Annotated in this window: 48 protein-coding genes (2 of these 48 running past the window's edge); 28 read left to right on the top strand and 20 right to left on the bottom strand. The window is 57.0% G+C overall.

The window, feature by feature from the left end:
- The 10 genes from AACX78_RS09665 to AACX78_RS09620 form a co-directional block, all read left to right on the top strand.
- On the top strand, positions 1–1,466 hold the 3' portion of the coding sequence (locus AACX78_RS09665) for a polysaccharide biosynthesis/export family protein (RefSeq protein WP_087755953.1). Its footprint begins 193 nt before the window's first position; 1,466 of the gene's 1,659 nt are visible here — the last part of the coding sequence; its start codon lies beyond the left edge, outside the window; it ends in the stop codon at positions 1,464–1,466.
- An 89-nt stretch (positions 1,467–1,555) separates the two neighbouring features.
- Positions 1,556–2,515 carry a CgeB family protein gene (locus AACX78_RS09660; RefSeq protein WP_310012280.1) on the top strand — a complete coding sequence of 320 codons (960 nt, stop codon included), beginning with the start codon at positions 1,556–1,558 and terminating at the stop codon, positions 2,513–2,515.
- Positions 2,516–2,567: 52 nt separating this feature from the next.
- Positions 2,568–3,743, top strand: a complete 1,176-nt coding sequence (gene wecB / locus AACX78_RS09655) for a non-hydrolyzing UDP-N-acetylglucosamine 2-epimerase (protein ID WP_096118476.1) — start codon at positions 2,568–2,570, stop codon at positions 3,741–3,743.
- A gap of 72 nt (positions 3,744–3,815) precedes the next feature.
- Entirely contained in the window at positions 3,816–5,072 is a 1,257-nt protein-coding gene (gene wecC / locus AACX78_RS09650; RefSeq protein ID WP_159166060.1) for a UDP-N-acetyl-D-mannosamine dehydrogenase, read from the top strand.
- Between the two features lie 98 nt (positions 5,073–5,170).
- Positions 5,171–7,798, top strand: coding sequence for a CgeB family protein (locus tag AACX78_RS09645; protein WP_159166059.1), 2,628 nt, complete (start codon positions 5,171–5,173; stop codon positions 7,796–7,798).
- Positions 7,798–8,853: a hypothetical protein gene (locus AACX78_RS09640; RefSeq protein WP_159166058.1), complete on the top strand. Its 1,056-nt coding sequence runs from the start codon at positions 7,798–7,800 to the stop codon at positions 8,851–8,853. Before AACX78_RS09645 ends, AACX78_RS09640 begins: the two co-directional genes overlap by 1 nt.
- A 54-nt stretch (positions 8,854–8,907) precedes the next feature.
- On the top strand, positions 8,908–9,765 hold the full coding sequence (locus AACX78_RS09635) for a hypothetical protein (RefSeq protein ID WP_159166057.1): 858 nt from the start codon (positions 8,908–8,910) through the stop codon (positions 9,763–9,765).
- Positions 9,766–9,802: 37 nt separating this feature from the next.
- Entirely contained in the window at positions 9,803–10,861 is a 1,059-nt protein-coding gene (locus AACX78_RS09630; protein WP_321167812.1) for a galactosyltransferase-related protein, read from the top strand.
- Between the two features lie 27 nt (positions 10,862–10,888).
- Positions 10,889–12,976 (top strand): capsular polysaccharide biosynthesis protein, encoded by a 2,088-nt coding sequence (locus AACX78_RS09625; RefSeq protein WP_159166056.1) that lies wholly within the window; start codon positions 10,889–10,891, stop codon positions 12,974–12,976.
- Positions 12,977–12,983: 7 nt separating this feature from the next.
- Positions 12,984–14,297 (top strand): capsule biosynthesis protein, encoded by a 1,314-nt coding sequence (locus AACX78_RS09620; RefSeq protein ID WP_159166055.1) that lies wholly within the window; start codon positions 12,984–12,986, stop codon positions 14,295–14,297.
- A 52-nt stretch (positions 14,298–14,349) separates the two neighbouring features.
- On the opposite strand, the gene AACX78_RS09615 is transcribed toward AACX78_RS09620, so the two are convergent.
- The 4 genes from AACX78_RS09615 to AACX78_RS09600 form a co-directional block, all read right to left on the bottom strand.
- A complete protein-coding gene (locus tag AACX78_RS09615; protein WP_005310139.1) occupies positions 14,350–15,042 on the bottom strand; it encodes an ABC transporter permease in 693 nt (230 codons plus the stop codon).
- Between the two features lie 3 nt (positions 15,043–15,045).
- Complete coding sequence (locus AACX78_RS09610; protein WP_159166054.1) at positions 15,046–15,786, bottom strand: ABC transporter permease; 741 nt, start codon at positions 15,784–15,786, stop codon at positions 15,046–15,048.
- A 354-nt stretch (positions 15,787–16,140) separates the two neighbouring features.
- Positions 16,141–16,914 carry an ABC transporter substrate-binding protein gene (locus tag AACX78_RS09605; protein ID WP_005310135.1) on the bottom strand — a complete coding sequence of 258 codons (774 nt, stop codon included), beginning with the start codon at positions 16,912–16,914 and terminating at the stop codon, positions 16,141–16,143.
- Between the two features lie 49 nt (positions 16,915–16,963).
- On the bottom strand, positions 16,964–17,734 hold the full coding sequence (locus AACX78_RS09600) for an ABC transporter ATP-binding protein (RefSeq protein ID WP_005310133.1): 771 nt from the start codon (positions 17,732–17,734) through the stop codon (positions 16,964–16,966).
- 531 nt (positions 17,735–18,265) lie between these two features.
- Between AACX78_RS09600 and AACX78_RS09595 the strand changes: the two genes are divergently transcribed.
- Both AACX78_RS09595 and AACX78_RS09590 read left to right on the top strand, forming a co-directional pair.
- Positions 18,266–19,168: a lysine exporter LysO family protein gene (locus AACX78_RS09595; RefSeq protein ID WP_034523538.1), complete on the top strand. Its 903-nt coding sequence runs from the start codon at positions 18,266–18,268 to the stop codon at positions 19,166–19,168.
- Positions 19,169–19,310: 142 nt separating this feature from the next.
- Positions 19,311–19,931 (top strand): acyl carrier protein phosphodiesterase, encoded by a 621-nt coding sequence (locus AACX78_RS09590; RefSeq protein WP_159166053.1) that lies wholly within the window; start codon positions 19,311–19,313, stop codon positions 19,929–19,931.
- Positions 19,932–19,983: 52 nt separating this feature from the next.
- Here AACX78_RS09590 and AACX78_RS09585 read toward each other — a convergent pair whose 3' ends face one another.
- Positions 19,984–20,379, bottom strand: coding sequence for a DUF2069 domain-containing protein (locus AACX78_RS09585; protein ID WP_005310127.1), 396 nt, complete (start codon positions 20,377–20,379; stop codon positions 19,984–19,986).
- Positions 20,376–20,726: an arsenate reductase (glutaredoxin) gene (gene arsC, locus AACX78_RS09580; protein ID WP_021138542.1), complete on the bottom strand. Its 351-nt coding sequence runs from the start codon at positions 20,724–20,726 to the stop codon at positions 20,376–20,378. The genes AACX78_RS09585 and arsC overlap by 4 nt, the downstream gene beginning before the upstream one ends.
- Positions 20,727–20,784: 58 nt before the next feature.
- Between arsC and AACX78_RS09575 the strand changes: the two genes are divergently transcribed.
- Positions 20,785–21,264 carry a TlpA family protein disulfide reductase gene (locus AACX78_RS09575; RefSeq protein WP_159166052.1) on the top strand — a complete coding sequence of 160 codons (480 nt, stop codon included), beginning with the start codon at positions 20,785–20,787 and terminating at the stop codon, positions 21,262–21,264.
- Between the two features lie 194 nt (positions 21,265–21,458).
- On the opposite strand, the gene AACX78_RS09570 is transcribed toward AACX78_RS09575, so the two are convergent.
- A complete protein-coding gene (locus AACX78_RS09570; RefSeq protein WP_353851636.1) occupies positions 21,459–22,913 on the bottom strand; it encodes a beta-barrel assembly-enhancing protease in 1,455 nt (484 codons plus the stop codon).
- A gap of 128 nt (positions 22,914–23,041) precedes the next feature.
- On the opposite strand from AACX78_RS09570, the gene AACX78_RS09565 reads away from it, so the two are divergent.
- Positions 23,042–23,275: a sulfurtransferase TusA family protein gene (locus tag AACX78_RS09565; protein WP_099992557.1), complete on the top strand. Its 234-nt coding sequence runs from the start codon at positions 23,042–23,044 to the stop codon at positions 23,273–23,275.
- A gap of 25 nt (positions 23,276–23,300) precedes the next feature.
- A complete protein-coding gene (locus AACX78_RS09560) occupies positions 23,301–24,371 on the top strand; it encodes an AI-2E family transporter (RefSeq protein ID WP_021138538.1) in 1,071 nt (356 codons plus the stop codon).
- A 105-nt stretch (positions 24,372–24,476) separates the two neighbouring features.
- On the opposite strand, the gene AACX78_RS09555 is transcribed toward AACX78_RS09560, so the two are convergent.
- Positions 24,477–25,277, bottom strand: coding sequence for an alpha/beta fold hydrolase (locus AACX78_RS09555; protein WP_159166051.1), 801 nt, complete (start codon positions 25,275–25,277; stop codon positions 24,477–24,479).
- A gap of 225 nt (positions 25,278–25,502) precedes the next feature.
- On the opposite strand from AACX78_RS09555, the gene ppk2 reads away from it, so the two are divergent.
- Positions 25,503–26,318, top strand: coding sequence for a polyphosphate kinase 2 (gene ppk2, locus AACX78_RS09550; protein WP_159166050.1), 816 nt, complete (start codon positions 25,503–25,505; stop codon positions 26,316–26,318).
- 106 nt (positions 26,319–26,424) lie between these two features.
- Here ppk2 and AACX78_RS09545 read toward each other — a convergent pair whose 3' ends face one another.
- The 5 genes from AACX78_RS09545 to yejK form a co-directional block, all read right to left on the bottom strand.
- Positions 26,425–27,561: an ABC transporter ATP-binding protein gene (locus AACX78_RS09545; RefSeq protein WP_059113441.1), complete on the bottom strand. Its 1,137-nt coding sequence runs from the start codon at positions 27,559–27,561 to the stop codon at positions 26,425–26,427.
- Positions 27,562–27,733: 172 nt separating this feature from the next.
- Positions 27,734–28,624, bottom strand: coding sequence for a maltose ABC transporter permease MalG (gene malG, locus AACX78_RS09540; RefSeq protein WP_017412117.1), 891 nt, complete (start codon positions 28,622–28,624; stop codon positions 27,734–27,736).
- Positions 28,625–28,636: 12 nt separating this feature from the next.
- The gene (gene malF / locus AACX78_RS09535; protein WP_159166049.1) at positions 28,637–30,289 is read right to left on the bottom strand and encodes a maltose ABC transporter permease MalF; all 1,653 of its coding nucleotides are present in this window, start codon (positions 30,287–30,289) and stop codon (positions 28,637–28,639) included.
- A 75-nt stretch (positions 30,290–30,364) separates the two neighbouring features.
- Complete coding sequence (gene malE, locus AACX78_RS09530) at positions 30,365–31,546, bottom strand: maltose/maltodextrin ABC transporter substrate-binding protein MalE (RefSeq protein WP_005310106.1); 1,182 nt, start codon at positions 31,544–31,546, stop codon at positions 30,365–30,367.
- A 395-nt stretch (positions 31,547–31,941) separates the two neighbouring features.
- Complete coding sequence (gene yejK / locus AACX78_RS09525; RefSeq protein WP_165484289.1) at positions 31,942–32,991, bottom strand: nucleoid-associated protein YejK; 1,050 nt, start codon at positions 32,989–32,991, stop codon at positions 31,942–31,944.
- A 73-nt stretch (positions 32,992–33,064) separates the two neighbouring features.
- Between yejK and AACX78_RS09520 the strand changes: the two genes are divergently transcribed.
- The 10 genes from AACX78_RS09520 to hdfR all read left to right on the top strand — a co-directional run bounded on the left by AACX78_RS09520 (position 33,065) and on the right by hdfR (position 46,421).
- The gene (locus tag AACX78_RS09520) at positions 33,065–33,292 is read left to right on the top strand and encodes a YejL family protein (protein ID WP_005310102.1); all 228 of its coding nucleotides are present in this window, start codon (positions 33,065–33,067) and stop codon (positions 33,290–33,292) included.
- A 43-nt stretch (positions 33,293–33,335) separates the two neighbouring features.
- Positions 33,336–35,186, top strand: coding sequence for a DUF3413 domain-containing protein (locus tag AACX78_RS09515; protein WP_159166048.1), 1,851 nt, complete (start codon positions 33,336–33,338; stop codon positions 35,184–35,186).
- A 329-nt stretch (positions 35,187–35,515) separates the two neighbouring features.
- Positions 35,516–37,681, top strand: a complete 2,166-nt coding sequence (locus AACX78_RS09510) for a TonB-dependent hemoglobin/transferrin/lactoferrin family receptor (protein ID WP_159166047.1) — start codon at positions 35,516–35,518, stop codon at positions 37,679–37,681.
- Positions 37,681–39,741, top strand: coding sequence for a prolyl oligopeptidase family serine peptidase (locus AACX78_RS09505; protein ID WP_159166046.1), 2,061 nt, complete (start codon positions 37,681–37,683; stop codon positions 39,739–39,741). The genes AACX78_RS09510 and AACX78_RS09505 overlap by 1 nt, the downstream gene beginning before the upstream one ends.
- 38 nt (positions 39,742–39,779) lie before the next feature.
- Complete coding sequence (locus AACX78_RS09500) at positions 39,780–42,194, top strand: proprotein convertase P-domain-containing protein (protein ID WP_159166045.1); 2,415 nt, start codon at positions 39,780–39,782, stop codon at positions 42,192–42,194.
- A 55-nt stretch (positions 42,195–42,249) separates the two neighbouring features.
- Complete coding sequence (locus tag AACX78_RS09495; RefSeq protein ID WP_159166044.1) at positions 42,250–43,623, top strand: Lcl C-terminal domain-containing protein; 1,374 nt, start codon at positions 42,250–42,252, stop codon at positions 43,621–43,623.
- Positions 43,620–44,177, top strand: a complete 558-nt coding sequence (locus AACX78_RS09490; RefSeq protein WP_159166043.1) for an Lcl C-terminal domain-containing protein — start codon at positions 43,620–43,622, stop codon at positions 44,175–44,177. The genes AACX78_RS09495 and AACX78_RS09490 overlap by 4 nt, the downstream gene beginning before the upstream one ends.
- Positions 44,178–44,398: 221 nt before the next feature.
- Positions 44,399–44,881: a serine protease inhibitor ecotin gene (eco, locus tag AACX78_RS09485; RefSeq protein WP_005310087.1), complete on the top strand. Its 483-nt coding sequence runs from the start codon at positions 44,399–44,401 to the stop codon at positions 44,879–44,881.
- Between the two features lie 302 nt (positions 44,882–45,183).
- Positions 45,184–45,546 (top strand): DUF413 domain-containing protein, encoded by a 363-nt coding sequence (locus tag AACX78_RS09480; protein WP_005310084.1) that lies wholly within the window; start codon positions 45,184–45,186, stop codon positions 45,544–45,546.
- Positions 45,546–46,421: an HTH-type transcriptional regulator HdfR gene (gene hdfR / locus AACX78_RS09475; RefSeq protein ID WP_017412115.1), complete on the top strand. Its 876-nt coding sequence runs from the start codon at positions 45,546–45,548 to the stop codon at positions 46,419–46,421. Before AACX78_RS09480 ends, hdfR begins: the two co-directional genes overlap by 1 nt.
- 71 nt (positions 46,422–46,492) lie before the next feature.
- Here the strand turns inward: hdfR and tyrA are convergent, their stop codons facing one another.
- The 6 genes from tyrA to glpT form a co-directional block, all read right to left on the bottom strand.
- Positions 46,493–47,620 (bottom strand): bifunctional chorismate mutase/prephenate dehydrogenase, encoded by a 1,128-nt coding sequence (gene tyrA, locus AACX78_RS09470; protein WP_159166041.1) that lies wholly within the window; start codon positions 47,618–47,620, stop codon positions 46,493–46,495.
- A gap of 118 nt (positions 47,621–47,738) precedes the next feature.
- Complete coding sequence (locus tag AACX78_RS09465; RefSeq protein ID WP_021138526.1) at positions 47,739–48,812, bottom strand: 3-deoxy-7-phosphoheptulonate synthase; 1,074 nt, start codon at positions 48,810–48,812, stop codon at positions 47,739–47,741.
- 350 nt (positions 48,813–49,162) lie between these two features.
- Positions 49,163–50,245: a glycerophosphodiester phosphodiesterase gene (gene glpQ, locus AACX78_RS09460; RefSeq protein ID WP_159166040.1), complete on the bottom strand. Its 1,083-nt coding sequence runs from the start codon at positions 50,243–50,245 to the stop codon at positions 49,163–49,165.
- 102 nt (positions 50,246–50,347) lie between these two features.
- The gene (gene glpD / locus AACX78_RS09455) at positions 50,348–51,835 is read right to left on the bottom strand and encodes a glycerol-3-phosphate dehydrogenase (RefSeq protein WP_159166039.1); all 1,488 of its coding nucleotides are present in this window, start codon (positions 51,833–51,835) and stop codon (positions 50,348–50,350) included.
- Between the two features lie 311 nt (positions 51,836–52,146).
- Positions 52,147–52,905, bottom strand: coding sequence for a DeoR/GlpR family transcriptional regulator (locus AACX78_RS09450; protein ID WP_005310067.1), 759 nt, complete (start codon positions 52,903–52,905; stop codon positions 52,147–52,149).
- A 101-nt stretch (positions 52,906–53,006) separates the two neighbouring features.
- Entirely contained in the window at positions 53,007–54,365 is a 1,359-nt protein-coding gene (glpT, locus tag AACX78_RS09445; protein ID WP_159166038.1) for a glycerol-3-phosphate transporter, read from the bottom strand.
- A 488-nt stretch (positions 54,366–54,853) separates the two neighbouring features.
- Between glpT and AACX78_RS09440 the strand changes: the two genes are divergently transcribed.
- Together AACX78_RS09440 and glpK are read left to right on the top strand one after the other, a co-directional pair.
- Entirely contained in the window at positions 54,854–55,702 is an 849-nt protein-coding gene (locus AACX78_RS09440) for an MIP/aquaporin family protein (protein ID WP_021138521.1), read from the top strand.
- Between the two features lie 54 nt (positions 55,703–55,756).
- On the top strand, positions 55,757–57,259 hold the full coding sequence (glpK, locus tag AACX78_RS09435) for a glycerol kinase GlpK (RefSeq protein WP_005310059.1): 1,503 nt from the start codon (positions 55,757–55,759) through the stop codon (positions 57,257–57,259).
- Positions 57,260–57,468: 209 nt separating this feature from the next.
- On the opposite strand, the gene AACX78_RS09430 is transcribed toward glpK, so the two are convergent.
- On the bottom strand, positions 57,469–57,671 hold the end of the coding sequence (locus AACX78_RS09430; RefSeq protein WP_159166037.1) for a LysR substrate-binding domain-containing protein. Its footprint extends 700 nt past the window's final position; the window shows 203 of its 903 coding nt (coding positions 701–903); its start codon lies off the right edge, out of view — the gene reads right to left on this strand; the stop codon is at positions 57,469–57,471.

Here is a 57,671-nt window from a genome sequence, read left to right as displayed (position 1 = left end):
CCCGGGAATCCTTCAACGGTTTCAACCCGGATTACCGCATCGCCATCGGCGATCGGTTGCAGGTGCAGCTGTGGGGGGGGGTCGAATTCGATCAGCCCCTGACGGTCGATCACCAGGGCAATATCTTCCTGCCCAAGGTTGGGCCCATCAAGGTGGCAGGGGTTCGTAACGAACAACTGAATGACACCCTGCTTGGCGCCGTCACCACCGTCTATCAGAAGAATGTCAGCGTCTATGCCACCCTGGACGTGAGCCAGCCGGTCAAGATCTTCGTGACCGGCTTTGTCAAGCAACCGGGCCTGTTTGCCGGCCAGTCAGGGGATTCCATCCTCTATTTTCTGGACAAAGCGGGCGGTATTGCCGCCGAGCGCGGCAGTTATCTTGACGTCGCCCTCAAGCGCAATGGCAAGACACTGCGCCACTACAACCTCTACCAGTTTCTGGTCAATGGTACCCTGCTGCCCACCCAGCTGCGCGATGGCGACATCATAGTGGTGGCACCGCTGCGCTATCAGACCACGGTCAGGGGCAAAGTTGCGAACGCCAACAAGTTCGAACTGAGCAAACCCCATGTCACCCTGGCCGAGCTGATGCAGATGGCCAGGCCCGATCCCGATGCGACCCATATTCGGGTGAGCCGCAATCAGGGGGAAGATATCCACATGGATTACTACCCCATCAATGACGCCCAACTGGCCAAAAACATGATCAGCTCGGGTGACACTGTGGAAGTGATCGCCGACAAGCGGTATGCCTCCATAGCGGTGCGGGTTGAAGGGGAACACGACAGTGCCCAGGAGTATGTGCTCAAGTACGGCGCCCGCCTCGGCGATATCCTCAATGGCCTGAAACTGACCCAGGATGCGGACTTGAGCGCCATCCAGCTCTATCGTGACTCGGTCAAGGTGCGCCAGAAGGAGATGCTGAACTCCTCCCTCAAGGCGCTGGAAGCCAGTATCCTGACCGCCCGCTCCTCTTCCGAGGGGGAAGCCAAACTGCGCAACAGCGAAGCACAGTTGCTGATGCAATGGGTCGAGCGCGCCAAGGATATTCAGCCCAACGGTCAGGTGGTGCTCGCCAATGGCACCAACATGGAAGATGTGCGGCTCGAACCGGGCGATATCATCCGTATTCCGCGCCAGACCAACCTCATCATGGTGCACGGGGATGTCATGTTCCCGAACGCCATCCTGATGGACAGCAAGCGCACTGTGGCCGACTACATCGATCTGGCCGGCGGCTTTACCCAGAAAGCCAGCAACTCCCGTATTCTGCTGCTGCATCGTGACGGCACCTTCAGCCAGATTGAGAAGGGCGATCTGGACAATAAAGAGATCGCCATCAAGCCGGGTGACGAAATTTTCGTGCTGCCTCAGGTTGATACCAAGTCGCTGCAGATCACCAAGGATATTACCGAGGTGCTCTATCAAATCGCCATTTCGGCAAGAGCCCTGGTGCTCTTGTAATAACAAGAATAGAGTGGCAGCGGCTGCCACTCTATTTCACTTGTGAGTCAATCCCTTTGCATAATAATAAACGACCACGTATTGCTTTAGTGGCAGACCAGTTCACGACTTTCAGCTTGGCCCCGGATGCCGACCTTATTCAGATCACCCCGCTCGACTGGCAATGGAAACTCAGATTTTTCAAACCTGATTTTTTGTTTGTGGAGTCAACCTGGCGTGGCTACAAGAATAGTTGGCAAGGCAAGATTGCCAGTTATGCGCACAGTTCACCCAATAAACCAGAACTGCGAAAATTACTGGAATTTTGCCGAAAACGGAAAATTACAACCATTTTCTGGAATAAAGAGGACCCGTTTCATTTCGAGCGCTTTGCCGATGCGGCGGCGCTGTTCGATGTGGTCTATACCACGGATGCCGGTTCCCTTGAACGGTACCATGCCCTTCCCCATCAGGCCTTTGTGCATGTTGGTGTCCTGATGTTTGCCGCACAGCCAAGCTGGTATCAACCGGCAGTGAGCGGTGAACGGGGACCAGGGATCGCCTTTCTGGGGGGCTATTATGGCAATGAGCTGGCCGAGCGCAGCAGGGCACAAGAAGATGTGCTGTATGCATTGCGGGACAGAGGCTTGATTATTTTCGATCGCTTCTGGCAGAAAAATAACGGTTGCAGTTATCCGGATAAACTTCAGCCATACTGCAAACCCGCCATCTCGCCAATATCTGTCGCCAAGGCGTATCGGCAATATCAGCTTTATTTGAATTTCAATACGATAAGTCAATCGCCGACCATGTTATCCCGTCGGGTGTTCGAGTTGGCGGCAGCAGGTTGCCCCATTATCAGCACCCCTTCGATAGCGATGGAGAGCATTTTTGGCAAGAGTATCGTCGCGGTACAGGATGGTACGGCGGCACGCGAGTGGTGTGTGCAATTACAAAAAGATATTCGTCAGAGAAACGAATTGGGCGAGCAAGCCAGGGAAATAGTGCTAGCCCAACACACCTGGCAACACCGACTGACACAGCTCAATAGTGAACTCAGTCTTTATTAAGTAGTTTCGGGACAATACGAAAAACCAATTAACTCACACGGGAGTGATTATTATGCCGATAAAAGCGCAGCGGGTATTGATTGTGTTTGGTACCAGACCGGAAGCAATCAAGATGGCTCCGATCGTCAAGGCCTTCCAGGCCAATCGCAAGATTGACGTCAGAGTCTGTGTCACGGGGCAACACAGGGAGATGCTGGATCAGGTGCTCAACCTGTTCGAGATCGAGCCGGAGTATGACCTCAACATCATGAAACCGGGTCAGGATCTGACCGATGTCACCACCGCCATTTTGCAAGGCCTGAGACCCGTGTTTGCGGAGTTCAAGCCGGATCGCATTCTGGTGCACGGTGATACTGCCACCTCTTTTGCGGCAACGCTGGCGGCCTATTACCACCGCATCGCGGTCGGTCACGTCGAGGCCGGCCTTCGCACCGGCAATATCTACTCTCCCTGGCCGGAAGAAGGTATGCGTCGTCTGACAGGGGGCATTGCCGATCAACACTACACCCCGACCATCAGCTCGCTGAAAAACCTCATCATGGAAAACATCGCCCCCGAGACCATCTTCGTGACGGGTAACTCAGTGATCGATGCCCTGATCGAGGTTTCCCACCGCATTGATAACAACGTCGGCATGAAAGCCGAGCTGGCCAGCCGTTTCCCCTTCCTAGACAAGAGCAAGAAGCTGATCCTGGTGACGGGTCACCGCCGTGAGAACCACGGTGATGGCTTTGAGCGCATCTGCAAGGCGCTGGCTGCGCTGGCCCAACGGGATGACGTACAGATCGTCTATCCGGTACACCTCAACCCCAATGTGCAAGAGCCGGTCAACCGCAACCTCAAGGGGCTCGACAACGTGCACCTGATCGAGCCGCAGGATTATCTGCCTTTCGTCTATCTGATGAAGCAGAGCTACCTGATCCTGACCGACTCTGGCGGCATTCAGGAAGAGGCGCCGACCCTGGGCAAACCTGTGCTGTGCATGCGCGACACCACTGAGCGCCCTGCCGCCGTCAAGGCCGGCACTGTGCGCCTGGTCGGTACCTGCGACGAGACCATAGTGGCAGAGACGGTGCGCCTGCTGGATGACGAGCTGGCCTACCAGGTGATGAGCCATGCCAACAACCCCTATGGGGATGGCAAAACCAGTCAGCGCATCGTTGAAGCCGTCACTGGCATGAGCGGCGCCCTGGGCCAGCAGATTGACAGCAGCCTGCAGGTTGCCTGATTTACAGATTACATACCTGTCTTTTGGGGGCATGCATGATGCCCCCTGTTTTACTATCGAGAGCACAAAATAATGAAATTTGAAACCATCTCCGTTGTTGGTCTGGGTTATATCGGTTTGCCAACTGCAGCAGTCATCGCCAGCAACGGTATTCGTGTCGTGGGTGTGGATGTCAACCAGCATGCGGTAGACACCATCAACCAGGGCAAGATCCACATTGTTGAGCCGGGTCTGGAAGACCTGGTCAAGCAAGCCGTGCAAGATGGCCACCTGAGTGCCCACACCAGCCCGCAGAAGGCTGATGCCTTCCTGATCGCCGTACCGACCCCGTTCAAGGGCGAAGATCATGAGCCGGACCTGAGATATATCGAGAGCGCCTCCCGCGCACTGGCCCCCATGCTGGAAAAGGGCAACCTGGTGGTGCTGGAATCCACTTCTCCGGTCGGCGCGACCGAGCAGATGGCCAAGTGGTTGGCCGAAGAACGCAGCGATCTGACCTTCCCGCATACCGTTGCTGAAGGCCAGACCCCTGATATCTTTGTGGCGCACTGCCCGGAGCGCGTACTGCCCGGTCAGGTGATCCGCGAGCTGGTTGAGAACGATCGCATTATCGGTGGCATGGACGCAGCCAGTACCGCCGCTGCTACCCAGGTCTACAAGATGTTTGTCAAAAAGGGCGAGTGCATCGCGACCGAAGCGCGCACTGCCGAAATGAGCAAGCTGACCGAAAACGCCTTCCGTGACGTCAATATCGCCTTTGCCAACGAGCTGTCCCTTATCTGTGACAAGCAGGGTATCAATGTGTGGGAGCTTATCTCCCTGGCCAACCGTCACCCCCGTGTCAATATTCTGCAGCCAGGCTGCGGCGTGGGTGGTCACTGCATCGCCGTCGATCCCTGGTTTATCGTCAACCAGAACCCGGACACGGCCCGCATGATCCACCAGGCGCGTCTGGTCAATGACTACAAGCCTCACTATGTGGTGGAGCAGGTAGAAAGTGCGGTCACCGGTATCATCAATCCGAAGATCGCCTGCCTGGGGTTGGCATTCAAGCCGGACATCGATGACCTGCGCGAAAGCCCGGCCCTGGATATCACCAAGACCCTGGCCAACAACCCGGCCTATCAGATCCTGGCGGTGGAACCCAATATTGAAGCGCTGCCGGCTACGCTGGAAAATCGTAATAACGTCAGATTGACTTCTCTGTCAGATGCTATGCAGCAAGCGGATATAGTTATAATTTTGGTCAAACATAACTCTTTTACATCTCTTTCCAAGAGCGATTTTAAAGGGAAAGCTATTTACGACTTTGTAAACGCCACTTATTAAAATTTAATGTTTGCTGGAGGCATTATATGCTTCCAGCAAAACTATTTTATGGTATGTCACTATAAGAAAGCATTTAGCCTAGAAATACGGGACCAAGTATGCGGAAGAGAAAAAGCCGAAACAACCAACCAAAAAACAGCATATGCACAACAGTAAATAACCATAATATACTAAATGATGGGCATGTACTTGGCCTTTTCGAAAATAATGAAGGAATTACATCGTTTAGCTTTACTGTTGACTCATCACTCGGCCATGAAAAAGATGGCATGTGTATGTGTTTTGACTTCTTAGAATCGAAACCTTCACTTGATACATTAAAAGCTAATAATATCAGCAATTCATCTGTGTTAGGTAATTATAAGTATCTTCATATAAAGAAGGGAATGAATACATATAGTGACATCTTAAAATTCCCTTCCGACATACAAAGAGTTAAGGTTACCATAAAGAAATGGAAGCATAATAGTGAGTCAAATGACTATATTTCACCGACAAATTTAAAAGCAATATCTTCTACTGTTAACCACAATCACAATATGGCCAGAGCCTGTTATGTAAATACAACGTGGTTAAAAGAGTACGTAAATCCAGGCAAAAAATTATCAATACATATTCCATGCTGCATCGATGGCGATAGTAATCAATCGGCCCTAGTATGCTTCGATTTTGGTGATCATATACTAGATGATAAGTATAAGAACGGCAATGGCTTTGGCCTTTCACCAGTTGCAGGATATTATTTATATATCAACAACATTGAAGGTTTTGATATTTTTCATTGTAATGTAACTTTACCTACAACGATTAAGACCTTTAAAGTCGGCATCCGTTCTTGGAATCCAAATTCTAGAGTGTATTTTAAAAATACTATCTTTGAATCCCTTCAAGATATGGCATCGCTATCCGGCGTAGTCGGCTCCGAAAAAACAATCCCTGCGCTAATCAATAAAGTTAATAAGTTAGAACAAGAGCTTTCAAAATCAAATAAAGCAAACTTTAATGCCAGAAATTCCATTAGCTACCGCCTTGGTTCAACACTTATTAATAGTAAGAAATCTTTAACGAATATAATTAAATTACCTGTAGAATTATATAAACTGAGAGCTGAAGTAAAGCGTCGAAAAGAACGCGCTCTATCACCTACTTTGACCCACACTAGGATAAAAAGATCCGCCTTCGACAGCACACAAGACATCAAGGTATTGAGCCTCCTTGACCCTATCTCTCATGCATGTTGGTCTGCAGTATTCAATGTTACACCTCTTTCCTATGAAGGTTATGTGGAACAAATAGAAAACGGTGACTTTGATTTCTTTTTCATGGAGAGCTGCTGGAATGCGAATCAAGGCACTTGGTTATACGCTCAGACATCACCAAACTTCTCCCATATAAATGCCCAAAGATTTTTAGATGTACTTTCTATTTTAAAAAGAAAGTCTATTCCGATAGTCTTCTGGAATAAAGAGGACCCAATGCACTATGATACATTTCTTAATATTGCAAAGGAAAGTGACTTTATTTTCACAACTGACACAAATAAAGTAAACAGCTACAAAAAAGACACCTACAATGAAAATGTATATGGATTAGCTTTTGCAGCAGAAACTAGTGCTTGTAATCCTGTAGGCAGAAATACTATGTGCTTGGGGGATATATGCTTCGCAGGAACATATTATGCTCATGATCATGGTGACAGAAGGGATCAGATGGATATTGTTCTATCCACTCTTGAAGGTCGAAATGGTATTATTTACGACAGAGCATCAAACTCTGACAGTGATAGATATAAATTCCCTGAAGTATATAATGACTATATAAAACCTAGCATTCCATTTAATGAAATGATGGATACATATAAGAAATTCAAAGTGTTCTTAAATGTTAATACCATTACAAACTCCCCGAGCATGATGTCTAGGCGTGTTTATGAAATACTAGCGTCAGGAACACCTATTATTTCTACAACATCAAAAGCTATCTTTGAACAATTGCCTGGTCTTGTATTAACAGTAAAGACTAAAGACGAAGCTAATCTTGCTGCAGAAAAACTGCTAAATGACGAGATGTTCTGGTATAAGAAAAGTCATTTAGGATATCGTTATATCCATGCACATTGTACCTATCTAGATAGAGCAGAGTCTATTTCTCATCAACTTGGATTTGATGTTAAAAGGCCAAAGCAGTCATTTAATATTATTATATCAGCATGTGACACAGAAAATATTCAACGCATCTTGACTTCAGTTGAAAGACAAAACCTCTACAATCAGTATACCTTGAACAAAATCATTATCATCAGTGATAACTCACACTTTTCATCGAGCAGCGATACTACAATCGTAAATAGTTTGAATGAGGCATTATCACTTATACATGGAGATAATTTGTCCGCCACTGTATTTATGAGTGATAAATATCATTATTTTGATAATTACGTTTTCGATTTATTATTACCATTTAAATTTACAGATGCCGACGTAATAACCAAAGGAAGTTATTTCTGCGAGAACAATGGGCAACTGTTAATTAACAATAAAGAATACGTACACTCATATGTGGACAGCTATGAGTTATGGAATTCAGCACTATCTCCATCAGCCAAACATAAAAAACAAAGTGATCATAAAATATATTCCAATGATCCCTTTAGTATATTGGAGTACCCACAAGAAACATCAGTTAGTGCATTCCTTTATAAAACAAACAGTACTGTGGGGATATAATGAAAATTGTTTTGTTTGACACAATTCTAGAAAGACATCTGTGTGAAAGCTTACAAAGAGCATTTACTGAATTAGGTCATGATGTCGTATATACTGATCTTATCTTACATGGCCACTCAATGATCTCAGATCCTAAGCATATTGAGATAATGGAGAAGGCTATAGAAAAGTATATTGATAGCTCGGTTGATCTGGTCATCTCGTTCAGACCTATGAATCTCAATAAAGCATTGTTAGCAAAAATCAAACAACATGCTACTGTTGCGATCTGGCTATCAGATGACCCCGTACTTTACAAAACATGTTATGGTGCAGTTGTTGATGAATATGACATTATCTTGCACTGCGGTAGTGAACGTGTCTTAAAATTTTATAAGAAGAATGGTCATAAAGCAGGTGTTAACTTTCCTTTCTGGACTGATAACATAGCACTTCCGAATGTCTATGCACCTGAATACTCCACCACAGATGGTATTTTCTTAGGTAATATGCATGGTGCTGTACGACATAAGCGCTACAAAGAAATAGCAGGGCTAGACTGTAATATTAAGATATTCGGATTACTAGATAGCGATTTCAATGGCATGCATGGTGGAAATATACGTGATGGTTATATCAATATAGGTAAAATTAGTGATCAGCTAAGGTTAGCTAAATTCGGTATAAGTATTCCTCAGTACTTTGAAAGCTACATTGGCCTCGATGAGTACTACTTCAATGGTTTGGAATCACTCGGCTACTTCCAATTTCCTAGTCGAGTTATCCAATATGCAGCATCCGGATTGCCAATTGTTGCACTTGGCGAAGATGATATGAAAGAGGTCTTTCCTGAAATTGAAATTAAGAAATCAATTGATGAGCTAAAACCTTATATTAAGAATATAACTAACGATTACAGCTTTGCTCTAGAGCAATCAAGTTTGATAACAAAGCGATTTTTAAAAGACTACTCTGCTACATCTCGAGCTCTATTTTTATTAGATATAATGTCTAATTCCGATAGAATTCTTAGTGAAGATTGTCATACAAGATCTATTGCATTCACATCATACTGATAATAAGTTACCATGTGCCTGCTATTCGCAGGCACATGTAATTATGAGATAGAAATGAACTTAGATATAATTGAAACATGTAAATATCATTTTTCATCAGGAAAAGACTACCCAATTCATTTAGATAAAAATTATATTTTAAATGTAGATGTAGACGGAGTGTCTTTTAGCCTGTATATGAGCATAAAGAGTAATTCCGACAAGCTTATTATATGTAGTCCAGGCGCAATTGATGCAACAAAAGTAACGCCGCCTTACTATCATAGATGGAGTTGGGCAAACAAATTTCCTGAATCCACCATTGTTATAAGTGATCCGACCTTAGAGACAGGGAGATTCAATATAGGATGGTTTTTAGGGAATAAAAATCAATATTCATTGGTTAAATTTGTAAACATAATAAGTCATATAGCATCACAGCTTAATGTTGATAGAGCAAATACCATTTTTTATGGTTCATCTGCTGGTGGCTTTAGTTCATTAGTTATGTCTGCGTATCTTAAGGGGTCCAAAGCAATAGTTCAAAACCCACAAATAGATATAAAAAAGTACCATGGCTCACATTATAGTGAGCTGATAAAGAACAACTTTGATAACAATGATGTTCCTATCGAAAGAACAAATGTGATTTCAATTTTTGAAAAACAGAATTACATCCCGAGCATATACTATATCCAAAACATATATGACTCTCATCATTTTGATACACACTTTAAGATCTTCTTAGATGGCGTTACAACCATAAAGAAAAAAATCACTATAAACTCCGACATTATCTTTGATTTATATTCCAAGAAGGCACAGGGTCACGATGCGGATACATTTGACGTGGCGACTCATCGTCTTAAATGTGCTTTCAAGCATTTCTATAATTCAGATTTTTCTATTTTAGATAAAAGCAATACTTTTTGATGGTTAAGCTTTCAGTCTTAGTTTATGAGGATAAATAGTGAAGCTTTCTGTGATAATACCCTTTCAAGACTCTTTTCACCGAGAAGGTGGGGTATCTGCTAGAGAGAGACTGACTCATTGTATTTCCTCTATAAAGAACTCAAATTACATTAGCGTAAACATTGCAACTAATGTTGAAGCAATCAACTTTTGTAAAAACACAAAGATAACTACAATACAATCTAACAATACTGTCTACTCCCCTGGTTTAATACGGAATTTAGCTGTTAAAAACACGACAGAACAATATATGTTCTTCATGGACACCGATTTAATTCTATCACCTCATCTTGCTGAAAAAATCCACTCTAGAACTCATGATTTATTTTCCATTCATTATTCTGCTTTTGAAATGTACCCCTGCCTCTATCTGACCAAGGAAGAGACAGAGCGGTTTGACGGGGATTTTCAAGGCTGCCTGGAATCCTTTCTGCGCGGTGAGAATCACAGGGTGGAAGGGATTGCCCTGGCCAGCAGTTGCTTGCTGCTCAATCGCGAGTGGTTTTTGCAACTGGGGGGCTTTGACGAACAGTTTGTCGGCCACGGTGGCGAGGATCTGGAACTGATTGACCGGCTGACTCGCCATTATCCCATAGGGCCAAGGCCCGATGATTATGGCTTGAATATCAAGGCACAGCACCCGGGGGATTATCAGGGGTTTCGCCGTTATTTCAGTTACTATGCCCTGCCCCATCTGTTTGCCGGCCGGTTTCTGGTGCATCAGTGGCACCCCCGCCCTCTGACGCACCCCTATCACAAGCGCAGGGCAGGCAACGATCAGTTGCTGGAACAGATGCTGTCACGCTCAGAGTCAGAGCGAGGCCCCTTGAAAGGGCCGATTGTGCCCTGCAATGACCTCAATGGAGAGCTGCCGGACTTTCGGGAGTGGATGATCCGTTTGCAGGAAGAAGCGGGTTATCCCATCCGTGACTATCCGGGGCTGTTGCGCTGGCAGGATGGCATTCGGCTCAAGCGCCCCCTATGGCGAAAACTGCGCAAGCTTTACCTCAATCCACGTGCTTTTTTCAGAGACATGTTCAAACCCGCATCTCTCTAAGCTTCCTTTTTAATCTGAGCAACTTGCATGACTCTATGGACACAATCTGGCGGCATACTGGCCCGCGACGCGCAGATCAGCGCCTGCCTGGGCCAGCCATTGGCGCGTCTCACCCCTGATGCCACTCCCCAGCCCGGTGATGCCCTGGTGGGCTGGGGCCAGAAGGCCAATACCCGTCAGATTAAACAAACAGCCCAGGCCCTGGGTTTGCCCTATTGGCAGATGGAAGATGGCTTTATCGGTTATATCGGCCACCCTGCCCGCGGTGGCAAGGCGGTGTCGCTTATCGCCGACCCCGTCGGCATCTATTACGATGCACGCCAACCCAGCCAGCTTGAACAGCTTGTCGCAACGCCCTGTGACGCCGCCATGCTTGAGCGGGCGCAACGGCTGATGGGTGAGCTGGTTCGCCTCGGCGTCACCAAGTACAACTGCTACGCCTCACGCCCGGCTCACCCGGCGGGTGATGCCTCTGCCGGTCTTTCTGCGCGAGGTGAGCATGGCGGTTTGCCAGCGGCGCTGGCACAGCGCCTGTTGCAAGACGCCAGACCCAGAGTGCTGCTGGTGGATCAGGTGGCTGGCGATCTCTCCATTCCAGGGGCGCTGGCCAGTGAAGCAGATTTTGTGGCCATGGTGGAGGCGGCACGTCGCAATCACCCCGATGCCCGCCTCTTGCTGCGCACTCACCCAGACACCCGCTTTGGCAAGAAGAGCGGCGTGCTGGCCAGGCTGCAACTGGACGATGTGGAAATCGTTGCCGATCACTGCCATCCCCATGCCCTGCTCAACCGGGTGGAGGCTGTCTACACAGTCTCTTCCCAGCTCGGATTTGAGGCCTTGCTGCTCGGCAAGCCGGTGTATTGCTTCGGCATGCCGTTTTACGCCGGTTGGGGGCTGACCTTTGACAGCAAGCAGTGTGAGCGGCGCAAGGTTCAGGTATCACTGCCCCAGCTGGCGGCGGCCGCCCTTATCCTCTATCCGCGCTATCTGGATCCCGTGCTGGGCCAGCGCTGTGAGGTAGAAGAGGTATTGACCATAGTGGCCCGTCAGCAGAGAACAGCACCGCGCTGGCGCCGACTCTATCTGGTTGGTTTCTCCTTGTGGAAGCGCGCCTTTATGCAGGCGTTCTGTCACCACCTGGCCGATGAGCTGCGCTTTGTGCGCACACCGCCCAAGCGGCTGACCGGCGATGAGCAGGTGCTGGTATGGGGCAGCCGCCACCCGGATCTGACCTCGGCCATCCGGGTGGAAGATGGCTTTATCCGATCCAGGGGGCTTGGCTCCAACCTCTGTCGCCCCTCCTCCTTGTCCATCGATCCGGTCGGGATCTATTTCGACAGCCGCATGCCAAGCGGGCTCGAACAGTTGCTCAACTACCAGCAGCTGACCGAGGCCGACGTCAATCGGGGCAGCGCACTGATCGATCTGCTGCGCCAGCACAGGGTCAGCAAATACAACGTAAGCGCACCGCAGCACTATACCCCCCCTGCGGATGGCCGCACTTTGGTGCTGGTAGTCGGCCAGGTGGATGGGGATGCCTCCATCTTGACCGGCAGCCCGACCATTCGCAGCAATGAACAACTGCTGTGGGCCGTACGTGCCGCCAAACCGGAGGCGCACATTCTGTTCAAGCCGCACCCGGATGTGGTGGCAGGCAACAGGGCGGGCGCCATCTCGGCTGCCTGTCTGGCGGAGTGTGTGGACAGCCAGGTGCTGGACATTGGGCTGACCAGTCTCTATCCCCACGTGGATGAGCTGCATACCATGACCTCGCTCAGCGGGTTCGAGGCGCTGGTACAGGGTGTCAAGGTCACGACCTGGGGTCAGCCCTTCTACAGTGGCTGGGGGCTGACGACAGATGCACATCCCCCTGCCAGGCGCCAGCGCAGCCTGCCATTGGCGGCACTGGTCTACCTGACGCTGGTCGCCTATCCGCTCTATATCGATTGGCAGACCGGGCTCTGGATAAGCCCGGAGCAGCTGATCCGCCAGCTGGCAGAGCAGGGGCAGTCATCGACCCGCAAGTCGAGCCTCTGGCAGCGCTGGCAGATCAAGTTGAGTTATCTGACACAGACGCTGCTGCAACGTCCCTCCCTCCCCCAGCTCATGAGATAAGCCGTACATGAAGATTTTGTTGTTGCAAGGACCGCTTGGCCCCTTCTTTCAAACCCTCAGCCAGACCCTGAGCGAAGCGGGCCATGAGGTTTACAAGATCCATTTCAATGGCGGGGATGAGTGCTGGCCTTGCGTCGGTCACAACGAGCGTTTCACCGGCAAGCCGGACACCTGGAATACCTTCTTTCGCCGCTTCATCAAGCGTCATCGCATCGACAGCCTGATCTGCTATGGGGATTGCCGCTATTACCATCTGCAGGCCATTCGCATCTGCAAGCTGAAGAAGATCGCCGTCTGGGCCATGGAAGAGGGTTATCTGCGCCCGGACTACGTGACGCTGGAGCAAGGGGGGGTGAATGCCTTCAGCCCGCTTTATGCCAAACGTGACCAGCTGGCCGAGATGCAGTGGCCCGCCCCTTATGATGCGCCATTACAGGTGGGCAAGACCTTTGGTCGCCGCGCCTGGTATGCCAGCCGCTATCACATCAGCAAGAATCTGTTTCACTGGCGCTACCCCCATTTTGTCAACCACAGACCCTGGAGCCTCTATCAGGAGGCCAAAGGCTGGGTGGCGGGCGGTCTGGTCAAGTGGTGGTACAGAGGGGCGGATCGTCGCCTGCTCAAGGCGCTGCCCCAACACAAGGGCCATATCTTCTTCGTGCCCCTGCAGGTCACCGAAGATTTTCAGATAAGGGAGCACTCTGACCTGAGCGGGGTGGAAGAGATGGTCGCCCAGGTGATGAACTCCTTTGCCCGACATGCTCGCAGTGAGGATGTCTTGCTGTTCAAACATCACCCCATGGACAGGGGTTACGTCAGCTACCAATCCCAGATCAACCGCCTGGTGACGCTGCTCGGGCTGGAAGGGCGGGTGTTCTACGGTTATGACTTGCCGCTGCCGGCCCTCTATCCCCTGCTCAAGGGGGTCATTACCATCAACAGCACTGTCGGTCTCTCCGCACTGCTGCACGATGTGCCGACCTTCTGCATGGGACGCGCCCTGTACGATCTGCCGGGTCTCACCACCCGTGGCACCCTTGAGAAGTTCTGGCACAAGCAGAGCCCGGTGTGCAGCGACACCTTCGAGCGGATGCGACAATCACTGCTGCATCTGACCCAGCTCAATGCCAGCTTCTATCGCCATCTTGAACTCAGCGCCATGGCAGTGATGCAGAAGATCCATCGACACAGTGAACAGGTGGCGCCCACCAAACAGGGGGTCGCTTCCCGACTATCTTCCTGTCTCATCGGGGCCATAGGTGCACTGGGTACCTTTGGCTTGCTGTCAGAGGAGATGCTGACACCGATGGCGCTGCTCTAGACCCCCACTCACCCACAAAAAAGCCCGCACTTGCGGGCTTTTTTTATGGTCGTTACAGGCTGCGGGGACGCAGGTGGGCGTGCCAGCGGGCTTCCCACTTCTTGAACAGCCAGACGATGACGAAAGTAAGCAGCATGTAGAGCAGGCCTGCGGTCAGGAAGGCCTCGAACGGGCTGTAGTAGCGGGAATTGATGATCCGCGCGGCGCCGGTCAGGTCGACGATGGTGATGATGCCAGCCACCGCCGAGCCCTGCAGCATGAAGATCACCTCGTTGCTGTAGGCGGGCAGCGCACGGCGAAACGAGTTGGGCAAAATGATGCGGGTGAGGGTTTGCCAGCGGCTCATGCCAAAGGCGTTGGCCGCTTCAATCTGCCCCTTGGGCATGTTGAGCACGGCGCCGCGCACTATCTCTGCGGTGTAGGCGCCGGTATTGAGGGTGAACGCCAGCAAAGCGCAGAACCAGGCTTCGGCAAACAGGGTCCAGGCTGCGCTGTTTTTCAGCCACTCCCACTGGGCAGCGCCGTAGTAGATGATAAAGAGCTGTACCAGCAAGGGGGTGCCACGAAAGAAGTAGATATAAGCCCAGATCGGCCCCTTGATCAGCCAGTTGCGACTGTTGCGCAGTATCCCCATGGGCACCGCCAGCGCCAGACCGAGTATGAGGGATGCAGCCACCAGCAGCACTGTGGTGTAAAGCCCCTGCCAGTAGGTAGGCCACTCTTTGAGAATGATTGAGAAATCCATGGCTTACCTCGTCTTTATCGCATAGTGACGCTCGGCCCATTTCAGTGCCGAGGTGGAAACCGCAGTGAAGATCAGGAAGATCAGGGCCACCGCCATGTAAAAGGTGAAGGGCAACTGGGTTGAGCCTGCCGCCAGGGACGCTTTGCGCACCATGTCATCGAGGCCGATGATGGAGACCAGCGCCGTGGTCTTGAGCAGTACCAGCCAGTTGTTGCCAAACCCCGGCAGGGCATGGCGCATCATCTGGGGAAACAGGATCCGGACAAAGACCTGGGTCGCCCGCATGCCAAAGGCGCGAGCGGCTTCCAGCTCCCCCTTGTCCACCGCCAGAATGGCGCCGCGGAATGTCTCTGTCATGTAGGCACCGAAGATGAAACCTATGGTGGCGACCCCGGCCGCAAACGGGCTGATATCGATGTAATCAGGCAGCAGGGAGACCCACTCCTGATTGGGATTGCTCTCAAGCAAGAAGTTGTTGTAGGTCTCGTTGACCCAGGCACAGACGCTGTTGATCAGCACCTGACCGCCGAAGAACAGCAGCATCATCAGCACCAGATCGGGAATGCCGCGAATGACGGTGGTGTAAGTGGTCGCAATGCCCCTGGCCCACTTGTAGGGCGACAGTTTGGCGAGCGCCCCCAGCATCCCCAGCAGCAGTGCCAGCAGCAGCGAGGCCAGCGCCACTTCCAGAGTGACCCAGGCGCCCTCCAGCAGGGAGGCTTCGTATCCTTTCAAATCAAACATATGCAGCTCCATTGCACATTGAGTGGGCTCGCCCCTCCCAAGCAGAGGCTCCATATTCTTTAAAACCACACATATGCAGCTCCATTGCAATCAAGCAGGCCCATCACTCCTTGCAGGAGATAACGGGCCCGATATGACGACTGACGGCAGTCAGCCTGTCGTTCCTGGTTCGCCGTCGGCACCGCAAGGACCCCAAGCCTCCTCCTGGCTCTTTCATACAAGGGAGGGAGTTTGCAACGCCTCCCCCTTGTGAAGGGGAGGCCAGGAGGGGGGGTTGATGATCCGCCGTAGACGACGTTCGGTTGTTATTCGCCGTAGACGTCGCTTTCTTACGCGCCGTAAACGTCTATCTGCTTATTCGCCGTAAACGTCGAATTCGAAGTACTTGTCGTTGATTTCCTTGTACTTGCCGTTGGCGCGCAGGGCCAGGATCGCCGTGTTGAATTTCTCTTTCAGATCCTTGTCAGCCTTGCGAACGGCGATGCCGGCACCCTCACCAAACCACTTGGGATCGGTCAGTTTCGGGCCGACGAATTCAAAGCCGTCACCGCCCTCTTTTTTCAGCAGACCATCCGTGATAGCAGCGGAATCGGCCAGCACATAGTCGACGCGACCGGATTTCAGATCGAGGTAGGCTTCATCGGCGGTGCCGTAACGCTTGATGGTGGCGTTGGGGAAGTTGTCGGTGATGTAGGTATCCATGGAGGTAGCGCGTTGCACCGCCACGGCCTTGCCATCCATGAAGGCCTTGTCGAGCTGTACGTCAGTGCCTTTCTTGGCGGCGAAGCGAGCCGGAATGTGCTGGTACTTCTGGGTGAAGTCCACCTTCTTCTTGCGCTCTTCCGTGATGTCCATGGTGGCGATGATGGCGTCATATTTGCGCGACAGCAGCGCCGGTATGATGCCGTCCCAATCCTGTTTGACTAGGGTGCACTTCACCTTCATCTCTGCGCACAGGGCGTTGGCGATATCGATGTCAAAGCCTTTCACTTCGCCACTGGGCTCGGTCCAGGAGAAGGGAGGATAAGCACCTTCCACCCCGATCCGCACTTCTTTCCACTCCTTGGCCATCAGGCTACCGGAAGACAGGGCAGTCACTATGGCAGTCGCCAGCATCAGCTTGTTCATGTATCTCTCCTTGATAAAATCGTCGACTGTTAACGTTGGATCCCGCCCATCAATAGATGGAAGAGATAAATTGCTTGAACCGTTCCGATTTGGGATGGGCGAAAATCTCCTTGGGGTTGCCCTCCTCTTCCACGCGCCCCTGATGCAAAAACATTACCTTGTTCGACACATCACGGGCAAACGACATCTCGTGGGTCACCACCAGCATGGTGCGCCCCTCTTCGGCCAGCTCACGCATCAGGCCGAGCACCTCACCCACCAGCTCGGGATCGAGCGCCGAAGTGGGTTCGTCAAACAGCATCACTTCGGGATCCACCGCCAGCGCCCGGGCAATGGCCGCACGCTGCTGCTGACCGCCGGAGAGGTGACCCGGGTAGTAATCCCGGCGCTCCCACAGGCCCACCCGATTGAGCAGATGCTCCGCCTTGGCGATGGCTTCGGCGCGGGGGATCTTCAGCACCTGGATAGGCACCTCTATGATGTTCTGCATGATGGTCATGTGCGACCAGAGGTTGAAACTTTGAAACACCATGGCCAGACGGCTACGGATACGCTCCACCTGACGCACATCCTCCGCCAGCCGCTCGCCAGCCCGGTTGGTTTTCATCCGGATAAGCTCGCCATGAAGCGAAACCGTGCCGGAAGAGGGTGTTTCCAGCAAATTGATACAGCGAAGAAAGGTCGACTTCCCCGAGCCGGAGGAGCCGATCAGGGAGATCACGTCCCCCTTGTGGGCGGTCATGTCGATGCCCTTGAGCACTTCGTGGGTGCCGAAATACTTGTGCAGTTCACGAACTTCCAGTGCGGCAACGTCGCTCATCCATTACAACCTTGTCTGTCCCTAGACGCCGCTACGGCGTGACTCAGCCATCGTCCATTTAACAAAAAGTTAACCGATGGCAACCTTCAGCGAAAATATCACTCGACTAGTCAAAAAACAATACAGAACGGTGGTCTTTGGTGTTTTGTCTGTATTTTTATTGGTCTAATCGGTATTTTTCAGCACTTTGTCTGCATAAAACCCTATCCAGACCAGTACGGCAACACCGCCTTTTTATACCCACATCGCAAGGGTGGCAAGAAAATTCCTGCATCATGGTCATAACCGTACCCAAGCAGCTTTATTCACCCTGCGGATGTTTGCATCTTGTTGAAAAGTGGGCTGACTCGTCGATTCTCCTGCTGCACCAAGGCGAGCCACTGCGCCACATCAGTGCATGGATTTGCACCAAAAACATAACAACTTGATAAAAAAGCCCCGGATGAAACATCCAAACTCACAGATATGTGACACAGAGCCAATAAGTAGTGATAAGGTGTCATTTTTATCAGTTTTGTGATCGAGGCCCCGATGTTGCTCAATGTATTGCTGATCCTGCTGCCGCTGGCAATCGGCTATCTGATCCCCCTCTCTTCCGCCCGGCTCATCAAGCTGGTCAATCAGTCGCTGGGCAAGATGGTCTATCTCATCCTGTTTCTGATGGGGCTGGGGCTCGCCTATGTGGAGAACCTGGGCAGCAACCTTGCGGTGATCTTCAAGGTGGCCGGTGTCATGCTGGCCGCGATTACCTTCTGCAACCTGCTGGCGCTCTGGTGGCTCGACAAACGCAGCCCGCCGACCCATGAGGCGAGTGACGCCAAGATGCCGAGCAAGCTGCACCTGCTGTGGGAATCACTCCAGCTCTGCTTCGTGGTACTGGGGGGCGTGCTGCTGGGACTGCTGGTGGATCTGCGGATCTTGCCCATCGACAAGTTGAGTGAGTGGGCCCTGATGTTGTTGCTGCTGCTGATCGGGGTGCAGATGCGCAACTCTGGCATGCGACTGCGCCAGATCCTGCTCAATCCCTGGGGCATGAAAATCGCCTTCACCGTTATCGTCAGCAGCTGGCTGGGCAGTCTGCTGGCAGCCCAGTTGCTCGGCATGCCATTCAGTCATGGCTTGGCGATCAGCTCCAGCTTCGGCTGGTATTCGCTGTCGGGCATTCTGGTGGCCGACAAGCTGGGGCCTGTGCTCGGCTCCGCCGCCTTTATCAACGATCTGGGTCGCGAGCTTATCGCCATTCTCATCATCCCCATGTTGATGCGCCGCCACCCCTCTGCCGCCATCGGCTACGGTGGCGCCACTGCGCTGGACTTCACCCTGCCGGTCATTCAGAAATCCGGTGGCATCCAGGTAGTGCCGGTGGCGATTGTCTCAGGCTTTATCCTGAGCCTGCTCGGCCCCATCCTGATCCTGGGCTTCCTGGCCATTTAAACCTGCCAACCCCATCACGCCCGACCCGAGTGTCGGGCTTTTTTGTGCCAACCCCTTGCCGCCGGTTCGCCAGCCATAGGCAAGCAGAGCCGGATCCGCTAGGCTCACCCTCAGTTTTCATTTGCTGGTCAACCCTAGCCCCATGAATTATCTGGCTCATCTGCATCTGGCTGCCCATACCCGAAGTTCCCTCACCGGCAATCTGCTGGGGGATTTTATCAAGGGACCGCTGCCAAGCACCCTCGCCCCCGAATTCGACGAGGGGATCTGGCTGCATCGCAAGATTGATGCCTTCACCGATGCCCACCCGGAGCACAGGGCGGCGGTGGCCTGCTTCGAAGCGCCCTGGCGCCGCTTTGGCGGCATACTGGTGGACATGCTCTACGACCACTGGCTCAGTGTGTACTGGTCACAGTTTTGTGCAGAGCCTCTGCACCGCTTTTTGCAGCGCAGCTACGACCAGCTCTTGGCAGATCACCTGCTGCTGGCAGACGGCTTGCCAGCGGCACTGAAACGGATGGCGGAGCAGAACTGGATTGCCTCCTATCGTCACAAAGAGGGGCTGGGCCGGGCCCTCAACGGCATAGGCCATCGTCTGCGCCGCCCTGTGTTGCTCGGCGATGCCCTCACCACCCTGGATGAGATGGATTGGCACACCTGCGAGCTGGGCTTTCTGCGCTTCTATCCCCAACTGATGGCATTTAGCGAGCAGCAGCTCGCCCACTATCGAGAGACAGGCGGCCACGCGGGATTGCGGCCATAAAAAACCGGACCCAGGGTCCGGTTTGCAGATAAAGGCGCACTGAACCAGTGCCTTATTTCTCTTCTTGTGAAAGCTCACCCTTCTTCTTGCGAATGCTGAGGCCCAGCTCCCGGCCGCGCAGGCGGGCGTAATAGATGGTGCCGACAAACGCCAGTGTGGTGAACACCAGTTCAACCACAGCCAGCCAACGCTCCCCCTCATCCGTGGTGATCAGCGTCAGGGCGTGCAGGAAATAGGGCATCAGCACGAAGTTGCCCCAGGCGTGGGTGTAAGGGTTGCCCTGTACTATGCCCTTGAGCGGGAACAGGAGCGGCACGGTCCAGATCACCGGTAGCAACCAGGGATTGAGGTCAGGGTGGGGAGAAAGAAACAGGTGCCAGAGGATGACCCAACCCAGCAGGCCAAAGAAGCCGACCAGGGTCAGCAGACGGGCGAAGCGAGTGGTCACTTGAGGATCTCCAGCACTTGCTCGGGGGGGCGGCCGATTCGGGCCTTGCCATCTTTGATGACGATGGGGCGCTCGATGAGCTTGGGATGCTGGTGCATGGCGCGAATGAGGGCATCGCCGCTCTGATCTGCCAGCCCCAGCTCTTTGTAGAGATCTTCCTTGGTGCGCATCAGCTGGCGCGGATCGGCAAAGCCCAGTTGGGTCAGCAGGGTGCGAATGACATCTTCACTCGGCGCCTGCTCCAGATAGAGCACCACATCCGGGGCGATCCCGTGCTGTTCCAGCAGGGCCAGGGTTTCACGGCTCTTTGAACAGCGCGGATTGTGGTAGATTTGGGTCTCGCTCATGGTAACTCCCTGATATGGCAAGATGGGACAAGAAACGGCGCTATTGTAGGGGAAACGGATGGTCAGGGTAAGCGGCAGGGCAAAGGAAATGAAACGAATTTGTTGGATGATTGTGGCCGCTCTGCTGACAGCCTGCTCCCCGGCCCCCGAGTTCAGCAACGACCAGGGTCAGCCGGTGACACTGGCGCAGTTTGCCGGCAAGCCGCTCCTGGTCAACTACTTCGCGCCCTGGTGCACCCCCTGCCTGCGGGAATTGCCGCTGCTGGAGACACTGGCGCAGGAGGGCAAGATAACCGTGGTGGTGATCAGTTACGATCCTGCCACCCCGGCCGAGCTGGGAGCACTGGCCAGTCGCCATCACATCAGAGTCCCGCTGCTGATCGCAGATAAAGAGGCGCACCTCCCCTTCTCTCTCCCAACCGGGCTGCCCACCAGCTATCTGCTCGATGGCGAGGGCATGTTGCAATCGACGCTGGTGGGAGAGCTCGACGAACAGAAGATTGCCGCCCTCAAGGTGCGGGCTGCGCAATTTCGTTAGAGAAGCTCCCCTCCCCTTGCCAGGGGAAGCACCGATGCACCTTCCTGACATTTGAGCGTCTGCGACGCTTCTCTTGCATCACGAGTCTGCCGCCCCGCTCCCTTCTGAAGGGTGGCCGGGAAGAGTCTTCCACCCGGAAAGAAAACGGGGCGGGCCATTGCTGGCACACCCCGTTTCACCGCTTGTCTGAGTCATCACCCTTTCAGGCTGTCGAGATCCTTTTTCGCGCGCTCCAGCTCTGTGATGCGCGCCTCCAGTCTGGCCAGGGTCAGCTTGTCGCTGGTGGTGCCACGGGCCACGATCAGCTCGTCGATGGCGGCTTGATAATCCCCCCGCAGGGAGAGCATCTCGGCGCGCGCCATGTGCAACTCTGTCATTCTGCCCGCCTTGCGATAGGCATCGGAGAGCAGGTTCCAGGCCAGGCTGTTCTCTTCGTGATCCCGGGCATAGGGGTCCAGGATGGCGATGGATTTCTTGTAATCGCCCCCTTCCAGATAGGCGTTACCCAGATTTACCACCACCACTTCGTTATCCGGCATGCGGGCGCGGAACTTCTCCAGCCGTGCAATGGCCTGGGCGCTGCGTCCCTTGGCGAGATCGATATCGGTCAGGGCATCGACCACGAACAAGTCTTCCGGATGACGGGTTGCCAGCTCCTGCATCAGGGTGTCAGCCTCATCGGTGCGCTTGAGTTGCAACAAGGCCAGCGCCTTGCCATAGGTGGCCGCATCCTTGAGGGGGTAATCCCCTTTTTGCAGACGGCTGTCGAAATAGCTGAGCAGCGCCTGTGGGGTCTCGGTGCCATAGCGCACCTGAATACGCACCTTGGCCAACCAGAAGTCGAGGCTGGGGGGCAAGTTGCGGCGCCCATAGCTGTTGGCTCGGCCACGGGCCTCGGAGATCCGGGTCTCGGGCAGGGGGTGAGTGAGCAGCATCTGGGGCGGCTTGCTGGCGTAGCGATACTCGGCCGCCAGCTTCTGGAAGAAGTTGGCCATGCCCATGGGGTCAAACCCTGCGTCATACAGGGTCTTCATGCCGATCCGGTCCGCTTCATATTCGTTGTCGCGGGTGTAGTTGATGGCCGATTGCATCGACAATCCGAGGGTGGTCTGCAAGGCGGCGATACCGGCGGTGGGGTTGATCACCGCGAGCGCAATGGAGCCCACCAGCCCGGCCAGGGTCATGGCTGAGCTGCTCGCCTGCGCCTCCATGTAGCGGGCAATGTGGCGCTGGGTCACGTGGGTGATTTCGTGCGCCAGTACCGAGGCCAGCTCGCTCTCGCTGTCGGCATAGAGGAAGAGGCCGGTGTGCACCTTGACCCGACCGCCGAGGAAGGCGGCCGCGTTGATGCTGGGATCATTGATAAGGAAGAAGGTAAAGGGAAAACGCACCCCGTCGGCGTTGGTCAGCAAGCGCTGCCCCAGATCGTCTATGTACTGACTCAGCACGGGATCATCTATGATCGGCAAACCGGCCCGGGCGAAACGCATGAAGGCATTGCCATAGCGTACCTCCTGCTCGATGGGCAGGGCGGCCACCCCGGCGGTGCCTATGTCGGGAAGCTGATTGCTCGCCTGGGCATGGAAAGTGGCACCCATCAGGGAAGCCAGCAGGGGAAGCGATGCCATCAAAGGGGAAAAGCGTGCCACGTTATCTCTATCTCCAATCAGACCCTACCGGGACACCGGCAGAATACCCTTGCCCCTCAAGGGCTACAAGCGTTGTTTCATGCTCTTATCACGGCCATAATAACCGCTTCATGCCCGATGGAGCCCCTATGGAACACCTCGATCTGACCCCCTGGCGCTGCCCGGAGCCACTGATCCGGCTCAAGCTCTGGTTGCGTCAGGCGACGCCCGGTCAATCCTTGTCCATTCAGCTGGCAGACCCGGGCTCCCGGCAGGATATTCCAGCCTACTTGCAACGCCAGGGGCACAACTTCTGGTTGCGACAGGAGCCGGACAATACGATCTTTTTGCAGTTGGTTGTCGGGGCCAAACAGCCATCATGAGCCCCAGTCACGAAAGGATGCTGTCATGTTAGAAGTACTCAAGCGCTGGTATCAGACCCGTTTCTCCGACCCCGATGCGGTCACCCTCTTCCTGTTGCTGGTGTTCGGCTTTGCCGTGCTCTGGCTGTTTGGCAACCTGCTGGCCCCCATACTGGTGGCCATCGTCATGGCTTATCTGCTGGAATGGCCGGTCAACCGGCTGCAACGGACCGGGCTCTCCCGCGCGCTAGCCACCACGCTGGTGCTGCTGCTGTTCATCGCACTGACAGTGATGGCCTTGCTGGGACTGATCCCGACCCTGGTGAGTCAGGGCATCAATCTGGCCAAGGAGTCCCCCTCCATGCTGGCCCATGCCCAGGACTATGTGCGCACCCTGCCGGACCTCTATCCCGAGATCATCGACGTCACCCTGGTCGAGACTGTGATAGACAACATTCGCCAACGCATCCTGAGTGGCGGCGAGCATCTGGTGAGCGCCTCTCTCAGCTCGCTGGTGAACGTGGTGGCTCTTCTTATTTACCTCATTCTGGTGCCGCTGATGGTGTTCTTCATGCTCAAGGACAAGCAGCCATTGCTCAGCGGGCTCACCCGCTTCATGCCGCGCAACCGGGCTCTGGTCAAGCGGGTCTGGACCGAGATGAACGGCCAGATCATCAACTATGTTCGGGGCAAGGTGATCGAGATCCTTATCGTCGGGGTGGCTACCTATATCCCCTTTGCCCTGATGGGACTGCGCTACTCCGCCCTGCTGGCGGTGGCGGTCGGCTTCTCCGTGCTCATTCCTTACATAGGCGCGGCAGCGGTCACTGTACCTGTGGCCATGGTGGCCCTGTTCCAGTGGGGATTCTCTTCTGATTTCGTCTGGCTGATGGTGGCCTATCTGGTGATCCAGGCCCTCGATGGCAACCTGCTGGTGCCTCTGCTTTTCTCCGAGGCGGTCAACCTGCATCCGGTGGCCATCATCATAGCCGTGCTGGTGTTTGGCGGCCTGTGGGGGTTCTGGGGCGTCTTTTTCGCCATTCCCCTCGCCACCCTGGTCAAGGCGGTGATCAATGCCTGGCCCAAGCGGGATGATCCGGCCCTGCCCGGCGTCTGAGGGCGCATGCACCTCTCCGGTGACAGAGGGTGACAACCAGCAATCATAAAACAAAGAAGGGAGCCCACGGCTCCCTTCTTCGTCATGCAATAGCGGTTGTCGATATCAGAGCCCGGCCAGAAATGCCGTCAGTGCCTGATTGACGAAGGCGGGATTTTCCAGCGTGGAGATGTGGCCAGCGGCCGGTATCTCCTTGAAGGGGCAACCCAGCACTTCAGCCATCAGATAGCCTTCCAACACGGGGCGCGCCTTGTCTTCGCAGCCGGTCATGACCAGCGCCGGCACCCTGATCTCTTCCAGCCAGTCGATACGGTCTTCCCGGGTCACAAAGCTGCGGCCCACCGCCACCAAGGCGGCTATCTTCTCCCCCGGCCAGGAGGCAAGGCGTTCCTTGAATCCGTCAACCAAGGCCGCATTCGGCTGATTGGCAAAAAACAACGGCGCCACCTGCTCCACTATGGGGGCCGGTATTGCGCCGAGCTGCCCAATCATGCCCAGCATGCCGAGGTAGCGCTCACAGGTGATCTGGGGCTCGAGACCGACGAAGCTGTCCATCAGCACCACTCCCTTGAGACGGGTCGGTGCCATCCTGGCCAGCTCGACACCCCACATGCCACCGATGGAGAGACCCACCAGCACACACTCTTCGACCCCGAGGGCATCGAGCAGCGCCAAGTGATCCCGGGCCAGGGTCGCCAGGGTACAGGGACCTTCCGGCAACCGGTCGGAATCGCCATGGCCCCACAGCTCGGGCACGATACAGCGGTACTGGCCCTTGAGCGCGGCAATCTGCGGCGCCCACATGGCGCTGTCCCACAGGTAGCTGTGGCCAAACAACAGAACCGGGCCCTGCCCCTCGTCCAGATAGGCCATTTGGCGGCCCGCTATCTCCATAAATTGCTTCATGTTTTCTCCTGTTGCCTGCTGCTGATGATAAGACGGCAATGCAAATCGCCATAAATGGCGTCATGTTTTTTCTATTGCCAGCGGCTGATGAGGCGGCAGTGTAAATCGCCATGCTGTTTTGCTGCCAGCGACGGGGCGGCAGTGTAACACGCAGTCCTTGGCAGTGGCGCCTCCCTGGTGCAAGCTGAAGGTGACTCAAGGAAAGGACTCAAAAAGGAGAAAGCCATGCCGAAGGAAAAGAGCAAGAAGCGCTCGCGTCTGGACAAGAAGTGCTATGAGCATCACCTCACCCATCTGCAGGAGGAGCTGGTCAAGCTGCAGGAGTGGGTCAAGCAGGAGGGGTTAAAGGTAGTGGTACTGTTCGAAGGACGGGACGCCGCCGGTAAAGGGGGCGTCATCAAGGCGATTACCGAACCGCTCAACCCCCGGGTCTGCCGGGTCACCGCCTTGCCCGCCCCCTCCGATAGAGAGCGATCCCAGTGGTATTTTCAACGCTATGCCGCCCACCTGCCCGCCGCCGGTGAAATGGTGCTGTTCGACCGTTCCTGGTACAACCGGGCCGGGGTCGAGCGGGTGATGGGGTTTTGCAGCGATGCGGAGTATCGCGAGTTTCTGCGGGCCTGTCCCGAGTTTGAACGCATGCTGATCCGCTCAGGGATCACCCTGATCAAATACTGGTTCTCGGTCTCGGACGAAGAGCAGGAGAAGCGTTTCAAGGAGCGGATCAACACCCCCATCAAGCGCTGGAAGTTCAGCCCCATGGACTTGCAATCCCGTTCGCGCTGGGTGGAGTACTCCCGCGCCAAGGATGACATGTTCACTTACACGGACACGGAAGACTGCCCCTGGTTCGTAGTCGATGCCGACGACAAGCGCCGGGCACGCCTCAACTGCATCGCCCACCTGCTCGGCAAGGTGCCCTACGAGGCGATCCACTACGAACCCATCAAGCTGCCCCCCATCAAGACAGAGGGGTACGAACGCCCGCCGCTGGCCAGCCAGACCTTTGTACCCGACATTACCGCCGAGCTGGAGGCCTGATCACCATCACCCTGCCTGCCATGTTTCCCGAACGGCAGGCAATAAAAAGCCGGTCTGACGACCGGCAAAAAGGCATTGAATACTAAGGAAAACCAGCGCAAAAAAATCAGGTACGAATGTACTTGGCGGTACGAGGGAACGCCTGCTCTTTGGCGTCAAACAGATAACAGGCTTCAGCCGGGATACCCACGCTGTAGGTCTGACCGGTAGCCACATCCACGTCCGAGGTGGCCTTGACGGTAAAGTCGTGACCATCCACATCCATATAGACAAAAGACTCGGCGCCCAGGTGTTCAGCCACCTGCACTATCCCGCTCACCTTGCTGTGAGCATGGGGGTGACTGAGCGGGAACAGATGCTCGGGACGAATACCCAGCTCTACCTTGTCACCGACCGAGCCACGACGGGCATCAACCCGCGCCCGCACCGTATCGCCGGAGGTGAGTTTGACCACACACTCCTGCTCGCCAATCTCCAGCAATTCGCCCGACAGGAAGTTCATCTTGGGTGAGCCGATAAAGCCCGCCACGAACTTGTTGTCCGGGTTGTGGTAGAGATCGAGCGGGGTGCCGAACTGCTCCAGGTTGGTTTGGGCCTCGCCCTTGAGCGGGCTCAGCACCACGATGCGGTTGGCCAGTGTCATGGCTTCCACCTGATCGTGGGTCACGTAGATGATGGTGGAGTTGAGCTCCTTGTGCAGTTTGGCGATCTCGATGCGCATCTTGACCCGCAGGGCGGCATCCAGGTTGGACAAGGGTTCGTCAAACAGGAACACCTGCGGCTGCTGCACTATGGAGCGACCTATGGCCACTCGCTGGCGCTGACCGCCGGAGAGCGCCTTGGGTTTTCTGTCCAGCAATGGCTCAAGCCCCAGGATTTCGGCGGCGCGCATCACCCGCTTGTGAATGTTCTCCTTGTCCATCTTCTTGAGCTTGAGGCCAAAGGCCATGTTCTCGTAGATGTTCATGTGCGGATAGAGAGCGTAGGACTGGAACACCATGCCGACGTTGCGCTCAACCGGCGGCACGTCGTTCATGTAACGACCGCCGATAGTCAGCTCACCGCTGGTGATGTCTTCCAGACCCGCGATCATCCGCAGCAGGGTGGACTTGCCGCAGCCGGACGGGCCGACGAAGACGATGAACTCCCCTTCCTTGATGGCCAGGTTGATGTTGCGCAGCGTGTCCTTGTGGACCGCCGGATCGTAGTTCTTGCGAACGTTGTTGAGTACTACTTCAGCCATGACGAGCTCCGCTCTTGAATCTTTGCAAATCGTGACGGCGGGGGGAGTCAGCTCCCCCGGCCATAAACTTAACCTTTCACACCGCCAGCGGTTAGGCCGCCGACCAGCCAGCCCTGTGACAGACCAGCAGGAACACCTTGAGGCTGGCGACGTGGCAGGTGCGGCAAGACACTTAACCTTTCACACCACCGGCGGTTAGGCCGCCGACCAGCCAGCGCTGCGCCATCAGGAAGACCACAGTAATGGGCAAACCCGACAGGACGGCTGCAGCCGCAAAGTCACCCCACAGATAGTTCTGCGGATAGAGATATTGCTGGGCACCGACCGCCAGGGTCAGGTTGTTCACATCCTGCAGCAGGATGGAGGCCACGGGGACCTCAGTGATGGTTCCGATGAAGGCCAGAATGAACACCACCGCCAGAATGGGCACCGACAGGGGCAACAGGATCAGGCGGAACGCCTGCCACGGGGTCGCCCCATCGATGGCTGCCGCCTCTTCCAGAGAGGAGTCTATGGTCTCGAAGTAGCCCTTGATGGTCCAGACGTGCAGCGCTATGCCGCCCATGTAAGCCAGGATCAGGCCACCGTGGGTGTTGAGACCCAACCAGGGCACATAGTCACCTATCTTGTTGAACAGCGCATAGATGGCCACCAGTGCCAGCACGGCCGGGAACATCTGGAAGATCAACATCCCTTGCAATATGGTCTGCTTGCCGCGAAAACGCAGGCGGGCAAACGCATAGGCACAGGTGGTCGACAGCGTCACTATCATCAGGGCAGTGATGCCGGCGATCTTGATGGAGTTCCACAGCCAGGTCAGCACGGGGAACGGCGGCGGCGTGATGCTGCCATCAGCGTTGGTGATGGACATGCCCAGCGCCAGCTTCCAGTGATCCAGGGTCGGATCGGAGGGGATGATTTCCCCCACCGAGAAGTTACCGTTACGAAACGAGATGGCGATGACCATGATCACCGGGAAGATGATCAGCGCCAGGAAGGCCCACATGACCAGGTGGGTTGCCCACACCCGGTATTTGACTGATTTGGGTTGTACGATAGCCATTGAGAAGCCTCCTTACTGTTGCTTGTCGGCTTTGGACAATTTCAGGTTGAGCAGTGCAAGCGCGCCGACGATCAGGAAGATGGCGGTAGCGATGGCACTGGCCAGACCGTAGTCCTGACCACCCGAGCCCTGGAACGCAATCCGGTAGGTGTAGTTCACCAACAGATCCGTGGTACCGGCCGGGGTACTGGCGCCTATGATGTCCGGTGCTCCGTTCGTCAACAACTGTATGAGTACGAAGTTGTTGAAGTTGAAAGCAAAGGATGCAATCAGCAGCGGGGTGAGCGGCTTCATCAAGAGCGGAACCGTGATCTTGAAGAAGTTCTGCACAGGACCGGCACCGTCCATGGCGGACGCCTCGTAGAGATCATCCGGAATGGCTTTGAGCAAGCCCATGCAGAGGATCATCATGTAGGGGTAACCAAGCCAGGTATTGACAATGAGGATCATCACCTTGGCCAGGAAGGGGGTGGTGTACCAGTCCGGCTTGATGCCGAACGCCGCTTCCAGGAACAGGTTGATCTCGCCGAAGTTCTGGTTGAACAAGCCCTTGAACACCAGGATGGAGATAAACGCCGGTATCGCATAGGGCAGGATCAGCATGACCCGGTAGAAGCCGCGACCTCTAAGCTGTTCCCACTGCACCAGACATGCCATCACCATGCCGATGGCCAGGGTGAAGCCCACTGAGCCGGCGGAAAAGATCACTGTCCAGACGAAGATCTGCATGAAGGGACCCTGGATACCCGGGTCTGTCATGATGCGCACGAAGTTTTTCCAACCCACGCTCACCACGAAACCGGGGGCCATGCCCTTGCCGACAAACTGTCCCTGCTCGTCGATGTATTGATAGAAGCCGGTGTCACCGTTGGGCAGCATCAGCTCGCCGGTCTGGGTGTCACGCAGCAGGTTGCTGTCTTTGATCACCACGCCGGATTTGAGCACGGCGCCATCCATCAGCCGGGTGTACTGCTGCTTCTGGGCGGCAAACTTGCGCAGGCTGCTCAGGGTCAGGTGAATGCCACCTTCCGGCAATACCAGATCCAGCGCGCTCAGGTGAGTGCGATGATCGACGATGGCACGAATGGGGGCCACCTTGTCCACGGCCTCTTCTGCCAGAGGCTGCAACTGAACAACCTGGACTGCGTCCTGCACTCTGCCCTCGCGGACAGCCAGTTCACGGGCCTTGTTGTTCATCAGAGTAAGGGGTTGACTGATAAAGGCTTGGTCGTCCTGTTTCAGCAACAGCTGAAACTGACTGTTCTCACCACCCAGCAGGGTGAAATCGAATTCACCGCCAGCCACCTTGTAGCTTTTTTTCAGATGGTAATCCCGTGCCTGCTCAAGGGAGAGCAAGTTGGCTCCCGAGTAGTTGGTGAAGGCGATGCCGATCGTGTAGGCAAGAGGGAAGATGATAAACACAACCATGCCAGCCACACCGGGGAAGATATAGCGGTGGGCATAAGTCTTCTTGTTCATGAAGACATACAGACCGACGGACACCACCACCAGATCGAGCAGAGCGAATACCCACTCACCGCTGGCGTACATCATCACGGCCGCATAACCGTTGAGGATAGCTACCAGAGCAGCGATGGTCCACTTAAGCCAGGTGTGCTTATCCTTCGGACCGGCATAGGATTCAATAGAAGGTACTACTTCCATGCCAATTAACCTTTATAACGCCAAGAGAGATTTGAGAGAGTGGGAGGCCGTTGCGGCCTCCCGGGTAGTGCATGCTTACTGAACGATACGCTTGGCAGCGGTATCCAGGGCTTCGTCAACGCTCTGACGGCCGGAGGTCACGTTCTTGAGGGCAGTTTCGAAGGAAGACCAGAAACGGCTCATCTCAGGCACGGACGGCATCGGCTCGCCATTCTGGGCGTTCACCATGGTTGCCTTGATGTGCGGATCGGATTCCAGGGTCTTCTGGAAGGACTTCAGTGCTACGGCACCCAACGGCTTGTCGGCGTTGACCGGCGCCAGACCGGCATCGGTCAGCAGGTAGTTTTCCAGGAACTCGATAGCCAGATCCTTGTTCGGGCTGGCGGCGTTGATGGTCGCACCCAGTACGCCAACGAAGGCTTTGGCCGGGTTGCCCTTCAGGGTCGGCAGGGACGCTACACCGTACTTGATGCCGCTCTTGTCCAGGTTGCTCCAGGCCCAGGGACCGTTGATCATCATGGCCACTTCGCCCTTGTTGAACTTGGCGTCCATCACACCGTAGTCGATGCCTTTTTCCAGGTGACCGGATTTGATCATCTCGGAGATATAGCCAACACCGGCCTTGGCACCTGCGTTGTTCACGCCGGTATCTTTCACGTCATAACCGGTAGCGGTTTTCTTGAAGGCATAGCCACCGTTGGCAGCCACCAGCGGGTAGCTGAAATAGGGGGTGTCATAGGCCCACATGATGGCGCGCTTGCCATTTTTCTTCAGCGCTTCGTCGATCTTGGCGATCTCTTCGAAGGTTTTCGGCGGCTCGGGCAGCAGATCCTTGTTATAGATAAGGCTCACGGCTTCTACCGCAACCGGATAACCGTAGGTCTTGCCATCCACTGCCATGGCATCCCAGGCGAACTGTTCAAACTTGGCTTTGGTGGCTGCGTTCGGGGTAACAGGTACCAGCAGACCGGCCTTGACCCACTCACCGTAACGGTCGTGAGCCCAGAAGAAGATGTCCGGACCGTTGCCGGTGGCAGCAGCTTGCTGGAATTTCACTTCCACCTGATCAGGGTGAGCAACCGTCACCTTGATGCCGGTTTCGGCTTCAAACTTCTTACCTACTTCAGCCAGACCATTGTATCCCTTGTCACCGTTAATCCAGATGGTCAGTTGACCTTCGTCAATGGCGGCGGTGGCAGAGCAAGCCACGCCCAGAGTAGCCAGACCGATCAGGGATGACAGCAATTTCTTTTTCATGAGCCTTTCCTTGTATTAGTTCCGCGCTGTAAGAGCATTGTGTGCGAGATGAATATTATCCCAAGCCGCTACTGCCTCACATGACGCAACTCGCATTTTTGAAATGCAATTACGTATTTTCTTCCAGAAAGTTATGAAAACATTTTCTTATTTCAGGGGGTTATCGCCATTTACTGGCATATTTCTCGCCAAAAACAGAAATTAAATTACCAAATGGAAATAAAAAAACACAAATGAAAGGGTTTTCACCGTATTGAAAACCCTTTCACGGTGGTTATTCTGTTTAAATTGTTAACAAAGCACCGAGTTGGTTTCGAGGCGACTTACCCCATTAAATAAAAAGACACCGCAGCGAAGTGCGGTGTCTTTTTGCCAAAAATGGAAAGCAGATCACATTACGACTGGCGCAGCAGCTGATCCTTGAGATTGGGTGGCACGCCGCGAATGGTCAGGGTATCTGTCTGAGGATCGTAAAACACCCGGCTGTTCAGCAATTTCTGCTCGAAGCTCAGGGTCAGACCGCCACCGGAGCCGACGAACTTGGTCAGGCCCCGCAGGGTGGAGCGATCGGCGGGGAAGCGCTCTTCCAGCTCATACTCCTGACCGATGAAGCTGTAAAAATCGAGGTCGCCGTCACCGGGTAATTCTGCGGAGAGCTCCTTGATTTCGATCTCTTCACCGGCGCTGGCCTGCTCGGTGCAATATTTGAAGACTTGCTTCTTGTAGTCGTTGCGCTCGGCCGGTTCGAGCTGACGACTGTCGCAATAATCGTCCACCGCCTGCAGCAGCCCTTTATTTTGGATCTTGGCATCCATGCCCTCGCGGGCACCCAGCAAGTCCATGAAAAAGTCGCCCAGTTTGCGACCGACCCGCCCCTTGCTGAAAGTGATATAACGGCGAGAGTCTGGCTGGGTTTTCCATTCGGTCAAATCGATGCGGGCCACCAGATTGAGCTTGCCGATATCCAGATAATGGATATGGCGCAAGTCCAGCGCCTCGCTGACGGTGACGCTTTCCTTGCCTTCCAGCAGGGCGACCATCAGGTAATCGACCCCCACATAGTTGTATTTGGCAAACAGCAATACACCCTGCTCGTCGAGGGCGTGATCCACCAGGTTCTTGACCAGCAGCTGGGTCATATTGACCGAGAAGGGGACGAATTCGAGCTGATCGCCGAGCAGCTGCTCGAGGGCAATGCGAAAGGCGGGAGAAGGCTGCTTGGGGGCTTCCTCACCGTCGGCCAGCTCGGCGACGGCAGCTTCGGGGTCAGCGAAAAAGCCAAAGCCCTTGCCACCCTTGCCGTTGTAAATGCGATGCAGCTCCGCCATCAGCCCCTGAACTGCCTCATCAGCAGGCAGGGTCTGGCTGCGGGTGTCGGCGTGAGGTTGACCATCGCCGCCCTGGCGCAGGGAGTGAAGAATGATCTTGTCGATATCGAGACTCATGTCACAAAGCCATAGTGTTAGCCGAAAGGGTGAAGTATTATAAGGCGCTTTGAACCGAGATGAACTGAAGATTATGCCCATCGTATCAAAGTACACAAACCAGCAATTTGATGACCTGATGAATGACCTGATCACTGTACTGGAAAAGCACAAGGCGCCTGTCGACCTCAGCCTCATGGTGCTGGGTAACGTGACGACCAATATCATCAACGGCATGGCCCCGGCACAACGCCAGGCGATCACTGAAAAATATGTCCAGGCACTGACTTCCTCGGTCGACACTCGCCACGACACTCACTGAGTCGCCGCCTTTTTTTGACGTTTCTCAAAGCAGATGGATCACTATGGTCGAAACCGGCAACCCCTATCGTGATAATGTCTCTCGCCTGATCACCTGGGGGCATTGGTTCTCCTTCTTCAACATCATTCTGGCCATGCTGATTGCCACCCGCTATCTGGGTGCCATCAGCTGGCCATCGACCACGCTCGGCGTGACCTATCTCATCATCAGCTGGATAGGTCACTTCTCGTTTCTGAGCTTTGTCACCTACCTGTTGACCATATTCCCGCTGAGTTTCGTGCTGCCCAAAGAGAAGCTGCTGCGCTTCATTTCGGCCATCATCGCCACCCTGGCGCTGGTGCTCCTGCTCATCGACACCCAGGTGTTCCAGCTGTTCAAGTTCCACTTGAACGCTCAGGTGTGGCAGTTGCTGCTGGATCAGGCCCAGACCGAGGAGGGCTCGATCTGGAGCATCATCTTCGTGGCGGTACCGACCATCTTCCTGCTGCAACTGCTGCTGTCGGCCTATGTGTGGCGCAAGATCAACAAGCGCAAGCGCCGTCAGTATGGCAATCAGGTAGGGCTGGCCCTGCTGGTCTGCTTCATTCTGACCCACGTGGTCAACAGCTGGGCCGATGCCACCCTGTATCAGCCCATTACCATGCAGCGCGCCAACTTCCCGCTCTCCTACCCCATGACTGCCAAGAGCTTCCTGGCCAAGCACGGCTGGCTGGACCTGGATCAGTACGAGAAGAAGGCCGAATCCCAGGATGGCGAGAGCGAGAGCCGCTTGCGCTACCCGCTGCGCCCGCTCAGCGTCAACGCCCCCATTGCCCACAAGAACCTGCTGGTGGTGGTGGTGGATTCGTTGCGAGCCGACATGCTCAACAGCATCAACATGCCCAATCTGCAGCGTTATGCAGACAGCCATCTCAATTTCCGTAACCACATGAGTGGCGGCAATGACGACGTGATGGGGATGTTCAGCCTCTTCTATGGCCTGCCCGGCCACTATTACGACGACATCCGCAACGACAAGACACCGCCGGTACTGTTCGACGAGATGCTGCGCCAGGATTACCAGTTCGGCCTGTTTGGCGCGCTGGAAGATGCGCAGCAGTATCGCCAGAGCATCCTCTCTGGTCTGCGCAAGCAGGTGTTTGTCTCCGAGCAGACCAATGATCAGCTGCTGATCGGTGACTGGCAGCAGTGGCTCGCCAAGCGCTCGCCGGACAGACCCTGGTTCTCGCTGGTCTATCTGTCGAGCCCCGGTGATTACCAGCTGCCGGCCGACATGAAGGGCCCCTTCCAGCCCGAGCTGACCCAGTTCAATCCGGCCACCGCTTATCAGGCCAAAAACCTGCAGAAGCTTGAGAACCGTTACAAGAACACCGTCTTCTACACCGATCAGTTGCTGGAACAGATGCTGAGCCAGCTGCAACAGCAGGGCCTGAACGAGCAGACCATAGTCGTGGTGACCTCCAACCACGGTCAGGAGTTCAACGATACTCGCAGCAACAGCTGGGGTTACGGCACCAACTACTCGCCCTATCAGGTGCAGGTGCCTTTCGTGCTGGCCTGGCCGGGCAACGACACCCTGGCGCAGAGCCAGTTGAGCAGCCATCTGGATCTGGTGCCCACCCTGATGCAGGGCATGCTGGGGGTGCGCAACCCGGCACGGGACTACAGCACAGGCCGCAGTCTGTTCGACAACAGCCCGCGCAACTGGCTGCTGGCCGGGGATCAGCGTGATTTTGCCATCTATCAGGGCAACACCATCACCCACTTCAACAAGCAGGGTGATTTTGAACTGCTGGAGCGCAACAGCTACCGTCCCATCAAGCACGGCACCCCCGACATGGGTGTCATGATCCAGGTGATGAACGAGCTCAACCGCTTCTATCGCGCCCCCTGACGGCCAGAAAACCACAACTCACCAAGCCCGCTCCCGTAGCGGGCTTTTTATTGCGTGCAGCACGTGCCGGAAAACAACAGCTGGGCATCTATGCCCAAGGGAGCCCATAGGGGACGGGTTTTATGCCCAGCCAGATAGCCCTCTTCTCCTCTTCATGTTCTCACTTGCCGGCGCAAACGTTCTTCTTTTCACTACTGACCTTTTCATCAAAAACATCAATCTGATCAAGATCATAAAAACAAAATGATAATGATTATCAATCGTTGATCTGGATGGACCACTCTGCAATAATCCGCGCCCTTCAGGCTTAAATAACAATCATTCTCAAAATGAAAATACTGCTGCACTACTGGCCCATGCTGCTGTCCGGCACAGCGCTGGCCGCCAGCGATCAGACCCAACTCAATGGGACTGGCACCCCGGCTCACCTAAAGGCGCGCGAGACCATAGTGGTCAAAGGCCAGCGGGTCGAACAGAAGCTGTCCGATATCTCGGGCGCCATCACAGTCATCACCGAAGAGGATCTGGATCGCCTGATCGCCACCGAACTCACAGACGTGTTCAAGAACGAACCCGGCGTTTCTGTGACCGGCTCGGCAGGGCGTCCGCAAAACATCAGCATCCGCGGCATTGGCGGCAACCGGGTGCTGATCATCAAGGACGGGGTCAGGGTCAGCGACGGCTTCGGTGCCGACGATCTCAACGACAAGGTGGGCCGTTTCAGCTTCGACCTGGATGACGTCAAGCAGATTGAGGTGGCCAAGGGGGCAGGCTCCGCCCTGCACGGATCAGACGCCATCGGCGGCACCATCGTCATCTCCACCAAGCAGCCGGAGGATTATCTGCAGGGGCAAGATGCCTACCTCAGCAGCAAAGTCCTGCATGATGGCAGCAGCAACAAGCAGAAGTTGAGCGCCACCGGTGCCGCCCGCTGGGCTGAGACAGAACACCTGTTGCGCCTCTCTGGCTGGCAGGGGCACGAGACAGCCAACTATGACCAGAGCCGCATCCCGGCGGATCTGGATGGCCTGAGTGCCTCCACCAGTTCTCGCTTCATTCTGAACGAGCACCACCTGCTGCGCCTCGAACTCGACTACTTCGAGGACAACGCCAAGCGGGATCAGGGGCCGCGCGAAGTGCCCCAGCCCGATGGCAAATGGCAGGTCCGCCAGTATCGCGAGGACAGCACCCAGCGCTCCCAGGGCGCCAAGCTGAGCTGGGAGGCGCGCAGCCTCGACCATCTGCTGGCGGATCAGTTCACCTTGAGCCTGCACGGCAATCATGCCAAGAACAGCGCCAACAAACGCAGCCTGCTGCAAAATGACCTGCTGAGCGGCTATCCCCGCTATCGCAGCGAACGGGAGCTGGCCACCTTCACCGAGGATCTGCTCGGCGGCGAGCTGGACATTCGCCGCGATCTGACGACCGGCGCCATCGAACACAAGCTGAGCTATGGCGTCGAACTGGAGCGCGCAAGCCACGAACGGCCGGTCGACAAACTGACCTTGGAGGCGGGCATTCCCCAGCCCGGCCAATCCGCACCCTTCAGCAGTGCCCGCACGGACCGCGCCGGCATCTGGCTGGGAGATGTGGCGAGCCTTGGGCAATGGCAATTCACCCCCACACTGCGCATGGATCACCAGTGGCTGAGCCCGCAAGATGGCAAGGGTGCCAGCAACCACAGCTGGCACCTCTCCCCCAGTCTGGCCACCAGCTACCGCTTCAACGATCAGTGGCGCAGCTGGCTCAGCTATGCCAACGGTTTTAGTGCCCCCTCCTACGACAAGGTGTACGGCAATATTCCCCACTACTTTGCCCTGCCGCCGTTCGAGATCATCGCCAACCCGGACCTCAAGGAGGAGACCAGCCACAGCTTCGAGTGGGGTGTAAGCGGTGAAGGGGATGAGTGGAGCATCAAGCCGGCGCTCTTCTACAACCGCTACTACAACTTCGTCGACTGGCGCCAAGTGGGCTTCCGTCTGAGCGACGGCGTCATGCTGCGCCAATACCGCAACGTGGCCAAGTCCGAGACCTGGGGCGCCGAGATCGCCGCCAGCTACTGGCTGACCCAGCAGTGGGAACTGGCCACCAAGTTCGGCTGGGTGGATGGCAAGGACAGCCAGGGCGAGTCACCGCGCAACCTGACCCCGCTGGAGGGCAATACCCGCCTCAGCTATCAGGCCAACGACTGGAACCTGGGGCTGCAAGCCGATTATGCCGCCGCCATGAGCCGGGTGCCCACTTGCGGCAACAGCCTGACCCAGCAGCAGAGCGAGTGCATGAAGAGTGCGGGCTGGCTCAGCTTCGCCCTGACCGCCGACTGGCAGATAACAGACGCCCTCAAGGCCAACCTCAAGCTAGATAACCTGCTCGATACCCGTTACACCCGCTATCAGGATGTAGCCGGGCAGGAAGCGGGCAGCGATGCGGGACTCTACACCCAGACGGGCCGCTACCTGAGCGCCAGCCTGCGCTACACCTTCGTGGGGATCTGATGCACGCGCTATTGATAATGACGGCTCTGCTGGCCAATCCGGTGGCCTCACCCACCGAGGCCGCAGGCATGACGGCAACCACCACGGCGCCACAGAGCACGCCAGCCATTGCCAAGCGTCCCCTGTTGATGAAGGGCAAGGTAGCGCGGTGGGATCCCTATGGCGGCTGGCGTGACGACAGCCGTCAGGATCCCGCCCTGCTGGCCATGCTGGCCGAACAGAACCGCTGGACCGAGCAGCAGCTCGCCAGCCAGCGGCCGCTGGAGCAGGCGCTGCAAGCCGAGTGGCAGACACAGCCACGCGGCGAGCCCATGCCCGCCGAGTGGCACACTGAAGCGGGCAGCCAGTGGCGGATGGAGGCCGACGGCAGCCTGTGGCAACGGGCTGATGACAAGGCGCAGCCCCGTCAGCGACTGGCGCCGCGTCAACCGGCGAGCGGCTATTACGAACTCGCCGGCTGGGCACTGCACCAGAACGGGCGCTGGCTGGCCCTGGCCGAAGACCTGCGCGGCGATCTGGACTACCGCATCACCCTGCTGGATCTGGATAGCGGCAAGACCCTGACCACTCTGGCGCACAGGGCCGCCGATCTGCTCTGGAGCCTGGACGGCAAGACCCTCTACACCCTTGCCAACGAGCGCCGCACCCTGCGCCCATGGCAGCTGTGGGCCTGGCAGGATGGCAAGGAGCGGCTAGTACACCAGGAGGCCGATCCCGCCTGGCTGCTCAGCCTCTATGGCACCACGGACAAACGCCACCTGCTGCTGCAGAGCAACAACCACGACAGCTCGGAGCAGTACCTGCTGGACGAGGGAACCCCCTCTCTGCTCAAAGCCCGTCAGGCCGGTGTCGAGTACTACCTGGATACCCAAGGGGAGCGAGTGCTCATCAAGAGCAACAAAGATGGTGCCCTCGGCCTTTATCAGGTGACCAGTCTGACACAGGTGGCCGAGGGGCACTGGCAACCCCTCTGGTCCGGCGAAAACAAGAGCCTGGAGAAGTGGCGCCTGTTTGCCGACCATACGGTCCTGCAATACCGCAAGGCAGGGGACGACTGGCTCGATGTGCTGAATTCAAGCGGCCAGCTCAGCCAGCGCGTGCATCTCACCGAGGGAGCTGGCACGGCCTGGATCCAGGGCGCTCATGACCCGGCCAGCCAGCAGATCCTGATCCGCAGGCAAGGGATGGCCGAGCCGCCGCACCAGCGCTGGCTTAATCTGACCAGCGGTCAGTGGCAAGCTGGCGCGCAGACGCAGGCCCCCTCCCCCTACCGAAGCGAGCGACGCTGGGTGGTGGGCAAGGATGGGGTCAAGGTACCCGTATCTCTGGTGTGGCGCACCGACATCACCAAGCCCAAGGCGCTGCTGCTCTACGGCTACGGCGCCTATGGCACCCCCATGCGCCCCTACTACCAGCCCCAGGTGCTGAGTTTGCTGGATCGCGGTTTTGTCTACGCCATCGCTCACGTGCGCGGCGGCGGCATGCTGGGAAACGACTGGTATCTGGCAGGGCGCGGCCAGCAAAAACAGCACAGCGTGGACGACTTCCTGACCGTGGCAGAGGCGCTGGCCCGGGATCCGGCCATCGATCCTGCCCGGCTGTTCGCCATGGGCGGCAGTGCCGGCGGTCTGCTGGTGGCGGCGGCGCTCAATCAGGCACCAACCCGCTTTGCCGGCGCCGTGTTGCAGGTGCCCTTCGTCGATCTGCTCGGCACCATGAGCGATCCCGAACTGCCGCTCACCCGCCAGGAGTACGCCGAGTGGGGCAATCCGGCCATTCCCGCCGACTATGCGGCCATGCGTCGCCTGAGCCCCTATGACAACCTGCAACGGCAGCCCTATCCCCCGGTTTACGTGACCGCCGGACTGCACGACAGCCAGGTGCCTTACTGGGAGCCGCTTAAATGGGTCGCCCGGCTGCGGGAGCACAGCACGGGCAAGGGCCCCTATCTGCTGAGCACGGCTCTCGACAGCGGCCACCAGGCCAGTGCTGGCAACGCCCACCAGCAGGCAGCGCGAGAATATGCCTTCCTGCTCACCCTGGCTGGTGTTACCCGCTGATGGCACATCCTTTTCTCATTTTTGTGTTGGAGTAAACCATGAAACCCTCTTCCCTGGCCCTCTGGCTGGCGGCAACCTTGCTCTCACAGCCTCTGCTGGCGGCCGAGTTGCAGTTTGTCGATGAAAAACCCATTACCACCACGCCGCAGCAGTGGCTCGAGCAGCGCCTCGGCGTCACGCTCGCCCCCGACTACGACAGGGCCAGCCTGCTTGGCCACCACTACAGCTTCCGCCAACTGGTCAACGACTTGCCGGTGGCCACCATACAGGCGGCCGTCAGTGTCGATAAGACCGGCAAGCCCTGGCGCCTCTATCACAACAGTCGGCCGCTGCAGAGCAGCGAGCCCGGCTGCGATGTGAGCAGCAATCTGGATCCCCTGCTCAGTCAGCTACGCGATACGGGCAGCGAGATCGATCCGCAGGGAGCGGTCGAAGCCTGGTACTGGCGCGACGGCGATACCCTGGTGCCCGCCCTGCGCCAACGGGTGCGCGAACACCAGGCAGGCAACGCCAAGGCCACCTATGTACAACTGTTCGCCAGTTGCGACGGCAGCCGGGAGCTGGGCCGCTGGATGGATGCGGCCAGCACCCAGGCCAGCCGCACCGCCGACGCCGGCGACACCCAAGTGGAAGCACGAGTATTCGACCCGGATCCCCGCACCCAGCTGCAAGACGCCAGCCTGGTCTGGCACGACGAACTGGTACTGGCGGACGCCGCCTATCAGGACAGAGTTCCCCTGCCGGTCACACTGCAAGGGGGACGCTATATGCTGAGCGGCCCTCACGCCCGGGTGGTGGATGCCATGGAGCCCGATACCGCGCCTTTCAGCAGTGATGACCCGCAGGCATTCCGGTTGACCCGGGACGATCAGGGCTTTGCCGACATCAACGCCTATTACCACCTTGACTTGGCCCAGCGCCACATCAAGAAGCTGGGCTTTAGCGGGCTCATCCCCGGGGCCCTCGACATAGACACAGAGGCCGGCTATCAGGACAACTCCCTCTATGACCCTTTCGAGCGCAGACTGGAGCTGGGCCGCAGCGGCGTGCCCGATGCCGAAGATCCCATGGTGATCTGGCACGAGTTCGGCCACGCGGTGCAGCACCACATAGTGCCGGATCTCGGGGAGGAGGCAGACTGGGGCGCCATCGGCGAGGGCTTCAGCGACTACCTGGCCGCCAGCCACCGCCAGCGCAGCGAGGCGGGTCGCCAGTTCGAACCGGCCATGGTATTCAACTGGGATGCACGCTTCACCGATCGTACCCCGCGCCAGCTGGATGATCTGCGGGCCCGCTACCACCCGGACTACAGCTATCCGGCCCACCGCACCATCAACGGCAGCAACGGCGATCAGTTGTGGGGCACACCGCTGTTCCAGGCCCTGCTGGCCTCGGTAACCGAGCATGGCGAAGGGGCCAGGGACGAGTTTGACCGCGTCATCATCGAATCCCACTTCGGGCTGGGCCCGGCCATTCGCATGCCACAGCTGGCCCGCATCACTGTGGACACGGCGGCGCGGCTCTACCCGGCCCGTCACTACGCCAGCCATCTGGAGCACGCCTTCCGTCAGCACGGCCTCTTGCTGGCGCCGGTCAATATCGCGCTGGCCGAGGGCAGCGCCATCGAGCTGGGACAGCGTCAATCCGTACAGGTGACACTCACCAATCAGGGCTCGGCGCCAGTGACCCTCAATGAGCTGACCCTGACCCTGCCCGCCGGGCTGCAGGCCGATCCCTACCAATGGCAAGCCACCACACTGGCGGCAGGTGCCAGCACCACTACCACGCTGCGACTGCTGGCCCAGAGCCCGCTGGCCTGCGGCGATGAGGTGAGCCTGCCGGTAAGCCTCGTCATGACGGGGACCAGTCCGACCGAGCGCCAGTGGCAGCAGCCACTGAGCCTGCCCATAGGCACGCCTATCATCAGCCGCGCCACTGGCCAGCCGCTGCTCCTCAGCGATGCCCAGAGCGAGGAAGTACGCGGCTTGAGCCAAGCCAGCCTGCAGCTGGAGAAGACCAACGCCAAAGTGAGCGAGCAGTTGCAACTGACCCTGGATCTGCAACACGACGCCCTGGATGAGCTGGAGATCTGGCTCAACTCCCCCTCCGGCACCCGCATCCAGATCTGGGACAAGGGCTACAGCCCACTGCCGCGGCTGAAAGGTGTCTTCCCTACCGAGCTGCTGCCCCTGCAAGCCTTCACCCCCTTGCTGGGAGAGCCGCTGGCCGGCAGATGGACGCTGGAAGTGGTGGACAGCAAACCCGGGTATCAGGGCCGCATCAATGGCTGGAGCATCAGCCAGCGCATCGGCGCCCAGTGTGGTGAACCCATAGCTCCGCCGGATGACGGCATCATCCACTTCCCGGTGGACGACAGCAGTGGCGGCGGTGCGGCCAACCTGCTCTGGCTGCTGCCGCTGGCGATCTGGCGCCGCCTTCGCCAGCGCGGCTGAGTAACCCACCCACATATAAGAAGAAGGGGCCCTGGCCCCTTCCCAAGGACAAGAGATGAATCCAACCTATTCCCGCCTGGCCTGCCTGCTGGCCCCCCTGCTCACCGCCTGCGGTGGCGGCGGCTCGGATGAGGCGCCGCTGGCGGCACCTGCCTATACCCTGAACGTCAGTCTGCCCGAGAGTGGCACCCTGTGCGTCAATCTCAACCAGAACACCCGCTGTGACGAGGGAGAGCCCAGCGTCAGCGGCGTAGCCGGTGCCCGTCAGCTGAGCGGCACCGCCCCCGCCCTGCTGACCAGTCCGCTGCTGTTCCTGCCAACCAACCCGGCAGCGCCGGCGCTGCTGCACCCGGCCGCCCGACTGGATGGCCAGACCCTGACCCCCAGCCTGCTCAGCACCCTGCTGCAAAGCAGCATCGCCGAGGGACATCCGCCCAAACAGGCACTCGACGAGATGTTGGCCGCGCTGGCGCCGCTGCAACCAGGTCAAGGGCTGGCCGCCCTGTCGCAACTGGCCGACTTCAACCTGGCGCTGGGGCAACTGCTGCAGACGGTGATCAGGGATGCCGAGCCGGAGACATCGGACCTTTCGCCCGTCCTCCTGCAAGCCGTGGTGTGGCCGGCCCTCGGCAGCCTGCTGCCCGAGCTGGCCAGCCACTTTGCCCAGCACGGCGAGCTGACCAGCCTGCAAGAGAGCGTCACCCGCATGCTGCAACAGCAATACTCCCATCCCCTGGTCACCGGCAGCGGCGTCACTACCTACACGGATGGTGTCGACTACCTGCTCACCGAAGAGCCCGCCGACCACCCGGGCCAGGAAGCCAGCCTAGGCAAGGCCCCGCTGCGCTATCGCAAGCTGGATGGCAAGGGCCAGCCCCTGCCGGATGACGCCCCCCAGTGGGAATGTGTGGAGGATCTCACTACCCGCCTCGTCTGGGAGAGGAAGCTGAATGATGCAAAGAGCCCACGCGATCTGCATCGCACCTTCGCCTGGGAGCTTGGCGACTATCACCCCACCCAGCAGGAGCTTGACTACGCCTGCCCGCAAGGCGAGGCCATCTGCACCACAGAGCAATATCGCCAGTGGCTCAACACCCAGCAGCTGTGCGGCATCACCAGCTGGCGCATGCCCCACTCGCGCGAGCTGATGAGCCTGCAACACTACGGCTCGCTCGCCCGCCAGTATGGCCAGCTGGTCACCATGGATGTGCGCTACTTCCCCGATGTCGGCACCACCACCAAGGATTTCAGCGGCTACTACTGGAGCCAGACCCTGACCCCGTCCCGTCGGCTGGAGAGCGCCCCCCTGAGCGCCATCGTCCATATTTTCCTCGGCGATGACGCCGGTACCGACTACGCCACCACAGTTCAAAACAGCGATGATGCCAACGGTCTGCAACTGCGGCTGGTGGCGGAGGTAACCCGATGAACCGCTTGATGTTGACCCTGCTGCTGACCCTTGGCAGCCCCCTCGCCCTGGCCACCGCCATCTGCGACGACACCATGCCCAGAACCAGCCCCACCGCCCGCTTCATCGATCGCGGCAACGGCACCGTCACGGATCGATCCACCGGCCTGACCTGGATGCGCTGCCAGCTCGGCCAGAGCTGGCGCAACCAGAGCTGCAGCGGCGAACCGACCCGGCTTTACTGGCAGCAGGCCCTGCTGACCGCAGAGCGGATCCGCACCGAGCCGAGCCATGCCCTGTACAACTTCGGCGGCCACGGCGGCTGGCGCCTGCCCACCATCAAGGAGCTGACCAGCGTGCTGGAGTCCGCCTGCTACAAGCCGGCGCTCAACGAAACCATCTTCCCCCGCGCCATGGCCGGTGAAGGGAAAGAGGTGAACGACGGTTACGTCTATCTCTGGTCCTCGACCCCGGTGCCGGCCAGCAAGAGCGTCGCCTATCTGGATATCACCAGCGGCGCCGTCGGCATGCGGGCGCCCGGCGCCTGGGCCAAACAGCTACTCCTGGTGCGTTGATTGCACGGGGGTGGCCACAGGATCCCGCTGAAAAGCGGATCCTTGTCCGGCCACCTCCGAGCTGTGCAAAAGCGCTGTACACCGAATGTGCACCTTGTCAGAAAATAACCAGAAGACGTCATCCTGTGCCGGATCTGGCAGGATTTGCACCCCGGATCGCTGGCATGAAACGGGCAGAGCGGTTAGTCTAGCGGCGTTGAACCAATCCCCATGAGGTACAGATGAAAACCGTATTGCGTTTTAGCCTGCTGGGCGCCTTGTTGCTGGGCGGCCATGCCTTCGCCGCCGAACCGAAAAAATTTGATATCAGCATGTTTCCGGCCGCCGAAGTAAACCAGGAACGTGTCGTGATCCGCCTGCCGGAAGTCGAGAACGAAGCCGACATGATGGTCGAGCTGCAGGTCGGCAAGAAAATGATGGTCGACTGCAATGTGCCGCGTTTCGCCGGCAACCTTGAGCAGCACAGCGTCAAGGGCTGGGGCTACAACTACCTGATGCTCGGCAAGGTATCCGATCCCATCAGCACCCTGATGGCCTGCCCGGATGTCCAGAAGAAAGAGACCTTCGTCCAGATATACGGTCAGGGCTTCTTCGTGAACTACAACTCCAAGCTGCCGTTCGTGCTCTACGTCCCGCAGGAGTATGAAGTGCGCTACCGTCTGTGGCGTGCGGATAACCTGGCCCAGCCAGCCATGATAGAGTAAGTCTCCATCGAGACCAAACCTCCCGCTTTGGTTCATGAACGACACAAAATAGAGCGCCAAACGGCGCTTTATTTTTAACCAAATTTCGTCGCCCCAGACGGCCGAACCTTGACATAACCTGACATAACTCCGCTTTTTTTCTCGCTTTTTTGCTCCTGCCCTCCCCGAATATCCACTGGATCATGGCTAAATCATTTTCAATGAAAATTATTTATCCATATAGTGAAAAAATTGATTTTGCACTCTGCGACGGCCTGATGATACTTGCCCGCAAAGGTCAAACTAACCAGAAAAAGAGCACTATGAGCTTCGAATCCGACAAGCGTTTCAACGACTTCAAACATTTTCCCCGTGGCCTGCGTCGCAGTGGTGAATTCACTGTTGCCGAAGCGGACAGTCTGGAAAAATACGGCACCGCCATGCTGGCGCTCTATCAGGGCAACCTGGCGCCGCGCGATGACGTAGAAAGCGCCTTTATCGAACAGGTCAAATCCGGCGCTGCCGGCAGCAATCCCCACGCCAAGGTGTGGTTCAAGTATCTGAAGGTGATAGGTCCCAAGCGCGTGCATCGTCTGTGCACAGTCGCAGGCGGCGCCAACGAGGAAACCGGCGGCGGTGGTTTTGACGGCGGCAACGGCGGCGGTAGCGACGAGTCCATCGATTAATGGATACCGAACTGCTTCGGACCTTTATCGAGGTCAGCAAGACCCGGCACTTTGGCCGGGCTGCTGAGAATCTCTACCTGACCCAGTCGGCGGTGAGCTTTCGGATCCGCCAGCTCGAGCAGCAACTCGGGGTCAGTCTGTTTGCCCGTCATCGCAACAACATCCGCCTGACCGCGTCCGGCGAGCGTCTGCTGCCCTATGCAGACGCCATCTTGCATACCCTGGGTAGGGCCAAGCAGGACGTGGCACTCTCCCCCGGTTTCAGCCAGCAGCTCGCCATAGGCGCGCCCGCCGTGTTCTGGGAGCTCGATTTCAACGACTGGCTCAATCATGTCTATGCGCTGGCTCCCGGCCTCGCCGTGCGGCTCGAAACCGCATCCCGCGAGCACCTGTGCCGCCAGCTGCTGGAGCGCTCCCTCGACTTGGCCCTGCTCTCCGAGCCAACCAAGATCGATGAGATTGCCCTGCATCCCATCGGCGAACTGGTGTTTGAACTGGTGAGCCGGGATAGCACAGCCAACGCCGACAGCCTGATGCAAATGCCCCACATTCACCTCGACTGGGGCACCAGCCTGGAGCCACAACCCAGCCGCTTGCAGAGCCTGCAAAAGACACCCGTGCTGCACTCGAGCTCCGCCAACATGGCGCTGCAGTTCGTGCTGGCCAATGGGGGGGCCGCCTACCTGCCACGGCGGATGGTGAGTCCCTTCCTGGAAAAGGGGCAGCTGCATCTGGTGGAGGGAGGCCAGCCACTGAGCCGCCCGCTCTACCTCGCCTATCTGGAGAAGTCCGATCGTCGGGAGCTGATCGATCGGCTGCTGACCCTGCCCCTTGGCTGGGATGGCGCCGATCTGCGCCTGCCGCAGCCTGAATAACCTCGGGTGATAGCACAGACAGAAAAGGGGCCGAAAAGGCCCCTTTTTTATGGTGCTTGTGTGCAATCGCATCAGCCGTGCTGGCGGCGATCGTTGGCCTGGGCCAGCAACATGCGGCTCTCGCGCAGAAACTCGTCGGCATGCTCGCCAAAAAAGCCGGATACCTGCGAGAAGGCATCGATAAAACCGGCTCTGTCCCCCTGCTCCAGCAGCCCCAACACCTCGCCGAAGTTCTGGTAGTAGCGGCGGATCATCGCCAGATTCTGCGGTGACGACAATATGATGTCGGCATAGAGCTCAGGATCCTGGGCAAACAACCGCCCCACCATGGCCAGCTCCAACCGGTAGATGGGGGAGCTTAAGTTAAGCAGGCGGTCGATGTTGGCCTGCTCCCGGGAGAGGTGCCAGCCATAGGCAAAAGTGGCGAAGTGGCGCAGCGCCTGAATGAGGGTCATGGCCTCGTCGTGAGCTTTGGCCTCGACTTGCTGCAAGCGCGCGCCCCAGATGGTCATCTGATCCAGCAACCACTGACTGGCGGCCGCATCACGGCCCTGACAGCAGACGATCACCTGCTTGGCGAGGCTCGCCACATCGGGTCCGAACATGGGGTGCAGCCCCAGAACAGGACCTTTGTGCACCGCCAACATATGGGCAAGCGGCTCGCTCTTGACGCTGGTGACATCCACTAGCAGACAATCGGCGGGCAAGTTGCCGAGGCGGTCGATGATCTGACAGGTGATGTCGATGGGCACGGCCACCATGACCAGACCCGCGTCGGCCAGGATCTCGTCAGCTCGCGGCCAGTCTGCTTGTTCGAGGGTCACAACCCGGTAGCCGGAGAGGCTGAACATGTGGCCGAACAAGCGGCCAAGTTGACCCTGTCCGCCTATGATGACCACTTTGCCAAGATCCGGCTTCATACACTTGAAGCCGGTGTCTTTTTCGCTGGCATAAGATTCACGCATGACCCGGCGCAGCACATCCTCGATGAGGTCCCCCGGCACCCCCAACAGTTCGGCCTCGGTGCGACGGCGGGCCAGCATGCTCGCCTCCCTGTCCGGTGCATAAATGGGCAGGCCGTGGCGGCTCTTCACCTCACCCACTTCCCCCACCAGGGCCAGCCGTGCGGCCAGCAGATCGATCAGCTGTCTGTCCACCGCATCAATCTTGTCCCTGAGGGCATTCAACTCTTCAGCCATATCCAGTCCCTGCTGGCGCCGCTGGCGGCGGCGCCCTGTGATTCAAGAGGCAACAAGGTATCACTGCGTGGTCAGTGATACCTCTATGGTTCAATCAGTTACGACAAGATACCACGGCTTACCGTGCAGTTCTGCCCTTGAGCGGCGCCGCCAGCTCGCGATGGCATCGCTCCAGCAGAGCGGCTGTGCTATCCCAGTCGATGCAGGCATCGGTGATGGAGACGCCGTAACGCATCTGCTCTTTGGGCTGCTCGCTGGACTGGTTGCCTTCGAACAGGTTGGATTCGAGCATCACCCCTATGATGGAGCGGTTGCCCTCCTGGATCTGGTGGATAACGTTGTCGGCCACCTTGGGCTGCAAGCGGTGATCCTTGCTGGAGTTGCCGTGACTGCAATCCACCACCAGGCCGGGCAGCAGGCCCGCCTTTTCCAGTGCCTCTTCCGCCAGCGACACATTGACCGAGTCGTAGTTCGGGTGCTTGCCGCCGCGCAGGATGACGTGGCCATCCGGGTTGCCCTGGGTCTGCAGCAAGGCAACCTGGCCCTGCTGGTTGATCCCCATGAAGGCATGGGGGCTGGAAGCCGCCTGCAGCGCATTGATGGCGGTACCCAGATTACCGTCTGTGCCGTTCTTGAAGCCCACCGGCATGGAGAGGCCGGACGCCATCTCCCTGTGGGTCTGGGATTCTGTGGTACGGGCGCCGATGGCCGACCAGGAGAAGAGCTCCGCCAGGTATTGCGGGCTGATGGGGTCGAGCGCTTCAGTCGCCAGCGGCAATTCCAGCTCCGCCAGCCAGCAGAGCAGCTCACGGGCGCGATGCAGCCCCAGCTCCACATCGAAGGTGCCATCCAGGTTCGGGTCGTTGATAAAGCCTTTCCAGCCGACCGTGGTGCGCGGCTTCTCAAAGTAGACCCGCATGACAATGTAGAGAGAATCCTGATAGGCATCATGCAGCGCTTTGAGTCTGGTTGCGTACTCTTTGGCGGCGTCCATGTCGTGGATGGAACAGGGTCCACAGATCACCAGCAGGCGGTGATCACGACGGTGGATGATGTCGGCTATGGTAGTGCGGGCCCCTTGCACGAAAGCCAGCGCCTGGTCGGAGATGGGTAGCTTCTCCTTGAGCTGGGCAGGCGTGATCATCACTTGTTCGGATTGGATATGGATGTTGTTCAGGGGGTCTCTTTGCATGATCTCATTCTCTCTACAGTATTTAAGCCAATTGCACTGAATGTATTCTTTTGTTTACACAAGTCAGTGCTTTGTTACGCAACCGCCCTCACCTTACCAAGGAAAAACAAACAATCAAGTGAAACTAGCGGATTAACTGTCTAACAGGTGGATAAACGACCAATAAGGCGACCTAAACAACCAGAAAGTAGCGAGTAAAAAGCCCCTGATCCGACAAAATCGTAAATATATCGTTACACCCTGATACTGCCGTCAGTACTGCTCGACCACTATCCCACTCCTGCCCTTGCCTCCATTTTATAAAAAAGCGGGGCACCTGGCCCCGCTTGCGTTCCCGTCTTGCTCTTCTTTTATGATTTGCCGTGTGCCTTGATGGCGTCGACCGCCTTGTCCGGGAAGTCGCTGAACACCCCGTCCACATCGGCCTGATAGAGGAAGATGTTGAGCAAATCGCTGAAATCCTTGGCGTAGGCCGGGATCTGCCCCTCATCCTGACGGAAGGTATAAGGGTGTACTTTAAGGCCAGCGGCGTGGGCCTCTTTCACCATGCCGGTAAACACAGGTTTGCCCGGGGTGCCCGGCTCCGTGACTATCATCGGCTTCCAGGGGCCTATGCCTTCCGCGTAGCCAGCTATGGTCTTCATGGCCCCCGGCTTGAACATCCAGTCATAGTCGTAAGGGGTTGCCTGGCCCTTGGCGTCATAGACCATGGTCTCGTTCCAGTCGGTCTCGGCCATCAGCTGCACCAGTTTCAAGTCCATGCCTAAGGCGGGCATCAGCTCGCTGTTGATGCGCTTGAGCTCGTTGGCATCGAAGCACTGCAGATAGACCTTGTCATCCTTCCCTGTGTAACCGTACTCCTTGAGCACGTTCAAGACGGCCTTGGAGATGTCCTTGCCTTCGTGGCGAAACAGCCAGGGGGCCTTGATCTCCGGATAGATACCTATGTTCTTGCCGGTGCTCTTGTTGAGCCCCTGGATCATCTCTATCTCTTCCTGGAAGGTGTGGATCTTGAAGCTGGACTTCCACAGCGGGAAGCGGGCCGGATAGACCGGCACCTGCTTGCCATCCACCAGCTGGAACGGCTCCGTCATGCTCAGGGAGCGCACCTCGGCCAGGGTGAAGTCCACCACATAGTAACGACCGTCCGGGCGGGCCCGACCGGGGAAGCGCTCGGCCACGTCCGTGATGCCGTCGAGGAAGTGATCGTGCATCACCACCAGATGGTCATCCTTGGTCATCACCAGATCCTGCTCCAGATAATCGGCTCCCATGCCATAGGCCAGCGCCTTGGATGCCAGGGTGTGCTCGGGCAGATAGCCCGAAGCGCCACGGTGGGCGATCACTATCTTGCCTTCGTCGGCAGCAAGAGCGGGCAATGCAAGGGCGGCCCCCAGGCCAAGGGCTATCAGGGAGAGAGAGATTTTTTTCATGCGAGGTGCTCTTTGTTATTGTTTATTTGGTGTAGGTGTTTGTTATAGCAGAGGTTTGTTGCATTTTAACGACGGGCGGCCAAGGGGCCGCCCGCTTCTTCATCAGCTTGCCTTGGGCAGGGCGTGCTGATGTTGTTCCAGCCAGGCGTGCAGCTGCTGCTGCTCAGGCTGGGAGAGGCGAAGCCCCAGCTTGCTGCGACGCCACAGTATGTCTTCCATCGAATGGGCCCACTCGCGGCTCATCAGATAACGCACTTCCGACTCGTACAGGCCGGCGCCAAAGTGCTGGCCGCGCTCCTCGTGCAACCAGAGGCGGGCGTGGCTGCCATAGGCCTCGGCGATGCGATGGGCGTTGCGCTCATCCAGCCAGTCGAATTCGAGCATATAGGCACGCGCCAACTCGGTAGTGGAGCAATCAAATTCGCCACCAGGCAGACGGCTGGTGGCGGTCCAATCCTCACCCATCTGGCTGAACCAGGGCTTGAGCTTGTTGCAGGCGGCTTGGGCCAGCTTGCGATAGGTGGTGAGCTTGCCGCCAAACACGGACAAGAGTGGCGCACCGTCGGATTCACCGGAGAGCTCGAGGGTATAGTCACGGGTCACGGCCTGGGGGGAATCGGACTCGTCATCGCAGAGCGGTCGCACGCCGGCATAGGTCCAGATGACATCTTTGGGCGCTATCTGGCGGGTAAAGTGAGCGTTGACCACCTTGCACAGGTAGTTGATTTCGGCGTCGCTGATCTTCGCCTCGCGCGGGCTGCCCTTGTGCTCCACGTCCGTGGTACCGATGAGGGAGTAATCCTGCTGATAAGGGATGACAAAGACGATGCGGTTGTCTTCGTTTTGCAGGATATAGGCCTCTTCGCGCTCATGAATACGCGGCACTATGATGTGGCTGCCCTTGATGAGGCGAATGCCGCGCGGGGATTTCTCGTGCAGGCTCTCATCATAGAAGGTTTTGACCCAGGGACCGGCTGCATTGACCAGACCACGGCAGGTGACGGTGAACTGCTCGCCCCCTTCCCGCTCCAGAGTCAACGTCCAGTGCTTGGAGCCGCGCACCGCCTTGATGCAGCGGGTGCGGGTCTGCACCTCGGCCCCTTTATCACGAGCCATCATGGCGTTGAGTACTACAAGGCGGGCGTCATCGACCCAGGCATCCGAGTACTCGAAGCCTTTGTTGATACCGGCGGTCAAGCCGTCCTGGGGCAGGAAGCGCACGCCGCAGCTGCCCTTGAGCTTGTCGCGCTTGGCCAAGTTGTCATACAGGAAGAGACCGGCGCGGATCATCCAGGCCGGACGCAGGTGCGGGCGGTGCGGCAGACGAAAACGCATGGGGCGGGCGATATGCGGCGCCATGCCAAGCAGCACTTCCCGCTCAGCCAAGGCCTCTTTCACCAGCCGGAATTCGTAATGTTCGAGGTAACGCAAGCCGCCGTGGATCAGCTTGCTGGAGTTGGAGGAGGTGGCAGAGGCGAGATCCTGTGCCTCGAACAGGGCAACCTTCAGACCCCGACCCGCTGCATCAGCCGCAATGCCCACCCCATTGATGCCGCCGCCAACGACGACCAGATCATAATGTTCGCTCATGTTCACCTACTCTTTCTTATTTTGTGTTGCCATGACAGCAATGTTTGATTTCGCTCATATTAGAGCATGAAAAAATGATAAACGAACATTTTATGGAGAAAATGTGATCGCGATTGTTTTGGCAATGCTAAAAATGCTGCCAGTCGGTGATCAGGACGTCAGCAAGGGGCTGGCTGGCAAAAAAGCGTGCGCGAGAGCGCGCTCATACCCAGAGTGGTGGTGAGCCGGAAAGCAGCAGGAGGAAGGGGAAGAGAGGGGGAAAAGCGGCCGCCGTCATGGCGGCCTGGTGCCAGATAGGGGTTAACGGCGGCTCAGCAGATGTGGCATTCGATCTGGTGCTGGGACATGAGCCGCATCAGCTTCTCGGGCGGCTCCTGATCGGTGAACAGGGCGTGGATCTGGTTGAGGTTACCCAGATTGACCATGGCATTGCGACCGAACTTGGTGTGGTCGGCGGCCAGAAACACCTGGCGGGAGTGGGCTATGATGGCCTGGGCAATCTTCACCTCGTGGTAGTCGAAATCGAGCAGAGAGCCGTCATTGTCGATGCCCGAGATACCGATGACACCGTAATCCATGCGGAACTGACCGATGAAGTCGCGGGTCGCCTCCCCCACTATGCCGCCATCCCGGTTGCGGATCTCGCCACCGGCGATGATGACGGTGAAGTCATCCTTGGCGGTGAGAATGCTGGCGACGTTGAGGTTGTTGGTCACCACGCGCAGCTCGCGGTGATCGAGCAGGGCGCGGGCGATGGCCTCCGTGGTGGTCCCTATGTCGATGAAGAGAGAGGAGCCATCGGGAATATTGGCGGCCACTTCGCGGGCGATACGCTCTTTCTCCTTGAGCTGCATCACTTTGCGGGCACTGTAGGCGGTATTGACGGTACTCGAATGCAGGGAGGCACCGCCATGATGGCGCCGGATCTTGTTCTGTTCGGCGAGATCGTTCAGATCACGGCGAATGGTCTGGGGACTGACGTCAAAGTGGGTCACCAGATCCTCCGTCGAGACAAAGCCCTGCCGCGTCAGGACGTCCAGTATCTCCAGATGTCGTTGGGTTTGCTTCACGCTTGAACTCCGATGATGAGACGAAAAAAGGCCCCGGCAGATGCGGGGCCTTTGGCAGTTTACCTGATCCCTTTTCGGATCGATAAGGGCAGGATCACGTTTTATGCCTTATCGGCAGCCGCCTTCTTGGCAGCGACGGCGATGTTCTCATGCTTGAGGGTCATGGCCAGCAGTATGATGGAGATCACGCAAGACGCGGTCAGCACCATGAAACCGCCATCCCAGCCGAAGTGGTCAACGGTATAGCCCAGCATGGCGTTGGCCGCCACTGCACCACCCAGATAACCGAACAGCCCGGTGAAGCCTGCCGCGGTACCGGCTGCCTTCTTGGGTGCCAGCTCCAGTGCATACAGACCGATCAGCATGACGGGGCCATAGATCAGGAAGCCGATGGCGACCAGAGCCAGCATGTCGACGGTGGGGTTGCCCGCCGGGTTGAGCCAGTAGACCAGCACAGCCAGGGTGACCAGCACCATGAACAGGATACCGGCCGGGGCACGGCGGCCCTGGAACAGCTTGTCAGAGATCCAGCCGCACAGCAGGGTGCCTGGAATACCGGCCCACTCGTACAGGAAATAGGCCCAGGAGGAGTTGTCGACAGTGAAATCCTTGGCCTCTTTCAGATAGGTCGGAGCCCAGTCCAGCACACCGTAACGAATGAGGTAAACGAAGGCGTTGGCAATGGCGATGTACCACAGAAGCTTGTTGTGCAGCACGTACTTCATGAAGATTTCCTTGGCGGAAAACTCCTTCTCGTGGCTGGCATCATAGTCCTTCGGATAGTCGTCCTTGTACTCCTCGATGGGCGGCAGACCGACCGATTGCGGGGTGTCACGCATCACGAAGAAGGCGATCACCGCAATGGCGGCAGCGGCAGCAGCCGGTACATAGAAGGCACTGCGCCAGTCATTGAACCAGCCCATCCCCAGGATGAACAGCGGGCCAATCAGGCCACCGCCGACGTTGTGCGCCACGTTCCAGACCGCGACCACTTCGCCACGCTCTTTCTGTGACCACCAGTGCACCATGGTGCGACCGCAGGGCGGCCAGCCCATGCCTTGTACCCAACCGTTCAGGAACAAGAGCACGAACATGATGGCGATGCTGGAGGTAGCCCAGTGCACAGTCCCCATCATGAACATGATACCGGCCGACAACAGCAGACCGGCAGAGAGGAAGTAGCGGGCGTTGGATCGGTCAGACACGTTCCCCATCAGGAACTTGGACAGACCATACGCAATGGAAACCCCGGACAGGGCCAGGCCCAGATCACCGCGGGAGAATCCCTGTTCGATCAGGTAAGGCATCGCCAGACTGAAGTTTTTCCGTACCAGGTAGTAACCGGCATAACCAAAGAAGATCCCGAAAAACACCTGCCAACGCATGCGTTTGTAGAAGGGGTCGACCTTGTCGGCCGGAAGCCTGTCTATGTGTGGTGCAGGCCTGAAGAGACTAAGCATGTTCTGCTTCCTTATTGTTGTTGTGGGCGGTTGAGGGTGCCCTGTCCATGCTGACCAACCAGAGGAGTCCTGATTCGAAAGCGAGCCTATTGTGCTCATATGTGAACATTTAATCTGTGATGGAGGCTCAAATATTGCAGTTTTATTACAAAATAAAGCGCCGGATGAGTAAACACTCATCAGCGGCTATCCCTTGCAGGGCAAGGGATAGAGGTACCCACTAAGTGGTACAAACCCTGTTGCAACTTGCTTTCCGTCACATTTTTTTAGCAATGAATGGGATCTTGTCCACAGTTCCTGCGGGGAGGGAGTGGTGAATGGCCGATTTAGGTTTATTTTCTCTCTCGTCCGAGAACGAGCGCAAACGAGCATAACGTTTGCGTCAGCTCAAAAAACAAGAAAAAACGTTTTCGGATGCAGTAATGGGACTGAAAAAACAACAAAACGGAACATCAAACCTACTCTGGGTGGATATAAGGAATAAAAGTATGAGCATACAAAGACCCAATACCCTGCTTGGCGAGTGCATCGCCGAGTTTATCGGAACCGGCCTGCTGATATTTTTCGGCGTCGGTTGTGTGGCCGCCCTGGTGCTGGCCGGTGCCAACTTCGGACAATGGGAAATCTCTATTACCTGGGGTCTGGGTGTCGCCATCGCCATCTATGTGACCGGCGGTATTTCAGGTGCCCACCTGAACCCGGCCGTGACCCTGGCGCTGATGACCTTCTGCGGGTTCGACAAGCGTAAAGTGGTGCCCTACATCATCGCTCAGGTCGCCGGTGCCTTCAGCTTCGCCGCCCTTGTCTACTTCCTTTATGGCGGCCTGTTCACCCAGTGGGAAGTGACCCACAACGTGGTACGCGGCAGCGTCGAAAGCCTCGGCTCCGCCGGCATCTTCTCCACCTACCCGAACGCCCTGCTCTCCAACATGCAAGCCTTCGCGGTCGAGCTGGTGATCACCGCCGTTCTGATGCTGGGCATCATGGCGCTGGGTGACAACAACAACGGCGCCCCCAAAGGCTTCGCCGCCGCCCTGCTGATCGGTATCCTGATCGCCGTGATCGGTGCCTCCCTCGGCCCGTTAACCGGCTTTGCCATGAACCCTGCCCGTGATTTCGGCCCCAAACTGTTTGCCTTCCTGGCAGGCTGGGGTGACGTGGCCATGACTGGTGGTCGTGACAACCCCTACTTCTGGGTGCCCATCCTTGGCCCCATCGTCGGTGCCCAGCTTGGTACCGCCCTGTATGTGAAAGTGTTGGCTCCCTGTGTGCCTGGCAACCGTGTTGCCGCCACCGAGCAAGCTGCCCAAACCGCCAAAGAAGAGGCCGCCGCATAAGAGCGGCCCTCCCCAACGTGTAACAACGTGGAAAATAAAAACGTGGAGAACATCATGTCTGCTGAAAAAAAATATGTCGTCGCTCTGGACCAGGGTACTACCTCCTCCCGCGCCATCGTGTTTGACCAGGATGCCAATATCGTCGGCACCTCCCAGCGCGAATTCACCCAGCACTACCCGAAAGCTGGCTGGGTAGAGCACGACCCCATGGAGATCTGGGCGACCCAGTCCTCCGTCTTCACCGAAGTACTGGCCAAGACTGGCCTGCGCAGCGAAGAGATTGCCGCCATCGGCATCACCAACCAGCGTGAAACCACAGTGGTATGGGAAAAGGCCACCGGCAAACCCATCTACAACGCCATTGTCTGGCAGTGCCGCCGCACCGCAGCCATCTGCGAAGAGCTCAAGGCCCGTGGCCTGGAAGAGTATGTTCGCGAGAACACCGGCCTGGTGCTGGACGCCTACTTCTCCGGCACCAAGGTGAAGTGGATCCTCGACAACGTCGAAGGGGCCCGCGAGAAGGCGATGAACGGCGAGCTGCTGTTCGGCACCATAGACACCTGGCTGGTATGGAAGATGACCAATGGCGAAGTGCATGTCACTGACCCGACCAACGCCTCCCGCACCATGCTCTACAACATCCGCGACCTGAAGTGGGACGAGAAGATGCTGGACGAGCTGGGCATTCCCTTGTCCATGCTGCCAGAGGTCAAGCCCTCCTCCGAAGTGTATGGCTACACCACCCGTGGCGGCGGCTCCCGCATTCCCATCGCCGGCATTGCCGGTGACCAGCAGTCTGCCCTGTTCGGTCAGCTCTGCTTCGAAAAAGGGATGGCCAAGAACACCTACGGTACCGGCTGCTTCCTGTTGATGAACACGGGCACAGAGCCGGTTCGCTCCAGCAACGGCCTGCTGACTACCGTCGCTATCGGCCCGAAAGGGGAAGTGAACTACGCGCTGGAAGGGGCTGTCTTTATGGGCGGCGCTACCGTGCAGTGGCTGCGTGACGAGCTGAAACTCATCCACGATGCCCGCGATACCGACTACTTTGCCTCCAAGGTGGGTGACACCAATGGCGTCTATCTGGTGCCGGCCTTCGTCGGCCTAGGCGCGCCCTACTGGGATCCGTATGCTCGCGGCACCATGGTCGGCCTGACCCGTGGCGCCAACCGCAACCACATCATCCGTGCTGCGCTGGAATCCATCGCCTACCAGAGCCGTGATGTGCTGGATGCCATGCAGCAGGACTCCGGCATCAAGCTGGCCGCCCTCAAGGTAGACGGCGGCGCGGTTGCCAACGACTTCCTGATGCAGTTCCAGTCCGACATGATGCACACCCCTGTGGTGCGTCCGACCCGCATCGAGACCACCGCCATGGGCGCCGCCTTCCTGGCCGGTCTGGCCGTCGGCTTCTGGAAGAGCTCTGACGAGCTGGAAGACAAGTTCAGCGTGGATCGTGAATTCATCCCGCAGATGAGCCACGAAGAGCGCAACAAGCTCTATCACGGCTGGCAAAAAGCGGTTGAGCGTTCACGCCGCTGGGCCGAAGAGGATTAATCGGGCAACCGACATCTTTCCGAGATGAACAAACAAAGAGGCCGACAGCGATGTCGGCCTCTTCTTTGAGCTCTTTATCCACACCGGCCATTGGCAACGTATATCTACCGGCCAGTCAAATCCCTTCCCCTTGTCACGGCTGGGTGCCAGCGACGTCTTCCCCCCTGCAAAGGGGAAGCCGGGAGGGGGCGGCCCTTCCCACTCCCCCCTCACAGGGTATGGCTGCCGATCTGCTCCTTGATAAAGTCGAGCCAGACCCGCAACCGGATATCCCGCTGGGCATCGGAGTAGAAGACCGCATTGACGGGACGCGAGGCACCGCTGTTGCTGCGAGCCAGCACCTCCACCAGGGCGCCGCTTGCGCGATCCGGCCCTGTCATGAAGTCTGACAGGCAGACGATCCCCTGCCCCG

The organism is Aeromonas sp. 9A (assembly GCF_963900955.1).
GTDB classification, from domain to species: domain Bacteria; phylum Pseudomonadota; class Gammaproteobacteria; order Enterobacterales; family Aeromonadaceae; genus Aeromonas; species Aeromonas salmonicida.
The sequence above is the reverse complement of the archived record's forward strand: the minus strand, read 5'-3'. Positions and strand labels throughout refer to the sequence as shown.

Coding starts and splice junctions, on each gene's coding strand:
- wecB (WP_096118476.1), top strand. CDS start 2,568: ATGCCGATAAAAGCGCAGCGGGTATTGATTGTGTTTGGTACCAGACCG.
- wecC (WP_159166060.1), top strand. CDS start 3,816: ATGAAATTTGAAACCATCTCCGTTGTTGGTCTGGGTTATATCGGTTTG.
- AACX78_RS09645 (WP_159166059.1), top strand. CDS start 5,171: ATGCGGAAGAGAAAAAGCCGAAACAACCAACCAAAAAACAGCATATGC.
- AACX78_RS09640 (WP_159166058.1), top strand. CDS start 7,798: ATGAAAATTGTTTTGTTTGACACAATTCTAGAAAGACATCTGTGTGAA.
- AACX78_RS09635 (WP_159166057.1), top strand. CDS start 8,908: ATGAACTTAGATATAATTGAAACATGTAAATATCATTTTTCATCAGGA.
- AACX78_RS09625 (WP_159166056.1), top strand. CDS start 10,889: ATGACTCTATGGACACAATCTGGCGGCATACTGGCCCGCGACGCGCAG.
- AACX78_RS09620 (WP_159166055.1), top strand. CDS start 12,984: ATGAAGATTTTGTTGTTGCAAGGACCGCTTGGCCCCTTCTTTCAAACC.
- AACX78_RS09615 (WP_005310139.1), bottom strand. CDS start 15,042: ATGGATTTCTCAATCATTCTCAAAGAGTGGCCTACCTACTGGCAGGGG.
- AACX78_RS09610 (WP_159166054.1), bottom strand. CDS start 15,786: ATGTTTGATTTGAAAGGATACGAAGCCTCCCTGCTGGAGGGCGCCTGG.
- AACX78_RS09605 (WP_005310135.1), bottom strand. CDS start 16,914: ATGAACAAGCTGATGCTGGCGACTGCCATAGTGACTGCCCTGTCTTCC.
- AACX78_RS09600 (WP_005310133.1), bottom strand. CDS start 17,734: ATGAGCGACGTTGCCGCACTGGAAGTTCGTGAACTGCACAAGTATTTC.
- AACX78_RS09595 (WP_034523538.1), top strand. CDS start 18,266: ATGTTGCTCAATGTATTGCTGATCCTGCTGCCGCTGGCAATCGGCTAT.
- AACX78_RS09590 (WP_159166053.1), top strand. CDS start 19,311: ATGAATTATCTGGCTCATCTGCATCTGGCTGCCCATACCCGAAGTTCC.
- arsC (WP_021138542.1), bottom strand. CDS start 20,726: ATGAGCGAGACCCAAATCTACCACAATCCGCGCTGTTCAAAGAGCCGT.
- AACX78_RS09575 (WP_159166052.1), top strand. CDS start 20,785: ATGGTCAGGGTAAGCGGCAGGGCAAAGGAAATGAAACGAATTTGTTGG.
- AACX78_RS09565 (WP_099992557.1), top strand. CDS start 23,042: ATGGAACACCTCGATCTGACCCCCTGGCGCTGCCCGGAGCCACTGATC.
- AACX78_RS09560 (WP_021138538.1), top strand. CDS start 23,301: ATGTTAGAAGTACTCAAGCGCTGGTATCAGACCCGTTTCTCCGACCCC.
- AACX78_RS09555 (WP_159166051.1), bottom strand. CDS start 25,277: ATGAAGCAATTTATGGAGATAGCGGGCCGCCAAATGGCCTATCTGGAC.
- ppk2 (WP_159166050.1), top strand. CDS start 25,503: ATGCCGAAGGAAAAGAGCAAGAAGCGCTCGCGTCTGGACAAGAAGTGC.
- AACX78_RS09545 (WP_059113441.1), bottom strand. CDS start 27,561: ATGGCTGAAGTAGTACTCAACAACGTTCGCAAGAACTACGATCCGGCG.
- malG (WP_017412117.1), bottom strand. CDS start 28,624: ATGGCTATCGTACAACCCAAATCAGTCAAATACCGGGTGTGGGCAACC.
- malF (WP_159166049.1), bottom strand. CDS start 30,289: ATGGAAGTAGTACCTTCTATTGAATCCTATGCCGGTCCGAAGGATAAG.
- malE (WP_005310106.1), bottom strand. CDS start 31,546: ATGAAAAAGAAATTGCTGTCATCCCTGATCGGTCTGGCTACTCTGGGC.
- yejK (WP_165484289.1), bottom strand. CDS start 32,991: ATGAGTCTCGATATCGACAAGATCATTCTTCACTCCCTGCGCCAGGGC.
- AACX78_RS09520 (WP_005310102.1), top strand. CDS start 33,065: ATGCCCATCGTATCAAAGTACACAAACCAGCAATTTGATGACCTGATG.
- AACX78_RS09515 (WP_159166048.1), top strand. CDS start 33,336: ATGGTCGAAACCGGCAACCCCTATCGTGATAATGTCTCTCGCCTGATC.
- AACX78_RS09510 (WP_159166047.1), top strand. CDS start 35,516: ATGAAAATACTGCTGCACTACTGGCCCATGCTGCTGTCCGGCACAGCG.
- AACX78_RS09505 (WP_159166046.1), top strand. CDS start 37,681: ATGCACGCGCTATTGATAATGACGGCTCTGCTGGCCAATCCGGTGGCC.
- AACX78_RS09500 (WP_159166045.1), top strand. CDS start 39,780: ATGAAACCCTCTTCCCTGGCCCTCTGGCTGGCGGCAACCTTGCTCTCA.
- AACX78_RS09495 (WP_159166044.1), top strand. CDS start 42,250: ATGAATCCAACCTATTCCCGCCTGGCCTGCCTGCTGGCCCCCCTGCTC.
- AACX78_RS09490 (WP_159166043.1), top strand. CDS start 43,620: ATGAACCGCTTGATGTTGACCCTGCTGCTGACCCTTGGCAGCCCCCTC.
- eco (WP_005310087.1), top strand. CDS start 44,399: ATGAAAACCGTATTGCGTTTTAGCCTGCTGGGCGCCTTGTTGCTGGGC.
- AACX78_RS09480 (WP_005310084.1), top strand. CDS start 45,184: ATGAGCTTCGAATCCGACAAGCGTTTCAACGACTTCAAACATTTTCCC.
- hdfR (WP_017412115.1), top strand. CDS start 45,546: ATGGATACCGAACTGCTTCGGACCTTTATCGAGGTCAGCAAGACCCGG.
- tyrA (WP_159166041.1), bottom strand. CDS start 47,620: ATGGCTGAAGAGTTGAATGCCCTCAGGGACAAGATTGATGCGGTGGAC.
- AACX78_RS09465 (WP_021138526.1), bottom strand. CDS start 48,812: ATGCAAAGAGACCCCCTGAACAACATCCATATCCAATCCGAACAAGTG.
- glpQ (WP_159166040.1), bottom strand. CDS start 50,245: ATGAAAAAAATCTCTCTCTCCCTGATAGCCCTTGGCCTGGGGGCCGCC.
- glpD (WP_159166039.1), bottom strand. CDS start 51,835: ATGAGCGAACATTATGATCTGGTCGTCGTTGGCGGCGGCATCAATGGG.
- glpT (WP_159166038.1), bottom strand. CDS start 54,365: ATGCTTAGTCTCTTCAGGCCTGCACCACACATAGACAGGCTTCCGGCC.
- AACX78_RS09440 (WP_021138521.1), top strand. CDS start 54,854: ATGAGCATACAAAGACCCAATACCCTGCTTGGCGAGTGCATCGCCGAG.
- glpK (WP_005310059.1), top strand. CDS start 55,757: ATGTCTGCTGAAAAAAAATATGTCGTCGCTCTGGACCAGGGTACTACC.